Annotated in this window: 55 protein-coding genes (1 of these 55 running past the window's edge); 39 read left to right on the forward strand and 16 right to left on the reverse strand. The window is 32.3% G+C overall.

Annotation, left to right across the window (positions count from 1 at the left end; genetic code table 11):
- Positions 1-265: 265 nt before the first annotated feature.
- A complete protein-coding gene (locus tag GC105_RS09935; protein ID WP_152804300.1) occupies positions 266-1,294 on the reverse strand; it encodes an LCP family protein in 1,029 nt (342 codons plus the stop codon).
- 214 nt (positions 1,295-1,508) lie between these two features.
- Between GC105_RS09935 and GC105_RS09940 the strand changes: the two genes are divergently transcribed.
- The 4 genes from GC105_RS09940 to GC105_RS09955 all read left to right on the forward strand — a co-directional run bounded on the left by GC105_RS09940 (position 1,509) and on the right by GC105_RS09955 (position 4,411).
- Positions 1,509-2,696, forward strand: a complete 1,188-nt coding sequence (locus GC105_RS09940) for a hypothetical protein (protein WP_152804302.1) — start codon at positions 1,509-1,511, stop codon at positions 2,694-2,696.
- Between the two features lie 299 nt (positions 2,697-2,995).
- Positions 2,996-3,544, forward strand: coding sequence for an Abi family protein (locus GC105_RS17475; RefSeq protein ID WP_152804304.1), 549 nt, complete (start codon positions 2,996-2,998; stop codon positions 3,542-3,544).
- Positions 3,495-3,977, forward strand: coding sequence for an Abi family protein (locus GC105_RS17480; protein ID WP_152804306.1), 483 nt, complete (start codon positions 3,495-3,497; stop codon positions 3,975-3,977). Before GC105_RS17475 ends, GC105_RS17480 begins: the two co-directional genes overlap by 50 nt.
- A gap of 143 nt (positions 3,978-4,120) precedes the next feature.
- Positions 4,121-4,411 (forward strand): hypothetical protein, encoded by a 291-nt coding sequence (locus tag GC105_RS09955; protein ID WP_152804308.1) that lies wholly within the window; start codon positions 4,121-4,123, stop codon positions 4,409-4,411.
- A 1,451-nt stretch (positions 4,412-5,862) separates the two neighbouring features.
- Here the strand turns inward: GC105_RS09955 and GC105_RS17720 are convergent.
- The 6 genes from GC105_RS17720 to GC105_RS17485 all read right to left on the reverse strand — a co-directional run bounded on the left by GC105_RS17720 (position 5,863) and on the right by GC105_RS17485 (position 10,664).
- Positions 5,863-5,970 (reverse strand): four helix bundle protein, encoded by a 108-nt coding sequence (locus tag GC105_RS17720; RefSeq protein WP_152804436.1) that lies wholly within the window; start codon positions 5,968-5,970, stop codon positions 5,863-5,865.
- Positions 5,971-6,428: 458 nt separating this feature from the next.
- The gene (locus GC105_RS09970) at positions 6,429-7,109 is read right to left on the reverse strand and encodes an RraA family protein (RefSeq protein ID WP_152804310.1); all 681 of its coding nucleotides are present in this window, start codon (positions 7,107-7,109) and stop codon (positions 6,429-6,431) included.
- A gap of 52 nt (positions 7,110-7,161) precedes the next feature.
- Complete coding sequence (locus GC105_RS09975; protein ID WP_152804312.1) at positions 7,162-8,085, reverse strand: hydroxyacid dehydrogenase; 924 nt, start codon at positions 8,083-8,085, stop codon at positions 7,162-7,164.
- A gap of 264 nt (positions 8,086-8,349) precedes the next feature.
- Entirely contained in the window at positions 8,350-9,639 is a 1,290-nt protein-coding gene (locus GC105_RS09980; RefSeq protein ID WP_193708364.1) for an SLC13 family permease, read from the reverse strand.
- A 1-nt stretch (position 9,640) separates the two neighbouring features.
- Positions 9,641-10,510, reverse strand: coding sequence for an MBL fold metallo-hydrolase (locus tag GC105_RS09985; protein ID WP_152804316.1), 870 nt, complete (start codon positions 10,508-10,510; stop codon positions 9,641-9,643).
- 28 nt (positions 10,511-10,538) lie between these two features.
- The gene (locus GC105_RS17485) at positions 10,539-10,664 is read right to left on the reverse strand and encodes a hypothetical protein (protein WP_281350108.1); all 126 of its coding nucleotides are present in this window, start codon (positions 10,662-10,664) and stop codon (positions 10,539-10,541) included.
- 194 nt (positions 10,665-10,858) lie between these two features.
- On the opposite strand from GC105_RS17485, the gene GC105_RS09990 reads away from it, so the two are divergent.
- The 13 genes from GC105_RS09990 to GC105_RS10040 all read left to right on the forward strand — a co-directional run bounded on the left by GC105_RS09990 (position 10,859) and on the right by GC105_RS10040 (position 22,785).
- On the forward strand, positions 10,859-11,773 hold the full coding sequence (locus tag GC105_RS09990; RefSeq protein WP_152804318.1) for a LysR family transcriptional regulator: 915 nt from the start codon (positions 10,859-10,861) through the stop codon (positions 11,771-11,773).
- Positions 11,774-12,212: 439 nt separating this feature from the next.
- A complete protein-coding gene (locus GC105_RS09995) occupies positions 12,213-12,518 on the forward strand; it encodes a hypothetical protein (RefSeq protein WP_193708367.1) in 306 nt (101 codons plus the stop codon).
- Between the two features lie 544 nt (positions 12,519-13,062).
- A complete protein-coding gene (locus tag GC105_RS10000) occupies positions 13,063-14,547 on the forward strand; it encodes an ATP-binding protein (protein ID WP_152804322.1) in 1,485 nt (494 codons plus the stop codon).
- A gap of 607 nt (positions 14,548-15,154) precedes the next feature.
- Positions 15,155-15,565 carry a hypothetical protein gene (locus tag GC105_RS10005; RefSeq protein WP_152804324.1) on the forward strand — a complete coding sequence of 137 codons (411 nt, stop codon included), beginning with the start codon at positions 15,155-15,157 and terminating at the stop codon, positions 15,563-15,565.
- Between the two features lie 246 nt (positions 15,566-15,811).
- The gene (locus GC105_RS10010; protein ID WP_152804326.1) at positions 15,812-16,603 is read left to right on the forward strand and encodes a transposase; all 792 of its coding nucleotides are present in this window, start codon (positions 15,812-15,814) and stop codon (positions 16,601-16,603) included.
- The gene (locus GC105_RS10015) at positions 16,600-17,022 is read left to right on the forward strand and encodes a methyltransferase family protein (protein ID WP_246169816.1); all 423 of its coding nucleotides are present in this window, start codon (positions 16,600-16,602) and stop codon (positions 17,020-17,022) included. The genes GC105_RS10010 and GC105_RS10015 overlap by 4 nt, the downstream gene beginning before the upstream one ends.
- Positions 17,023-17,152: 130 nt before the next feature.
- Entirely contained in the window at positions 17,153-17,329 is a 177-nt protein-coding gene (locus GC105_RS17030; RefSeq protein WP_207706970.1) for a hypothetical protein, read from the forward strand.
- The gene (locus GC105_RS17490) at positions 17,310-17,444 is read left to right on the forward strand and encodes a hypothetical protein (RefSeq protein ID WP_281350109.1); all 135 of its coding nucleotides are present in this window, start codon (positions 17,310-17,312) and stop codon (positions 17,442-17,444) included. The genes GC105_RS17030 and GC105_RS17490 overlap by 20 nt, the downstream gene beginning before the upstream one ends.
- 71 nt (positions 17,445-17,515) lie before the next feature.
- Complete coding sequence (locus tag GC105_RS10020; protein WP_246169817.1) at positions 17,516-18,157, forward strand: helix-turn-helix transcriptional regulator; 642 nt, start codon at positions 17,516-17,518, stop codon at positions 18,155-18,157.
- A 308-nt stretch (positions 18,158-18,465) separates the two neighbouring features.
- The gene (locus GC105_RS10025; protein ID WP_152804328.1) at positions 18,466-18,852 is read left to right on the forward strand and encodes a RidA family protein; all 387 of its coding nucleotides are present in this window, start codon (positions 18,466-18,468) and stop codon (positions 18,850-18,852) included.
- A 51-nt stretch (positions 18,853-18,903) separates the two neighbouring features.
- A complete protein-coding gene (locus GC105_RS10030) occupies positions 18,904-20,616 on the forward strand; it encodes a PatB family C-S lyase (RefSeq protein WP_193708368.1) in 1,713 nt (570 codons plus the stop codon).
- Positions 20,606-21,391: a flavodoxin domain-containing protein gene (locus GC105_RS10035; RefSeq protein WP_152804330.1), complete on the forward strand. Its 786-nt coding sequence runs from the start codon at positions 20,606-20,608 to the stop codon at positions 21,389-21,391. Before GC105_RS10030 ends, GC105_RS10035 begins: the two co-directional genes overlap by 11 nt.
- A 56-nt stretch (positions 21,392-21,447) precedes the next feature.
- Entirely contained in the window at positions 21,448-22,785 is a 1,338-nt protein-coding gene (locus tag GC105_RS10040) for an APC family permease (RefSeq protein ID WP_152804332.1), read from the forward strand.
- A 749-nt stretch (positions 22,786-23,534) separates the two neighbouring features.
- Here the strand turns inward: GC105_RS10040 and GC105_RS10045 are convergent.
- On the reverse strand, positions 23,535-23,975 hold the full coding sequence (locus GC105_RS10045) for a hypothetical protein (RefSeq protein ID WP_152804334.1): 441 nt from the start codon (positions 23,973-23,975) through the stop codon (positions 23,535-23,537).
- Positions 23,976-24,332: 357 nt separating this feature from the next.
- On the opposite strand from GC105_RS10045, the gene GC105_RS10050 reads away from it, so the two are divergent.
- Positions 24,333-25,391 (forward strand): radical SAM protein, encoded by a 1,059-nt coding sequence (locus tag GC105_RS10050; protein ID WP_193708369.1) that lies wholly within the window; start codon positions 24,333-24,335, stop codon positions 25,389-25,391.
- 114 nt (positions 25,392-25,505) lie between these two features.
- Here the strand turns inward: GC105_RS10050 and GC105_RS10055 are convergent, their stop codons facing one another.
- The gene (locus GC105_RS10055) at positions 25,506-26,471 is read right to left on the reverse strand and encodes a sugar-binding transcriptional regulator (RefSeq protein ID WP_152804338.1); all 966 of its coding nucleotides are present in this window, start codon (positions 26,469-26,471) and stop codon (positions 25,506-25,508) included.
- A gap of 289 nt (positions 26,472-26,760) precedes the next feature.
- On the opposite strand from GC105_RS10055, the gene GC105_RS10060 reads away from it, so the two are divergent.
- The 11 genes from GC105_RS10060 (at position 26,761) to GC105_RS10110 (ending at position 36,025) form a co-directional block, all read left to right on the forward strand.
- Positions 26,761-27,804, forward strand: coding sequence for a zinc-binding dehydrogenase (locus GC105_RS10060; RefSeq protein WP_152804340.1), 1,044 nt, complete (start codon positions 26,761-26,763; stop codon positions 27,802-27,804).
- Positions 27,805-28,092: 288 nt separating this feature from the next.
- Positions 28,093-28,548: a PTS sugar transporter subunit IIA gene (locus tag GC105_RS10065; RefSeq protein WP_152804342.1), complete on the forward strand. Its 456-nt coding sequence runs from the start codon at positions 28,093-28,095 to the stop codon at positions 28,546-28,548.
- A 55-nt stretch (positions 28,549-28,603) separates the two neighbouring features.
- The gene (locus GC105_RS10070) at positions 28,604-28,900 is read left to right on the forward strand and encodes a PTS sugar transporter subunit IIB (protein WP_207706971.1); all 297 of its coding nucleotides are present in this window, start codon (positions 28,604-28,606) and stop codon (positions 28,898-28,900) included.
- A 28-nt stretch (positions 28,901-28,928) separates the two neighbouring features.
- Positions 28,929-30,344, forward strand: a complete 1,416-nt coding sequence (locus GC105_RS10075; protein ID WP_152804344.1) for a PTS galactitol transporter subunit IIC — start codon at positions 28,929-28,931, stop codon at positions 30,342-30,344.
- Between the two features lie 150 nt (positions 30,345-30,494).
- Positions 30,495-31,583: an NAD(P)-dependent oxidoreductase gene (locus GC105_RS10080; protein WP_152804346.1), complete on the forward strand. Its 1,089-nt coding sequence runs from the start codon at positions 30,495-30,497 to the stop codon at positions 31,581-31,583.
- A 19-nt stretch (positions 31,584-31,602) separates the two neighbouring features.
- Positions 31,603-32,247, forward strand: coding sequence for an L-fuculose-phosphate aldolase (locus tag GC105_RS10085; protein WP_152804347.1), 645 nt, complete (start codon positions 31,603-31,605; stop codon positions 32,245-32,247).
- A 57-nt stretch (positions 32,248-32,304) separates the two neighbouring features.
- Complete coding sequence (locus tag GC105_RS10090) at positions 32,305-32,691, forward strand: hypothetical protein (RefSeq protein ID WP_152804349.1); 387 nt, start codon at positions 32,305-32,307, stop codon at positions 32,689-32,691.
- 33 nt (positions 32,692-32,724) lie between these two features.
- On the forward strand, positions 32,725-33,399 hold the full coding sequence (locus GC105_RS10095) for a class II aldolase/adducin family protein (protein ID WP_152804351.1): 675 nt from the start codon (positions 32,725-32,727) through the stop codon (positions 33,397-33,399).
- Between the two features lie 749 nt (positions 33,400-34,148).
- Positions 34,149-34,577, forward strand: coding sequence for a hypothetical protein (locus tag GC105_RS10100; RefSeq protein ID WP_193708370.1), 429 nt, complete (start codon positions 34,149-34,151; stop codon positions 34,575-34,577).
- A 250-nt stretch (positions 34,578-34,827) separates the two neighbouring features.
- The gene (locus GC105_RS10105; protein ID WP_246169818.1) at positions 34,828-35,379 is read left to right on the forward strand and encodes a YcxB family protein; all 552 of its coding nucleotides are present in this window, start codon (positions 34,828-34,830) and stop codon (positions 35,377-35,379) included.
- Between the two features lie 16 nt (positions 35,380-35,395).
- Complete coding sequence (locus tag GC105_RS10110) at positions 35,396-36,025, forward strand: hypothetical protein (protein ID WP_152804353.1); 630 nt, start codon at positions 35,396-35,398, stop codon at positions 36,023-36,025.
- Positions 36,026-36,307: 282 nt separating this feature from the next.
- On the opposite strand, the gene GC105_RS10115 is transcribed toward GC105_RS10110, so the two are convergent.
- On the reverse strand, positions 36,308-37,228 hold the full coding sequence (locus tag GC105_RS10115) for a transposase (protein ID WP_152804355.1): 921 nt from the start codon (positions 37,226-37,228) through the stop codon (positions 36,308-36,310).
- 273 nt (positions 37,229-37,501) lie between these two features.
- Here GC105_RS10115 and GC105_RS10120 point away from each other — a divergent pair, with 273 nt between their 5' ends.
- The 3 genes from GC105_RS10120 to GC105_RS10130 all read left to right on the forward strand — a co-directional run bounded on the left by GC105_RS10120 (position 37,502) and on the right by GC105_RS10130 (position 42,051).
- The gene (locus tag GC105_RS10120; protein WP_152804357.1) at positions 37,502-37,846 is read left to right on the forward strand and encodes a hypothetical protein; all 345 of its coding nucleotides are present in this window, start codon (positions 37,502-37,504) and stop codon (positions 37,844-37,846) included.
- A gap of 753 nt (positions 37,847-38,599) precedes the next feature.
- Complete coding sequence (locus tag GC105_RS10125; RefSeq protein WP_152804359.1) at positions 38,600-39,841, forward strand: hypothetical protein; 1,242 nt, start codon at positions 38,600-38,602, stop codon at positions 39,839-39,841.
- A 1,379-nt stretch (positions 39,842-41,220) separates the two neighbouring features.
- The gene (locus tag GC105_RS10130; RefSeq protein WP_152804361.1) at positions 41,221-42,051 is read left to right on the forward strand and encodes a class I SAM-dependent methyltransferase; all 831 of its coding nucleotides are present in this window, start codon (positions 41,221-41,223) and stop codon (positions 42,049-42,051) included.
- A gap of 397 nt (positions 42,052-42,448) precedes the next feature.
- On the opposite strand, the gene GC105_RS10135 is transcribed toward GC105_RS10130, so the two are convergent.
- Positions 42,449-42,787 (reverse strand): helix-turn-helix domain-containing protein, encoded by a 339-nt coding sequence (locus GC105_RS10135; RefSeq protein ID WP_152804363.1) that lies wholly within the window; start codon positions 42,785-42,787, stop codon positions 42,449-42,451.
- 75 nt (positions 42,788-42,862) lie between these two features.
- On the reverse strand, positions 42,863-43,264 hold the full coding sequence (locus GC105_RS10140; protein ID WP_152804365.1) for a helix-turn-helix domain-containing protein: 402 nt from the start codon (positions 43,262-43,264) through the stop codon (positions 42,863-42,865).
- 409 nt (positions 43,265-43,673) lie between these two features.
- On the opposite strand from GC105_RS10140, the gene GC105_RS10145 reads away from it, so the two are divergent.
- The 6 genes from GC105_RS10145 (at position 43,674) to GC105_RS10170 (ending at position 51,026) form a co-directional block, all read left to right on the forward strand.
- A complete protein-coding gene (locus GC105_RS10145; protein ID WP_152804367.1) occupies positions 43,674-44,309 on the forward strand; it encodes a cobalamin B12-binding domain-containing protein in 636 nt (211 codons plus the stop codon).
- A 43-nt stretch (positions 44,310-44,352) separates the two neighbouring features.
- Positions 44,353-45,735, forward strand: coding sequence for a uroporphyrinogen decarboxylase/cobalamine-independent methonine synthase family protein (locus tag GC105_RS10150; RefSeq protein WP_152804369.1), 1,383 nt, complete (start codon positions 44,353-44,355; stop codon positions 45,733-45,735).
- A 41-nt stretch (positions 45,736-45,776) separates the two neighbouring features.
- Positions 45,777-47,243, forward strand: coding sequence for an MFS transporter (locus GC105_RS10155; RefSeq protein ID WP_152804371.1), 1,467 nt, complete (start codon positions 45,777-45,779; stop codon positions 47,241-47,243).
- 149 nt (positions 47,244-47,392) lie between these two features.
- Positions 47,393-49,303, forward strand: a complete 1,911-nt coding sequence (locus tag GC105_RS10160) for a TRAP transporter permease (protein ID WP_193708371.1) — start codon at positions 47,393-47,395, stop codon at positions 49,301-49,303.
- Positions 49,304-49,380: 77 nt separating this feature from the next.
- Entirely contained in the window at positions 49,381-50,361 is a 981-nt protein-coding gene (locus tag GC105_RS10165) for a TAXI family TRAP transporter solute-binding subunit (protein ID WP_152804375.1), read from the forward strand.
- A 377-nt stretch (positions 50,362-50,738) separates the two neighbouring features.
- Complete coding sequence (locus GC105_RS10170) at positions 50,739-51,026, forward strand: nucleotidyltransferase family protein (RefSeq protein WP_152804377.1); 288 nt, start codon at positions 50,739-50,741, stop codon at positions 51,024-51,026.
- A gap of 95 nt (positions 51,027-51,121) precedes the next feature.
- Here the strand turns inward: GC105_RS10170 and GC105_RS10175 are convergent, their stop codons facing one another.
- The gene (locus GC105_RS10175; RefSeq protein ID WP_246169819.1) at positions 51,122-51,478 is read right to left on the reverse strand and encodes an AbrB/MazE/SpoVT family DNA-binding domain-containing protein; all 357 of its coding nucleotides are present in this window, start codon (positions 51,476-51,478) and stop codon (positions 51,122-51,124) included.
- A gap of 496 nt (positions 51,479-51,974) precedes the next feature.
- On the opposite strand from GC105_RS10175, the gene GC105_RS10180 reads away from it, so the two are divergent.
- Positions 51,975-53,369 (forward strand): SLC13 family permease, encoded by a 1,395-nt coding sequence (locus GC105_RS10180; RefSeq protein ID WP_152804381.1) that lies wholly within the window; start codon positions 51,975-51,977, stop codon positions 53,367-53,369.
- A 392-nt stretch (positions 53,370-53,761) separates the two neighbouring features.
- Here GC105_RS10180 and GC105_RS10185 read toward each other — a convergent pair whose 3' ends face one another.
- From GC105_RS10185 to GC105_RS10195, 3 genes are all read right to left on the reverse strand, one after another.
- Complete coding sequence (locus GC105_RS10185) at positions 53,762-56,080, reverse strand: putative bifunctional diguanylate cyclase/phosphodiesterase (RefSeq protein ID WP_152804383.1); 2,319 nt, start codon at positions 56,078-56,080, stop codon at positions 53,762-53,764.
- Between the two features lie 327 nt (positions 56,081-56,407).
- On the reverse strand, positions 56,408-57,172 hold the full coding sequence (locus GC105_RS10190; protein WP_152804385.1) for a hypothetical protein: 765 nt from the start codon (positions 57,170-57,172) through the stop codon (positions 56,408-56,410).
- Positions 57,150-57,671, reverse strand: the 3' portion of a protein-coding gene (locus tag GC105_RS10195) for an ATP-binding cassette domain-containing protein (protein WP_152804387.1). 366 nt of this gene lie beyond the right edge of the window; only the last 522 of its 888 coding nucleotides appear in the window; the start codon falls outside the window, past its right edge — the gene reads right to left on this strand; its stop codon occupies positions 57,150-57,152. Before GC105_RS10195 ends, GC105_RS10190 begins: the two co-directional genes overlap by 23 nt.

Genomic DNA, 57,671 nt, shown 5'->3' on the forward strand with positions numbered 1-57,671 from the left:
CCCATATTAAAAAACTCCTTACTGGTTTGAATTCATATCTAAATTCTTGCCATTAAAGAGTTATTTTTTACCATAGACACAAAATTTATTACACTACCTTTTATAAACTTCCACAGCTCACCTCTTAAATGTTATTAACAACAAAAAATTGTATTTTCAAAAGACACAAGATTAATTACATTACCTTGAAGCATAAAAAAGATTAGAATTAAACCTAATCTTTTTTATATACTAGTATTCAAATTTTTGAAAACATTACAAAATGCTAATTCATCTCATTACTTATCCCAGAAACTACTGATGTAGGAACATAATCTTCTTCTTCAAATATAAACTCATGTAGATAAGCAACGTTATCTACCAAGGTATTCGGCTTTAGATAATATACTCCACCCCAAGTACCACCTTTTGAATAATCGTCTAGAGGCAGTCTAGTATCTTCCATTTCGCTAATGCCTAATGTAAATACTGTTGTAGCTAGGCCAATCATTTCACCACTACTTAAGCTTGTCTCAATATAGGGGGAAAGGGTTTCAATAAGAGACAGGACTTGAGTTAAAGATCTACCCTTGAGTACGCCAGTAACTAAATTTTGAAGTACAGTTCTTTGTCTTTCAGTTCGTGCATAATCGTTATTACCTACATTACGTATTCTACTGTATGCTACAGCTTGTCTTCCAGTAAGTGTTTGTAAGCCAGCAGATGTAACTTGTTTTGAAGATTTACCTTCAATTATATCTAGTTCACTTAGATTGTGATTTAAACTATTTATTTCCGCACTTTTCACATCAATCTGTACTCCTCCTACTGAGTCAACAATTTTCTCAAGGGCTGTAAAATTTACGGTCACATATTCCATAATATTCATGTCAAAGTTTTGATTAATGGTTTTGATAGTCAGTTCTGGACCTCCAAAGGCGTAGGCGTGATTGATTTTATCAAATTTCTTTCCTGGAATACTTACATATGTATCACGCATAATAGATGTTAGTTTTAGTTTTTTGTGTTGTTTATCAACAGTAGCAATCATAATAGTATCAGCACGTGAACCATCATAATCGTCTCCTCTTGTGTCTATACCAAATAGTGCGATATTGGTAATATTCTTATTTTTATTTAACTCTGAGGAAATACTTAAATCGTCGCCAAGTTCAACGGTATTAATACCACCTAAAAATTTATTATACACTAGAAAAAATCCTGAAGTTAACAAGATTATTATTATTACTAATGTAATTGCAACTTTTTTAGTACGATTTCCCTTTTTCTTTTGTTTCTTTTTATTTTTAGCCAATAAAAGCCACCTACCTTTTGATTTTGTAAAAAAATAATCACTTCATATTATAACACGAATATAGTCGAAAAAGTAATTTAATAGTGACTAGTTGTTTCTCGACAACTGTTTTAACCTAATATTTGATATGTGTGTAGTATTAGTTTATGGTGACATGAACATATGAGTATGCTACTATAGAAAATATCAGTTAATAAAGATTATGGAGGAGAATATGAAGATCAAATTACTTATTATTGTGACAGTACTTATAATCTTAATTTTATCAATTACAAACAATCGTAGTATTGTTGATGATGATTATAAAATTTTATTAAGCATGTTCCCTGTTGATGAACAAGGAAATGGACTCGAATTAAAAGCTTCAATACCGTCACAACAGCCAATGACGTATGGCTTAGTGTTAGCATCAGAATCACTACATTATAAATATGATAAAAATAAAGAAAGTGAACATAGAATCAAAAATGCTGTAAATTGGATAACTGAAAATTCAGATGCCAACCAAGATGGCAATCTAGGTTGGGGCTTACCACAATCCTTTGATGCATTTGCTGATGGTACAATTAACCCAGAAAACCACTCATATACAATCACAACGGCTATAGTGCTTGATGGTTTAATGGATTCATTATCTATTGATAATTTTTGGACAGAAGCTGAAGAAAAAGAAATAAAAAAGATTGTTTCAGAAGTTATATTATACTGGCTTAAAGAGGTATATATCGGAGATGATGACATAGGATATTTAGGGTATAGTCCAGAACCGACAGATATGATTTATACTCCAAACGTTTCAAGTATGTTTTTAAGTAGTTTAGTTAGAATTATAACAGAACATGATGGGATTTTTAATGAAAGTGATAAACAATTTGTTTTAAAAAGAACACATGCTATTGCAAATAAATTAGTTAATACTGTTCACTTTAAAGAAGGTATACCATATTGGGATTATGCAGAATATTTAGATGATAGGGAGATAAAAACAAATGATTTAGTCCATCACATTTATATTCTCTGGGGAATAGAAGAGTACCGAAATAAATTTGATGAAGTTAAAATTCCATTTTCTAAAGAAGATTCTATTGCTTCAGTTGATAGCTTTTGGAAAGAAAATCGGATTTTCTTTTATCCTCAAAATCAGGTGTACATAGGTGATTTAGAACTTTTTAATGAGAGACCTTCAAACTTATGGGGAACAGGTATGATGTTGGCATTTTATGCAAAATATGATTATAAGGATAAAGCTGATAAGACATTTGAAGTTATTAATAATACTTACGGTAAAATCCCTAGATTAACTGTATGGCCTGTAGATTATTCAAATAATAAAGCGTTTTATGCTAGATATGCAGCACATGTGCTATTCGGATTAAGTTATAGAGATTTTTATAATGAGTAGTTTTTGCGCTCATGCAAATACTAGCTAAATTCAAAGAAAAGATGCTTTTAGTTTCTTTATGTATAATAGATAATTGATGGCTGAGTGACGTAGATAATCAATATAAGACTCCCAATGAAGTAGTAGCTTAAATACAATATTTAAACTTGAAATTTTTACTTTAGAAAATACAGCAAAAATATGGACAAATATTATTTTATATGTTAAAATAAATGCATAAAAAATATTAATGAGCATAATAATAAAGTGATCACACTCCGGTAGCCCAAGGGCCCGGAGTTTTTTTGAAAGGAGTGACGATGGATAAAATTTTTTGTACTACAAACAGTCAAATGAGAAAACTTCGATCTAGAGGGATGAAGATCTATGGAAGTAGACCGAAACAGATTATTGAGATGGAAAACTACTATAATCTAATCAACGGATACAAGGATTTATTTATCGATCAAAATTATTCAGGTCCGGATGAAAAATATAAAAGTAATACAAATTTTTATGAAATCTATGCTTTGTATTTATTTGATAGGGAACTTAGAAATATATTTATTAGATATATACTTGAGATTGAAAACAATATTAAAAGCGTTCTCTCTCATATTTTTTCAGATAAATATGGACATGATAATTATTTAAAAATATCCAATTTCGAAACGTCTTTAAAACCATATGAAAAAAATAAAACACAAGCACAAAAGGTTGGAGAAGTATCCTCTCTAATAGCTAATTTACAGAATGAAATATCAAGGCAATTATCAAAAAATAATTCTATGATATCTCATCATATGCTTATACGGATATGTGCCTTTTTGGGTACTGGTCAACACACTTACTTTAGGAACAATAAGTAAATTTTATAGCTATATGGTTGTAAAAGATCAGAATGATGTAGGTAGAAAGTTTAAGCTTAAACCTAACGAACTTTCATCTATTCTATTTGTTTTATCTATTTATAGGAATGCTTGTGCTCATGACGAACGCTTATATAATCTAAAAGCAATTAATAAAAATGGACGTCCAAATATGATTAAGTCTACACCTTTACATACTTCTCTTGTTATTCCACAAGATTCTAGTGGGAACCATAAACATGGTAAAAATGATTTATTTTCAATAGTAATAATATTTAAGCTAGTATTATCCAAAACTTCATTTAATAGATCATTTTATGCAATTAAAACTGAAATAGAAAAATTAGAAAAACAACTGAATACAATAGAGATCGGTGATGTTTTATTAGAAATGGGGTTTCCTAAAAATTGGTATGCTATTAAAAATATTTAGTGGAAGATGATAAAAAGTTTAAGAATTTCTTTTAGTGTAACTGGGGTAGAGGAGAGTCAAATGCATGTGTATGGTTTGCTTCTGAGGCTCTAAGAAGAGGCAAAGTCAGTCTTCCCATAAACACCTACAATATAGACCAACTAATGCCACTACTGCAAGAAAGAGGTTGGAAGAAAGAAAGGGATTATACTAAACTAAAGCGTGGCGATGTATGCTTTACTACAGATTCAAAGGGCAATAAGAATGGAGGACCTACTCATACCTTTATTTTCATGGGCTGGGTAAAGGAAGGAAATTACGATTACGCATATATTTGCGATAACCAAACTAAAGATTTTGATGGGAAGATTCTTCATATTAGAAATATAAAAAACAAAGGTTATTTTAATGGCAATGGAAAAGATGCTTTTAGTTTCTTTATGTATAATAGATAAGTAAAATAGGTAATGAATATTAAAATCCGAGTAAGTAAGTTGCTTGGATTTTTACGTTGATGCTCTGGACTGATGGCTGGAGTAGTAAGATCCCACGTCGCAAATCTCCTCTGGATGACATATAAGGAGGATGCGTTTTGGGGTGGAAGATTCTTCGTCGCTTTGCTCCTCTGAATGACAATAGAAAATGCCCAAGCAACTACCCAGTCATCCAGAGCGAAGCGCGGTGCCCCGTTTATCGGGGTGGGATCTAAGACCCTAGGGGTATTCTCTTACAGGTATTAATTATTAGTGTGTAATAAAGTATTCACTGAGAGTAAGACAAAGGTATAAGATTCTTCGTCACGTTGCTCCTCTGAATGATTGAGAAGAGAAAGATTCTCATCCGGTCTATCCGGTACAATTGTGTTGAGCATAAAAAAACTTATTACAATAAATAATAAAAATCTGGACACCTTTTTCATTTACATTTTCCTCCTTTCATTGTATTATTTAAACAATAACATAATTAGTAAATTTTTGAAATTTTAAAAGAAAGGAGAAGGCATATTATTTGAAATAAGTAAATTATGCCAAGATAGCTCATTATGAAAACTTTTGTTAAATTAAATTTTTTTGCTTTTTTATATGGATTTTTTCTATTTATTGAAGATTTTATTATGACAAATGCGTATCGACTTGAGAGAATAGCTCCTTGATTAAACGATACCGTAAATTCGATATTGATTTTTATTTTATTTATAATTTCAACCATTCTTTTTTGTCTCATTACAACTAAGTATTTTAATACAGGAGGATTAAGATATTTTTTAATAATTCTCTGGATACCCTATTATGTAATTTTAGTATTATTGTCCAATTTATTAATACCTATAACATATCAAGGAGATAAACCGGCTCCAGTAACAGGTCTCATTTTAATTGGGATTTATTTAATTTATCCTTTATACATAGGCTTTATTAATCTTTTTTGTACTCAAGATTTGTTTCCCAAAGATGATAATAATAAATAAAGATATCGATTAATCACATCTTAATATTTCAATACGTACTGATCCATAATTTATAACTGTTTTTTACGTTCTTCTTGGTATTATAAATTCCAACATTAATATCAGAGTATACTTTGAACCTTATTGATAAGAAGTTTTTAAGACAAAAACTACATGAGTTAAGTGAAATAGCTGATTTCAAGCAGATAGAGGAATAAAATTAATCGCATCTATAAACGACATTTTGCATTTATTTGTGTAGTGATATCTAGGGGACGCTTTTGTTAAGTTGTACTCGTCCACATCTATTACTTTACTAATGAAGCGATTTTTGAACACGTGACCATGTCGCCTATACTTTCTGTTATAATACTGTGCACTTCATTAATGTAAAATGAATAATGAAAAATGAATAATTTGAAAGATGCCTCAGAAAATAGAATATGACCACTGTAGCTGCTATAAGTAAATAATCCAGTACTTTGTTTCATTAGATTCTTTTAGAGCTATGTGCATTTTAAATATAAAATCTTTTTTAGACTGCGCTAGAATGAACCTAGGGGACAGATTTCAACCTTTTGTATTTAATCATATATATTTCTTTAATTTCTATACTCAGCACGCCCTAGTAAATTAAAAATGGTAACGGCCCCCATTTAATGACAGGGTGCTGTTACCATTTGTTAGTTTATTGTGGATTGTTTTTGACCAGTATAATCGACTAATTATTAATTAACTTAAATCTCTGTGAATTGCTATATAGAATGTCATTACTAAAAGAAAGCAAATCCATTATAATTTTATAAAAGTCCTCCAGCATAAGAGTAAACACATCCAGCAGAACACACTTTTATTGTTTTATTGATTTCCAAACTACAAAAGCGGTGCTTGGTAGGATTCTATTTTCAATTTACAACCGGGTTTCTTAGCCACAAAGAATTCCTGCCATAAATTCAAATTTCCATAAAGTGAGAATGAAAATTTGTAAACAACACAATAAATTATTTATATAAAATCAACTCATGTTATATATAATCACAAGCAATCTCTTCCAATTTTTTATCCATCCATGGACGTATATACGTTTTATCATTCTTTATTTTATCCATAATTTCAGCTTCAATTTGTTGTACTTTTTGCACCCGTTCTAAAATTTCTTCCGCTTCATAAGGCTTAATAAACAACACTCCATCGCCATCTCCTATAACAATGTCCCCAGGGGATACTACTTGTCCACCTACAACCACATCTGTATTTATTTCCCCAGGTCCATTTTTATACGGACCGTTTGGAGTAATCCCTTTTGCATATACTGGGAAGTCAACCAACTTTGAAATAAAATCTACATCTCTTAAACTACCGTCAACTATAATCCCACCGATTCCTCTTATCATACAGTAGTTAACCATTAATTCTCCAAAAATAGCTCTTTTTGTAGTTCCACCGGCATCAATTACAATTATGTCACCTGGTTTCGCAATATCCATAGCTTTGTGGAACATAAGATTATCGCCTTCCGGAACCTTAATTGTAAATGCCGGTCCTAAAATCTTAGAGTTATTGATTGGTCTTATATTTTCATCAATTGCTGATATCCTGTTCATGCAATCATCTAAATTGGCGACAGGAATATCTTTAAATTTCTCAATCAACTCACGACTCGGTCTCTCAAAATCTGTTCTTATTCTACATCCTACTTTACTCATTACTTTACCTCCGATTTAATGATTATAGGCATTAACTTATTATGACATTTGTTTAACATATCTCATTAATTGCCTTATTACCATGTAGTACAAGCTTAACATCTTCAACAACATCCATTCCCATTCTTAATAAAGCCTCAATAGTGTTAGCTCCAATATGGGGCGTTGCTACAAAATTATCTAATGACAGCAATTTGTTTTCATTTGTAGGTGGTTCGACAACAAAAGCATCACAAGCCGCAGCTCTCAAAGTTTTATTTCTGAGTGCATTGTATAAATCATCTTCATTAACTACACCACCACGGGCCGCATTAACAAGAATTGCATCTTTCTTGAACATATTAAACAACTCACCTGACACCAAATTTTCTGTTGATTTATTGAGCGGTACGCTTATATTTACAATATCTGCTTCTTTGATAATTTCTCCCACTGTTTCTTTCTTGGATATACTTAGCTGTTTGGCTTTTTCGTGATTTACATATGGATCATAGCCAATCACTTTAACACCGAATCCGCTTTTCATGATGATGCTTAATCGCTGTGCGATATTACCCATACCTATTAGTCCCAGAGTCTTACCTGTAATCTCAGTACCAGAGAGCTCAGGGGGTGCTATTTTATCAAATTGATTATCTCTGGATTTTCTATCTGCCATTGTAATATTTCTAGCAATATCCATTATTAACGCCAATGTCAATTCTGCAACAGAATTTGTATTTGCAGTTGGTGTATACACCACTTTGATTCCTAATTCTTTTGCAGCTTCAACATCAATCGTATTAACGCCAACGCCATGTTTACCGATGACCTTGAGATTAACGGCCGTCTCCATCAACTTCCTGTCAACTTTTAAAGTTCTTAAAATAATCGCATCAACACTTTTAATATCTGTAAGATCCTCTGTAATGGTTGCAAACTCACTAAGTCTTTTAACTGCAGCCGGATGGATAAATTCGTTCAAAAAAACTTTCATACTTATATCTCCTCGTATTTAGCTATAGACACTCGTTAAATGCCTAGTACCCTTAATTATATTGGAGTTCTCACTCACTCTTACAAAAAATCCCTCACCAATTATGGTAAAATATGGGACGACCAACATCCTAAACATAAAGGGGAGGGAAATTTTTAACTATCAAACATCAATGATTTGTTCTAGACCAGCTTCTTTGTATTCTGCTTTTTACAATTCTCTTTGTTGTACATTCTTCTTTATGTCAGATGTTCTATTAGCTCCTTAAAATAGAGGAAATGCTATCGAACTCCAGCCAATTGTCACTACTATACAAATTATTGTTGGTATAATCGCCTGCTTAATAATACTCTTTTGATTATATCCACCAACACCCATAAGATAAGGTACTGTTCCAGTGGCCATAGGTGTCATGAATGCAGATAATGTAGCTGCCTGAACACAGATAATAGGACCAATTGGGTTAATGCCTAAACTCAAGCAAGTCTGTATGACAATCGGAATAAAAATCATCATTGCAGAACGATTAAGTATAAATTGCGTAAGGATAAATGGACCCATGAAAAAAATGGTATAGAGCAAGATTGTACTACGAGATTGAAGAGCTATACTTGCAATGAAGTCACCAACAAGTTTCCCTGCCCCTGATGTAGATAATGCTCCAGCCATAATCAACCCACCTACAAATACAAAGTAAACCCATATCGGCATAGATTTGATTGCTTCCTTCTCATCCAAAACACCAGTAACAACCATTAATATTGCACCAATCAGAACAATCAGCCAAGCTTGCATACCTATTTGCGTTGAAAACAGCAGCGCTACTGAGACAAAGATAAAAATCAGATATCCTGCTTTTTCTTGAAATGGTTTCAACGGTTTTGCGGCTACACACGCGTTTTGCAATTCAAATTCTTCGATATCAGTTAGAGGCTTATCTGGAGATACCTTAATTGCAAAGAAAATACAGTATAACGCTATAATAATTAATAGAGGTAGTCTGAGCTTCATAGGGTCAGTAATTAACATCTGATAGCTAGAACCACTTGCTACAAGGTATCCGTTAAGCTCCGCAAATATTGTAGCCCCTCCACCGATTGGAAGCGTACCTACCGCTATAATATCAATTAGACCCAACCCAAACATGCCTTTGCTTCGGCTGATTTTCATTTCATCCAATGTTGCACCTAAAAGTGGATATAAAATACAAAATGGAACAAGATTGGAAGGAATCAGTTGTGTTAACAAGACTGCAAGAAATACATAGCCTGCCATAACTTTTGTAATACTTCCTTTTGCAATTCTTGATACATTGGCAGCCATTTTTTTGACTAACTGAGTTTTATTAAACCCTGCTGCAATAACAAACATGGCAACCATCAATATGCCTGTTGTATTCCCGAAACTGCTGACTACTGCCTGGTTGTCTATCGCTTTAAATCCCACAAGAAGAATAACTGAAATTAATGCAGTTGTAGCTAAAGTTATCTTTTGAAGCAAATAGCTGATTATTGTAAAAGCAAAGATCAATAATACAATCGTTAAATTATCCATATTAAGCCCCCCCATTCTTTTCTTTGGCATCTAATTCTTCTACAATTTTTACACGATCATCCAAAAATTCACCCCAAGAATCTCTATCTATAAAAACTGTATAATCCATACGGTCCGCCGTAATACACTCAAATAGCTTGCCATGCGACGGATGACTTGGCAATGTAATGTCCACTGTGATTTTTTTCATTTCCCTGCAATCATGTATAAATGTCTCTCTTGTATCCATTGGAAGGTCATACGTCTTTAAGAACTTGTCGGTCATAGTTAATGGTCCAACACCTCCATGAATTGCCGCTACGATTACTTTACCTGATTCATCTGCGGACTTTATAAAAAAGGATGTAGTTCCAGGCGTATGGCCAGGTGATAATTTAGATGTTATCTCCACAGAGCCAAAAACCATCGGTTCATTATCATTATAAAGTTCGTCAACTTCGTAATAATGATTCTGAAATTCCGGCATTTCTATCTTTATATCCATACTTTTGATTCCCTCAAGATTTGCTTTCGTTGTTCGAAAATCCGCATCAATTTTAGATAACCAAATTTTTGCTCCTGTTAATTCTCTAAGTGCCTTCGCCCCCCCTGAATGATCTACATGGCAATGTGTCAGTAAGATGTGTTTCAATTCTTTTGGATCAAAGCCAAGACTTCTAATTCCTTCAAGTGTTAAATAAACGTTTTCATAAACTCCTGTGTCGATTAAAATCAATCCCGCCTCAGAATCAATCAGATAAATCCCGACCCACTCATTTCCAACATAATACGTTCTGGGAGCAACTTTAAACGGTTTCACATATAGCTTCCATGGTGCTGTTGCTGTGTATAAGGCAAATTCTTTAAGCCTCGTTGATACTGCCTGACTCATATTCTTCCTCCTTTAATAATAAATTATTTTATGTAAAAACAACATTACTCTGCAATGTTGTTTTTTTTATAACTACTCCCTTTACCTTTGTTGTTGCCTTTGGATTTGTAGAGGACTCATCTGTCTTTGATCCTGTTGAACATCCTGCTAACAACAATACCACCATAATAGATAATAAGACTTTTGAATATTTTTCCTCTAAAATTCAATGTTTTTGTTTCAAACAAATAATAACACACAAAACAAATTAATAAAAACGAATATTATTGATGATATTTATCGATATTTTCGATATAATGAAAATGTCATGTAGAATTTTATAGTGAATATACTAAAATAGGAGGTCATATGAATCCCGAATTAATTGAAACCTTTTTAATTTTAGCTAAAACCCAAAGTATTACAAAAACAGCAAACATTCTCTTCATGTCGCAATCTACTATAAGTTATAGACTAAAGACCTTGGAAAAAGAATTAGATGTAGTTCTTTTTGAACGAGATAAAGGCTATAAGAACATCACGTTAACAAAACACGGCACCCAAATGATGAATCTCGCAAAAGAATACAAAAGAATTTCGGAAGATATTCATAATTTTTCTACTTCTACGATTTTTAAATCCCTAATTATCGGCGCTGTTGACAGCGTTCACAACTTTATACTTAAAGATCTTTACAAACAACTACTTAATAGCCGCGAAGAAGATTGGAGAGTAACTGTTCGTACACAGCATACAAAAGAGATTTATGAGAACGTTAGTTTTCGCTCTTTGGACATTGGATTCGCACTAAGCTATTATAACTACCCCAATACAGAAGCCGTTAAAATATTCGAAGACCCACTGTATATTGTCAGCAAGCATAACCCTATTTTTGCTTCACAGAAAATAATTCTAGCAAATTCAGATCTTGGCAATCAGTTGTATATTAACTGGGGTGAAGATTATATCAAATGGCATAATTCACATTTTTCCTTCGAATGCTTTCCAAAATTTAAACTCGATTCTGCTCAGCTTGCTTTTGAATTGCTTGAAGTTGGATATTGGTTTTTTGCCCCTGCTAGTGTGTGCTATAATATGAAAAACTTATACGAATTTAAACTTTATGAACTATCTATCGATCCTCCGGTAAGAAATGTCTATATGATTTCCAACATCATGAATATCGCAACGAGCAACGCAGATCTGGCAGAGTTTACAAAGAAACTTAATGATTATATCGATATGCTAAGAGTACAAAATGAAAGCTTAAAAATTTTATTGTGAACTAATTAAACCCTCAGACAATAATACTATGAACTTAAGGGACAGATTTCAATCTTTTGTATTTAATCATATATATTTTTTTAATTCTTGAGAAATGGGACAAAAAAAAGACTAACATAATTGTTAGCTTGTGTAAAATAAAAGATATTGACATGATAATAAAACCATTTATTAATGGGTCTTGGATAGTAATGGAAAGTTATTATAAAGGGTTGCTTAGGCAGCTCTTATTCGTTCTAGCAATTGAGGTAATAAGTTCTGATAATTAGGTTCAGTATGAATAAGAGTAAACCCTTTACCAGAGAGCGTAGCAATTTCAGAGAGAGTCAGGTTCCCAATTTCTTTATAGATGTCTTTATAGGAGTAATCACACAAACAATTCATTAGGAAAATTGAAATAGCCTTAAAATTTGATATACTATGACTGTATTTTATTTTTATGAAATCAGGAGTACCAATATCAAGTTACTGTGATCCCTACAGTTCCAGGCAAAAAGGAATGCTTGAGAAGAATCATGAATACATCCGTTATGTCCTGCCAAAAGGAAGATCTTTTAATGAACTGAAACAAAAGGATGCAACTTTGTTAATGAATTATATCAACAGCGAAGCAAGAGACAGTCTGAATGGGCATACCCCATTTGAACTGTCCCAACTTCTACTGGACAAGGAATTACATAAACAACTCCATCTTAAGGCAATCAAACCAGATGATGTAACCCTTATGCCAGCATTATTAAGATAAAATAGTCGTAGCACAGGCAGAGATTTTACTGTATAGAACTTAGTCTTACACTAAGGCATGTGGAATTTAGTCTCGCACACTATTTTCAGATGCCTGTTTGCTATGCAGAAAAACCATGTTTTTTGTGCTAATACAGACATTATAATATAAAAAAAGAGTTTTGTTAAGCTCAAAAGTGGACGTTAGTTCCACAGAAAATAAGGGGTTATGAAAAACTGGAAGTTAGTTTTTCATTCAACCCAAATTATGCAATTGGTTTTGGATAAAAGTTGTAATTTAATCTTGCCTGTACGATAATAGAATAAAGGTGGTAAAAGTTGAGAAATTGAAAATTTCATATCATTCGATTTCAGATGAAGAATGCAATTAAAGCAGTAAATGCAAATTAGATATATTTGTAGATTTTTGAATCGAGATATCTAATTCCCATTTGGATGAAGAGCATGGATATCCAGTAGAATTTTTAGAAGCTGATATGAAGCGATTATAAAAGACAATGAAACTGACAAGAATAGGAATATAATTGATTTTAAGAGGTGAAATCTTGAGAATATTAGATTTGATTGGTGAAGCTACAGAATATGATAAAAAGGAAACACTGGAAGAGAGAAGACCAAAGAGCTGGTTAAAAAGTGTAAGTGCTTTTGCAAATGGTATTGGTGGTGCATTAATATTTGGAGTTACTGATAATGAAGAACTTGTTGGTCTTTCGGATTCAAAAGATGTATCTGAAAAAATAAGTGAGATTATCAAAACGAAGATGGATCCAATACCACGAGTAATTATGGAAATTTGTGAAGAAGCAGGAAAGAAATTTGTGGTTTTAAAAGTTCCAACAGGCGTGGAAACACCATATTACTATATTGGAGAAGGAAATAGAACTGCATTTATTAGGGTTGGTAATCAGAGTATTCCAGCTGGAACCATGGACTTAAAGCGCTTGGTGCTACAGGGAAGCAATAAAACTTATGATAGTCTTACTACACAGTATAAATACGAAAATTTTGCTTTTACAAAATTACGTTCTGTATATAAAAAAAGAGCTGGACAAGAATTGGAGGAATCGGACTTCACATCTTTTGGTTTGACTGATGTGAATGGAATGTTAACTAATGCAGGTGCTTTACTAGCGGACGATTCACCGATAAGACAGTCCAGATTATTTTGCACAAGATGGTATGGGCTTGATAAAGCCTCAGGTGTTATGGAAGCTATTGATGATAAAGAATTTAGTGGAAGCCTTGTAACATTACTTCAAAGCGGAGAAGAATTTGTAAAAAACAACTCTAAGAAAAGATGGAAGAAAACGGCCAATGGCAGATTGGAAATGCCCGATTATCCAGAGCGAGCAACACTTGAATGTATTGTGAATGCATTAATTCATCGTGACTATTTAGAATTAGGAAGTGAAGTTCATATTGATATGTATGATGATCGCCTTGAAATATATTCTCCTGGTGGAATGTATGATGGTTCAATTGTTCAAAATCTTGATACCGATAGGATTCCATCGCGAAGAAGAAATCCAATTATAGCAGATATATTCAATCGAATGAATTATATGGAACGTAGAGGCAGTGGTTTTAAGAAAATCAAAGGTGATTATCATAAAGAATTTAATTACAAAAATAATCTTGAACCAAAATTTTATTCAGATAAGAATTCGTTTTGGGTAACACTCTTCAATCTTAATTATGATGTTCCAATAGAAAAAGATGAAAAAGTAGCGATAGAAAGTGAAAAAGTAACTATTGAGAATGAAAAAGTAACTATTGATAATGAAAAAGTAGCTATTGAAAAAATTTATACGAAATGTGTAAATGCTGGATTAAGTAATATCATGATAGATAGAATTACTGCATTTTATGGATTTTCTGGAGATGATCTAATATTTGGAAGAAAGGATATTGCAGAATACTTAAAATTTTCTTATTCAAATGCTGGAAAAGTAATTGTTTCTATGAAAAGGGCAAATATAATTATTGAAGTAGTCGGGAAAGGTAAAGGAAAGTATCGATTTAAAGTGTAACATTTACTTTAGATAAATTCCAGGAATATCTAGGGAATATCTATCTATCTCTAGGGGACGCTTATCATCTTTTTATAAAATTACTGACTTGGCTAAAATATGGGATAAGAAATACTGAGATGAGCTCTATATGTTTGTTAAAGTTAGACTAAGGCACCAAAAAAGAACACGTTAATAATGAATAATTTAAAAGATAAAAGAATTAACAAAAGAAGACTATGATTTTGTAAAAAAAGCAATTGACTATTTTTACGAATCAAGAGTATTATATTTATAAGGAACAAAAACTTATATTGAGTTTTTAGCGAGAAGGTGCCTGCACCATCTCGTATTTTTGTTTTTAAACATATTGAACTCGAGGTAGCACGGGACTTTTTTATTTAAGTCTCGTTTTTTTGGTTCTAAATATTATTGTCTAGGGGACGCTTTGAAGTGACCCCTTATTAGTATACAGTTTGGGTACGGAAAATTATAGGGATTAGGCTAAAGATGGGGAAAGATACAGTGTGTTTATGGTAATTTAAAAGTGGTCCAGTAATTCGATTAATATTAATGGGTTGTATTTAATTATTAATACAAATAAGCAAAGATAGGTGGTTTGTTAGAAGTGATTAATTATTTTGATAAAGAAAATGTTGAAAAAATCAACTTTTTAAATCAGGCATTAGGAATGAGTCATAGAACAAAACCTATTGATTTGAATAATGTAGACGATCTAAAGGAAGCTTTTATGCTTTCAGTAGGTGAGTATTTTGATTATAGTGAATATTGGGGTACCATTGTTGAGATAGATGAGCAGTTTGATGAAAGTATAGAATACTATGATCCTGCAACGTGGATGAATTTAACTACTGATATTGAAAAAGCGGATGATCTAATAGTTGAAGCTATTTCAAGTCTAGCAGATACAAGTAACGTTCTTAAAGAATTAGTGAATAGAGCGGAAACTAAATTGAAAAAAATACTTGAAATTATTTTGAATTCTGATGACTGTTTTCAGGATGTGATATTGGGTTAAAGTTATGATTTTAATGAAGAGACTATTGGAAAATTATTTGATGGAGATATATATGAGATACAATATGATTATAATATTGATAAAGTATATAGATGATTTATTACATATATTAACTCAAAATTAAAAGTAGGATAATGATTAATTATTGATCTGTTATTGACTACTTAAAACAGGATAGTTATAATCACGGATCTATAAAAATAAGCAAAGTAGTAATGTAGTAATAAGAATCCGAGGTGAGTTAGAATGCCTAGAAGCAGCAGAAAATATAGTGCTACGGGTATATATCATGTAATGATGCGAGGAAATAATCGGAAATATATATTTATGGAAAAAATAGATAAAGATAAATTTCTTGAGATCATAAACACCCGTGAAGTAGGGACATATAAATTATATGCATATGTGATTATGGACAATCATATTCACTTACTCATAAAAGAGGATCGAGAGAATATAAGTGAGATAATAAAAAAGATGAATATAAAGTATGCCAGTTACTATAATAAAAAAAATAGAACAGTTGGTCATGTTTTTCAAGATAGATTTAAAAGTGAAGTCGTTGAAACTGATAAATATCTATTTTCACTATTGCGTTATATACATAATAATCCTGTAAAAGCGGGCATAGCAACAAATCTGGAAGATTACCAATATAGTAGTTATATCGAATACATAAATAAAGAAAAAGTATTAAACAAGGAAGAAAAAAAAGAATTGCTTACTCTGATGTTTGGTGAGGTGTTAAATTTAGAACAATTTAAGTCTTATCATAAGGAAATAGATGATAATGTATATATGGATACACCAGAAGATATGGAAAAGTTAAGACGAACCAAAGCTCAAAACATAATTGAAAAATTTTGTACTGAGCATCATTACACTGAGAGAAAGCAAGTAATGAAGGATGGAAAAATAAATGAGTTAATTGAACAGATATATATAAAGAAACAGACCTTTCTAATAGAAAGATTGCAGATCGTATTAGAGATAGGGGCTAGTACAGTCCAAAGGGTCAAAACTAACCGTCCCGTATGAGTCCTTCTGAAATGTTTGGATTTCCACTAACGATATATTTTTTAACATTAATATTAGGTAAAAATTATCCTATTCTAGATCCATTTACGCATCTAAATGGTCACTTGTGGATGGCTTTAGCAGGTGGTTCGACAGTAGTATATTCTATAATGCACCCATTAAGTAATATCTTTATTTTTAGTGGACTCGTAGTAATTGCTATAGGATGGAAACAAATCCATTATGCGAGTGGGGAATTAGTAACTCATGGCATCTATAAATATGTTCGGCATCCACAATACACTGGATTTACATTAATAATTGTTGGATTTCTAATACAGTGGCCTACGATTATTACTCTTATAATGGCTCCAGTTCTTTTGATTATGTATAAAAAATCTAAAAAAAGAAGAAGCTGTGATGATAGAGAATTTTGGTGACGATTATAAAATTTATTCAACAAAAGTGACAGTTTTTTTCATTATTAAAGAATAGTAGGTATAATTGACTTTAATGCTTATGCCATTATAATGGATCCAAAAGTATAAATGATTAACGATGTGCTGTAATATGAAAAAAGTAGATAAAGTAATTATTGCGCTTGTATTACTATTTAGTTTATCAGCAATGATTATTTTAACACTTTCAAGATCTTTTGTTTCTCATAATAAGATTATCATACAGGTAGGTAATGAAATAGTAAAAAAAATTTCTCTTAATAATACCAATGAAAGTAAAAATCTATGAATTTAACTTTTTAGACTCGACAGGTTATGTAGAAATTAAAAATGGTAAAGTTAGAATAAAAGAAATGAGTAGAGAAATCTGTCCAGAAGCTACTTCATTTTTATTGATCTGGTGATTATTTGACAATAAACAGTATATATATTATAATAAATAATTATTGTAATAATAATAATTGAGAGGTGGATATTGAATAAAATACTTAAACATTATATGGGCATGGTAGATTTTTTGGCAGATTTCTTAGGTGAAGATGCCGAGGTAGTTTTACATGACGTAGCTGATTTGGAGAATTCGGTAATTGCTATTAGAAATAATCATATTAGTGGTAGAGAAATTGGTGCGCCAGCTACTGATTTAGTATTAAAAATATTAAAAAATCCAAAATATGAAGAGTATAGCTATTTATCAAATTATAAAGGGGTTTCACGATCTGGCAATACTTTAAAGTCTGCAACTTATCTAATTAAAGATGAAAATAAAGTTGTTGGAGCCCTTTGTATAAATATGGATATTCAGGGAATCTATCAAATAAAAACATTTTTTGATAGATTATTTAATTTCCATGGGGAAGAAGAAAAAAATGAACAAATTTCTGAAACTTTTAGTCAAACAGCTAATGAGTTAACATTTGATAGTATATATAAAGTTGTGCAAGGGTATGGAATACCACCTGAAAGAATGGATCAAGATGAGAAGATAAAAATTGTATATGAATTAAATGAAAAAGGCATCTTTTTAATAAAGGGTGCGGTAAGCGAAGCTGCATTAGCATTAAAGGTATCCGAGGCAACAATATATAGATACTTGGGTAAATTAAAGAAACGATAATGGGTTTTAAATTGTATGGATTTCTTATTGAAATCCATTTTTGCTGTTTTATTGACATCCGCCGAAAAAAGGTGTATAAATAATAAAAAATTAATACAATAAAAAAATTATATTGATGAAAAATAATAAATAATAGTTAATACTAATGACAGAACTATCAATGATGATAAATAATTTAAATGTTCTGTCATTTTATATTTTTTGAGTTGACAAGAAGTAATGCCCTCTTATATAATAATAAATAATTACAATGATAAATATTTATTATTATAATTATAAAAATCAAATAATAAAGGAGAGTTATAATTATGAAACAAGAAATTGTAACAAAAGAAGCTCCAGCGGCAATTGGACCATATTCTCAGGGAATAAGAATTGGTGATTTAGTCTTTGTCTCAGGGCAATTACCTATTGATTCTCAGAATGGTGAATTTGCTGGAGATGATATTTTACTGCAAACCAAAAAATCGTTAGAAAATATAAAGGCAATTTTAAATAAAGTTGGATTGGATATGAAACATATCATAAAAACAACGGTTTATTTAAATGATATGAATGATTTTAAATCTATGAATGAAATATATGCACAATTTTTTAATCATCCATTTCCAGCTAGAGTAGCATTTGAAGTAGCAAAATTGCCTAAAAATGCATTAGTAGAAATTGAAGCAATAGCTTATTATCAAAATAAATGAAAACATATTAAATAATTTATATGTAAGAAAAAATGAAAGGAGATTCGCCATATGAAATATGAATTAGACAGGGTGGTTGATCGTATGGGTACAAATAGTGCCAAATATGAATTTGGTACTATGCTTAATCCAAAAGTTGATATGGATACATTACCTCTTTGGGTAGCTGATATGGATTTTGCAGTTGCTAAGCCTATACAGGATGCTATGAAAGCAAGGATTGATAGGGAAATATATGGATATAGCATGCATTTTACTGGGGAGTATTTTAGAGCGGTAGGATCATGGATGCAAAGAAGATTTGGATGGTATGTAAATTCTAATGATATTTTCATATCTTCAGGAGTAGTACCAGCGTTAAGTGCTTTAGTCAGGTGTTTTTCTAATGAGGGAGATGGAGTGATTATTCAGAGACCCGTCTATTATCCTTTTGCATCCAGTATAAAAGACAACCGTCGAGTTGTGGTAAACAACGCACTAATAAACAATAATAGTTACTACACAATGGATTTTGACGACTTAGAAGAGAAGGCAAGAAATCCCAACAATAAGATGATGATTCTTTGTTCTCCCCATAATCCTGTTGGCCGAGTATGGAGCGTAGAGGAATTAAAAAAAGTTGGAAAGATATGTCTTGACAATGATGTAGTATTAGTAAGTGATGAGATTCATTACGATATTATAAGAAAAGATTATTCCCATACAGTCCTTGATATGTTATTTCCTGATGATGATAGAATCATAACTTGTACTGCTCCAAGTAAATCTTTTAATTTAGCAGGTCTACAAACATCCCACATTGTTATAAAAAATAAGGCGTATCAAAAAAAATGGCAGGAAATTGTGGGGATGCAAATGCTGAACCCGATTTCCATATGGGCCGTACAGGCAGCTTATGATGAATGTGAAGATTGGATGGATCAAGTAAATGAATATATTGATGGCAATATGGCATATTTAAAGGAATACTTAGACAAGAACTTACCTAAAACAAAATTTGTACCATCGGAAGGAACATATCTTGCATGGATTGATTTTAAAGACTATGGATTAAAAGGGGAAGAACTAAACCAGTTGATAGTGGAAGATGCAAAGGTATTGTTAGATGGTGGGAACATGTTTGGTTCTGAAGGTGAGACTTTTCAAAGGATCAATGTAGCATGTCCAAGAAGTATTCTTCAAGAATGTTTGGAGCGTATTGCCAACACCATAAATAAAGTAAATGTCAATGACAAACTACGTAATTTTACTTATGATTCACCTTGGGAACAGGGGATTGACTTTCAAAATAAAGTTAATAAGAAAACTTATCTATTATTCTTAAGATATCATGGATGTCCAATTTGCCAATTAGATATGCGCTATATCAAGGAAAGGTATCAGGAATTTATTGATAAAAATGCACAAGTGTTTGTTGTATTACAAAGCCATCCAGAAACCTTGAAAAAACAAGTGGTAAAGGAAGATATACCTTTTGAAATCATTTGTGATCCGGAACAAGAGATCTACAAACTTTACAATTTAAATAGCGCTTTCAGTATGGGTGGAATGCTTTCAGAAGCACTACTAGAAAAAGGAACGAAGGCAATAGAACTTGGAATAGAGCATGGAGATTACGAGGGAAATGAGATGCAATTTCCTGCAATTTTTCTTTATGACGTAAATAAAGAAGCAAAGTATGTAAAATATGGATTGGATCCGGCAGATATTCCAAATGTTGATGAAATGCTAGAAAAACTACGGGAGGATCAAAATGAAATTTAATAAAGTTACACTAATGTATTTTTCTCCTAACGGTACCACCAAAAGGACATTAGAAAACATTGCAAATGGTTTAGACGTTGATCAAGTTGTACATATGGATTTAACAGACTTTGATATGCGTTGGGAAAGAAGGGACTTTGCTTCAGATGAATTGGTACTGATAGGAATGCCAGTATATGGGGGGAGAATACCACCTACAGCAAAAGAAATTTTTAATCGAACAATTGCTAATAAAACTCCTTGTGTACCAGTCGTTGTATACGGAAATAGAGCCTATGAGGATGCGCTACTAGAATTAAAAAATAAATGTGAAAAATCTGGATTTATAATAATCTCTGCGGCAATATTCATAGGAGAACACGCTATTAATAATGGAGTAGGGAAGGGAAGACCTGATGAAAAAGATGAGGATATTCAAATCGGATTTGGTGAAAAAATTGCTCAAAAAATAAGTGAAATACCTAGTATTAATGGAGTAATGATTGAAGTACCTGGTAATGATCCGTATAAATATCCTATGGATATTCCAATTTCACCAGATACAGATGAACAAAGATGTATTCGTTGCGGGAAATGTCAGATTGATTGTCCAATGAAAGCAATTGACCCTAGCGATTACACTCGAACTGATAATTTTAGATGTATTATATGCTTTAAGTGCATTAGAGAATGCCAGCAGAATGCTCGAAGCATAACAACGCCTAAATTTGTAACACAAAGTAAACTGTTAGATGTAATGAACAAAGAAAGAAAAGAACCAGAAATCTTTATTTAACTTAATTATGAATGTGACAAACAGTTAAATAAAGAATAAATAAAAGGAGGAAAGACATGTCTACAACAAGTGTTTCAACAAAAGATTTACATAAGTCCCTAGGTCGTAAAGAATTATTTTCTGTAGCTGCAGGGCAAATTATAGGAGCAGGAATCATGGCGTTAACAGGAGTGGCAATCGCACTGACTGGACGATCAGCTAATTTGGCATTTATGCTCGCTGCACTGGCAGTTGTTGCTATCTCAATTCCCACCATTTTCTTAGCCAGTTCAGTTAGGTTAAGGGGAGGGCAATACACACAGGCTGCAGTATTTGTTGGGAAAAAATTTGCAGGAATGTTTATTATTATTTTTATCGTTTCCAATATATCATTAGCAATGTATGCAGTTTCCTTTGCAGATTATTTCTTAGCTCTTGTCCCAGGTATTCCAACAAAGTTAATCGCAGTAATTGTGTTAACAATTATCTTCATTGTAAACTATTTCGGTGTAGGGAAAGCTGCTTTTTTACAAACTATTATGGTGATTGTGTTGGCAATTGCACTGGCATGTTTTACAGCATTTGGCTTATTTAAAGTTGAGCCAGGATATTTTCAAAATCCAGGGTTTATCACAAATGGTCTTACAGGTTTATTGACAGCTATGGCGTTTTTAACCTTTGCAACGGGTGGCGCTGCTGTTATATTGAATTTAAGTGCTGAAGCAAAAAATGCTAAGAAGGATATCCCTTTCGTGATTATCGTCTCGACTATTGCTATCGCTCTCCTTTATGCTTTGATGAGTACAGTGGCAGCCGGGGTATTACCTATTGAGCAGGTTGCAGGGCAGCCCTTGACTGTGGTCGCAAAAGAAATCATGCCAACTTGGATATATGTATTCTTTGTTGTTGGAGGAGCAATGTTTGCATTAATTTCAACCTTAAACGCTCAAGTTAGCTGGATTACAAAGCCAATTATGCAGGCGTGTGTTGATAATTGGTTCCCAAAATCATTTGCCAAACTCCACCCCAAATATAATACACCTTACAGGCTGTTGATCGTGTACTACATTATTGGTATGATACCCATATTAACGGAATGGGATATTGAATTCATTGCAAATTCAGCATTAATCTTACTTTATGTATCTTTATTTGTAGTTGGTGCTGGTGTATTAAGGTTACCAAAATTGTTTCCAGAACAATGGAATAATTCTCCATTCCATGTCAATACATTTTGGTTTTATACCTTTAATATTATCGGATTGATAGTATTAGTAATTCAAACCCTATTACTTGCACAGAACCTGAGTAAGTGGGGGTTAATCGGAAATGTAGTAGTATTAATACTTGCTGTTATATTTGGAATTGTTAGAAATAATAAGGTGGATATGGAAATAAGTGTAGAGAATGAGTAAGAGTAATTAAGTTATTTGAAATGTAATGTTAAAAATGGTATTGACTGGGTTATGTATGGCAGGACCCAGTCTTCTTTTTTTGAATAGGATAATCCAACTTTAATAGATGATCAATCCCGTTAATCGATATTATGTTAAATTCAAGTAACAAATAATACTGGAATTCCAGTAAATAAAAACTAAACACAGGGATTGAAAAAACAGGGTCGGGACTTTTTATATCGATTAACTATAAAGTAATAGAATAGTATAGGATACACTTTTATTTATTAAGCGTATGGTATAAAATGGAATTGAGGATTATTTTAAAATACATAATTAGAGAGAGGAGAATAAAATGAATATTTGGATAAAGGAATGCTTAAGAACTTAGATAACTATATTGTGTGACTTTTGAATTGAATATTACTAATCGGAACTGTTTAAAGTTGTTAATGTAGAGTTAAAAGATTAATTTGAAGAATATGCTACATTAGCTATAGAAACAGCGAAAAACCAAAAAGAATATTTTACAGGTCCATTAGACGATAATGTATTTCAATTTTCATCCATTCTGTGGGTGTCATATACACATATTTCTCATACGAATTTTGGAAAAAAAATGCAACGTCTTTGTTTGACTGGAGTATACATGCTTAATAGAGGGGGAGTATAATCAATGAATATATTAAAAATAAAATAGGCATTTGCTGAATAAACCCAAAAAGTGATGTAAAAAATTTGAAGTTAATTTAATAGTTGTTTTTACTTCATACTATTTTAGGATGGATAGTAGGGTGTGCATTTAGAAAGTTAGAAATTACAGGTTTTATGCGATCAAAGCAAGTAATATCTCTAACGATACCAAGTCCATTCGTAAGGATTCCAAACTTATAAGCGTAACAAAACTTTCCATTGATATACATTTTTCTTATTTCATCATTAGCTGATGAAACTTTAGGCATTTTGGAATAGGCAATATTATTGATGTGATCTGATGATTTTCCTTTGTTCATAGATTTAACACGCCTAATGATACTATTAAGAAACTTATCATTATTCTCTGTAACAAAGGCTTCAATACCAGTAGTATCATAAATCAACATAGAAGCCAGATGACTATCGATATTGTGACAAATAGGCTCAGTGACATCAACAAGATGATGAAATAATTTTTCAAGATGAGGAACAAAATCTTGTTTATGACTCATCGGGGACTTTCTGTATCGATTACTCATTTGTTGTAAGAGTAAAGAGTCTCTGATGTACATTTAATGGATAAAAAAACGAGTTGCTAAATTTACTTGACAATCAATATTTACAATGTTAAGTTTATATAAAATGGTTACATGTAGTAACCGCTACAGTTAAAATATATAATAATTATATTAATAAATGAAGCCATGAAGGTACTGTCAGTTATACTGATAATATTTTTATGGTTTTTTATATGTGTTGATAATGTAGTAAAAGCTACCCTCAAAAAATATAAACGAGTGTTGTAAATCGCACACCACTTTTTCATAACTATGTGCGCCGCAGGCGATAGCGGTGGAATGGAGATTTTTATGAAATATACTGACTATTTCAATAGTGACAAACAAATGACCTCAGCGAAATGTAAAAATATTGCTAAGAACTATATTTCAGGGAGATTAAGATTTGCTCAATTTGCAATAACGAATGCCTGTATGGCAAGGTGTTCTTTCTGTGATATATGGAGGCAGCAACCGAAAGTGTTTGTGGACAAAGAAAAAACTCTTATTGCAATTGACAAGCTTGCAGATTTGGGTGTAAGTCATTTAATTTTCACAGGGGGTGATCCACTAAACCACAAAGATACAGTAGCCTTTGTGGAAAGGGCAGCCCAACATAATATACACACTATGGTATTAAATGCAGCTCCAAGGCTTTTGCTCCGCAGACTGGTGAAAAACTATAGGCCTGATGAATATATAGTAAAACAACTTGATAATGCAGGATGTGATATTATTGCTATTTCTTTTGACTCTGGTGATCCTGAAACAATGGAAGAACAACGCCAACTGCCAAATCTTATGGCTGAAATGACACAAGCAATGAAAATATTGAAAACTACAAATATTAAAACGGCTGCATGTGTGCTTATTTGGGATGATAATTACGATAAAATTGAAGATGTGTGTGAACGGGCAACTAATATGGGATTTGATTTAATCTGTTTTAATTATCCGACATTTTCTAATTCGGAGGTCTATCCCCTCGGAGGGAAATGGGTGAGTTTATCAAATGAAAATGTGATTACCGGACTTAAGAAAGTTATTCAACTTAAGAAAGAGAAAAAATATAATATTGTCAATGAAATTTCTTCCATGGAGAATATTATTAATTATCTGCAAGATCCTGCCTCAGCTAAATTTTCTTGTTATGGTGGACAACGAACACTTTTTGTTGATTGGTTTTTTGATGTGCACCCTTGTATGCAGGTTCCAGATACAATTGGTAACATTTTTACACTTGAAGAAAAGGATTTAGTAAGACCTCATTGTAATGAATGCAATATGAGTTGGTTTAGAGATCTAAGTATGTATTTTAATGACGGACATTCCATTTCGGATGTAGCTTCATCTGTATTAAAGTTGATTTAACTTAAGAAAACCAAAACCACAAGAAACACGCTTTGAGTGAAACACTTGGAACGCTTGGGACTGGACTTATTGTTTTAAATTCGATACAAAAAGTTCTGTCCCATCCGTTTTACCCTATGATTCTAAAGAAGTGTCAAATTCTTCTCTATAATTTATTAATGCGTGTGCAAGGCTCTCATCAACGATTATTGTATTAATATATCCACCTTTTATAGCAGCAATAATAGGTTTAGTTTTTTTTGGATGAGCACTAATGCAAATAGACCACCGTGGATATCTTAAGCTTTCAAGAGATGAGGAGATGACGTATTTATTATCTACTGCTACTTCATTGCCATCGATATCAATCATCCTAGCGAGTATATGTCCAACTGCACCTTTTTTAAGTAATTTAATACGCTCATCTTCTGTGATATACCCAGTTGTCTGGAGAGTTGAACTTTCATCATATATAGAGCCAATGCCTGTCACTACAATATCTGTTGTTAATGCTTTTTTAATTGTAGTTTCAATGTGATGTTCAGCTAAAAAATAATTCTGAACTATTAAACTATCTACAAAAACAGGAGCATAGATATTAGAATATGACCCTTTTAGTTTTTGAGAAATTTTAATTGCAAGTTCCAGTCCGTCAATATTAGGGTTTCCAGTTCCTAAGCATCCAACCATTTGAACGACATTGACATTATAATATTCTTTTTCTGCTAATGAGTTAGCAAAATAATTCATTGGAGCACCCCATGAAATACCAATTGACATATTATTTTCTAATATACTGTGAACTAGCTGTGATGCTGCAATGCTACATTTTTGTAAAGCTTCATTATACAGGTAGCTACCTGATATTACGATGGCGTCTTTTAAATTAAATCTTATTCTTAACTCCTTTGATAATTCTATATTTTTTTTAATTGGGTTATGTATAATAATCTCTATTATACCCAATTCTTTTGCTTCATCAATAAGCCTAGATACAGTAGGTCTGGAGACTCCAAAATATTCTGAAATTGCACTTTGACTTAAATTTTGTTGGTAATAGAGTTCAGCGGCTCGTATTAGCAACTCTTCTTTTGTTCTCATTATTTTCAATCCTTTCGATATACTTTTGAGTAGATACACTATTAAGTAAAAATATAATCATAAATAAATAGTATCATTTTAATTAGGTAAATATATTTTTATTCCAAATAATTTTATACTTAAACTAAACAAAAAGTAAAGACTATGTGCAATATTAAAAAAATACTATTAAAATACTATTTTTTAACAAACCGTTGTTGACAAATATAAATGCATTCAGTATAATTATTTTGTAGTCGTGAAATAAAGTAAAAACTCATGAACGGATGTTCAACAAAGGAGAGGTTATATGAAAGCGGTCGTAAAAACTGCTAGTGGATACGATAATATGGAATTAATGGAAGTAGTAGAGCCAGTAGCAATAGGAAATTTAGTTAAAATTAAGATTGCATACTCAGGTGTATGTGGAACAGATTTACATGCATTTAGTGGAGTGTACTCTAGTACTAAGGCTCCTGTTATATTAGGGCATGAATTCTCTGGAGTCGTCACAGAAATAGGACCTCAAGTCAAGACTGTAAAGGTCGGAGATAGAGTCACTAGTGAAACTACTTATACTACTTGTGGTAAGTGTGAACATTGTATATCAAAAGATTATAATCTTTGTTCAAATAGAGAAGGATTAGGTACTCAGGTAAATGGGAGTATGGCTCAGTATACATTGTCAAGAGAGGAGAGCATACACGTTTTACCTGAAAATGTAAGTCTGCTGTCTGCCGCGTTAACTGAACCTCTTGCTTGCAGTGTGCATGCTAGTATTGAAAAAGCTAATATTCAAAGAGGAGACTTGATATGTATATTTGGTGTGGGTGCTATCGGATTATTGTTAGCACAAGTTGCAAAATCTAAAGGAGCGTATGTAATTTTAGCTGGATTAACATCTGATGTGGATCGTTTAGAAATTGGGAAAAAAATCGGAGTAGATAGAACAGTAGACCAAATGAAGGAGAATATTAATGATATTGTTCAAAAAATTACAAAAGGTGTGGGGTTAGATGTTGTTTTTGAATGTTCAGGTGCTGTTGCAGCTCTAAATAAAGGGATTGAAATCGTCAAAAAGAAGGGAAAAATAATCCAGATGGGAGTTTTTCCAGAATCAAAGATGAATATTGCTACAGATCTGATTTTGAATAAAGAAATTACATATATAGGTTCTAGGAGTCAGAAACCATCTTCCTGGGTAAAGTCAATTAAACTATTGAAAGATGGTGTAGTCGATCCAGAAATAATTGTAACTAAGATTGTATCGATTGAGCAATGGCGAGAAGCTTTCCAGATATCAATAAAAGGAGAGGGAGTTAAATCCGTTATTAAATGTAATGATGAATTTTAATTTATATCAAAAGTGCATCAAAAAAATGTGTGTATCTGATTAGAATTATAAGCCTCTATGTTTAACGATATTTTATAGAAACATGATACTTTAACAATTTACGTTTGCTAGTGCATATTGTATAGTTATGTTAAATCATGAACAATTGATAAATTAGTAATCACATTTGTTCAGAAGTGATTTTATGCTCTATTAATTGATAATAGTATTGAAGATAGAATGGTGAGATAAATGAATAAAGCTTAAGGGGAGATTAATAACCCTCAAAAAATTAAGGGAGAGTTTAAGATGGGAATGATAGTAAAAGAATTAATTGATGTATCATTAGATGCAAACGATTCAGAAGATGCAATTAAAAAAGTTGGAAAGATATTATTTGATCAAGGTTATGTTAAAAATACATATATTAATGCAGTTGTAGATAGGGAAAAAGTATTCCCAACAGGTCTCAAGCTAAAAAGCACTTCTGTTGCAATGCCCCATACAGATAGTGTACATGTAAATGAGCCTGCTATCTGTGTAGCTAGATTAAACAAACCTGTTACATTTTGTCACATGGGTAGTGCTGATAACTATATACAAGTGGAATTGATTTTTATGATGGCAATTACAGATCCTAACAAACAATTGGATACACTAAAAAGAATGATGAGTGTATTCCAAGATGATGAGGCAGCGCTAGAGTTCACTAACGCAAGGGATAATGATGAACTCTATAGAATAGCTAAGAAGTATTTAAACTAAAATATACTTCTTAATTAAAAGAGTACTTATTTTAAATTAGAAAGGGGTGAATTACGTGAAAAAAGTAAAAATTTTATGTGTTTGTGGTTCAGGTGTAGTTAGTTCGTCAATGGTAGCAAGTAAATTAAAAGATATGCTTGCTGAACATGGATATCTTACTGAAACCGTAGAATCTAGTCCTAATAGTATTGAATCTGATTTAGGAGGGAATCACTTTGACTTAATGGTTTGTGTTAGTCCTGTATATCAAGAATATAACATTCCTAAAGTAAGTGGTGTGGGATTACTAACAGGTCTTGGAGAAGAGGAAGTAATTGAAGAATGTCTGGAAATCTTAAGTAAACTGGATTAGTAAATATAAAATAAAGGGGAAATTTTAAATGGTTGATATTTTTAATACACTAAGTGAAATTTTATCGACATTTGGTGCTTCTGTACTAGTACCAGTTATGCTTTTTATTATAGCAAAACTTATGGGTGTTAATAATAAAAAAGCTTTTACTTCAGGGTTACTATGTGCAGTTGGGTTAACGGGTTTTAATTTAGTAATCAACAGCTATGGTGCGATTATTTCACCTGTAGTAACTTCAATGAGTGAAAATGCAGGAGTTAATTTACCTATACTTGATACTGGATGGCAGTCCACATCAGTTATAGCTTATTCAACAAATATTGGTCTAATTTTCTTTGGTCTAGCTATTTTCATTCAAGTAGGTTTATTCTTCTTAAAATGGACTAATGTGTTTATGCCTAGTGATCTATGGAATAATTATTCTTTTATGGTCTGGGGATCTATGTTGTACTTACTTACAAATAATATTTGGTTAGCATTACTTCTTATGATAGTACAAAACTTGTATATCCTTTTGTTTAGTGAGGTTGCGGCAAAAAGATGGTCAACTTATTATCAATATCCAAAGTGTTGTATGACTGCACCACATCATTTAGAAACTCTTCCTTTTGCAGTTTTAATGAATATTATTCTTGGTAAGTTGGGATTTAATAAAATAAAACTTAATGCTCAAGAACTGCAGAAAAAATTTGGGATATTTGGTGAGCCAATGTTTATAGGTCTCTTGATTGGTGCACTTATTGCAATTATAGGAGGATATAATAAGCTTGGAGAACTTGCTACTTGGGGAACAATAACAACTTCTGCTATTTCTACAGCTTCTGTAATGGCAGTATTTCCAAAAGTTGCAGGTATATTTGCATCTGCATTTACTACATTGACTGATGCCTATAAATCAAAAGCTAAGCAGAGTGGAAAAGAGAGAGAATGGTACATGTCAGTAAACGATGCAGTAGGTTATGGTGAACCTAATACTCTTGTAACTGGTATAATACTAATTCCTATAATGTTAGGTATAGCGTTTATATTGCCAGGAAATCAAACGTTACCAATGATTGATCTTCTTGCATTACCCTATATGGTTGAAGTTTTTGTAGCTATATCAAATGGGAATATTGCTAAAAGTATTGTGTCAGGTGTAATTTGGTTTTCACTAGGCTTATTGATTTGTTCTGAAGTTGCACCTTATTTTACTCAGGTAGCGACACAAGTTAATCCTGAATTAACAGCAGGAGGCTTAATGATAATAAGTTTTGGTATAATGGCTCACCCATTAATCGCATTATCATTTTTGGCATTCTTAACGCAAAATCCTTTACTGATTATCGGTATTATAGTTCTATACTTTGTATTACACTTTACCTTTAAAAAATACAAAGTCCAAATTGTCGATTTTCTTGAAAGATGTAATGAAGATCCCAATCAGATTAAAAGTATGGTCTAATTTAGTAGTTATCTATACAATTGATCAATTATATTTTTGAGTTTTAATTAGCCGTTTTTATAACGGCTAATTTTACAGAAACATGTAGGGGATGAAGAAAACCTCTACTGAATAAAGTTTCACTTTATTTTCCTTGAAAGGGGATTAGATATGCTTAATTATTTAACACAATCGCATCAAAAAATTGTTGTTATAGGTGATATATTTGTATCAGCTGATGATATGGAAGCTGCAATTAAAAAGTCGTTAATTAAGTGTGGTATTGTGACTAAAGTATTTTGGGGAGCAACAGATAAAGTTGGTTATACATCTATGCAGCTCAATATAGAAAGAAATGGTCCAGACGCAGAAAATTATTCAAAAGTGTTAGATGAAATTATTGAAGATATAGATATAATAATAACTCATTTTTGTCCTATTCCAAAGAGGTTAATCGATAAGGCCAAAAATTTAAAATTGATTCTTACCTGTAGGGGTGGTTTAGAGCACATCAGTGTAGAAGCAGCAAGTATGAGAAATATTCCAGTTGTAAATGTGATTAGAAATGCTAAACCTGTTGCTGAATTTGTACTAGGTCTAATTTTATCTCTTACAAGAAATATTTCAATATCACATCATCAATTGATGAGTAACAATTGGATGAAAGAGTTTAATAATTCAAATTTTACTACTACATTAGATCAGTTAACTATAGGTATTGTTGGGCTCGGAAATATAGGAATAGAAGTAGCATTGAGGTTGAAAAGTTTAAATATAAAAATAATCGCATATGATAAATATATTTCGACTGAACGATTAGAAAACAACGGTTTGATCAATATTACAATGGTGTCATCAATGGAAGAATTATTTTCGACTGCTGATGTAATTACGCTACATCTACGATTGACTGAGGAAACCGAAAAAATCATAGATAGTAAATATTTTTTACTAATGAAGCCGACTTCTTATTTTATTAATACTGCAAGAGGAGGTTTAGTAAATGAAAGTGATTTAATTCATGTATTGGAAAATCATTATATTGCAGGAGCTGCATTAGATGTTTTTGAAAAAGAACCTATTGATGAAAAGTCAAAATTGATGGATTTAGATAATATTGTAATAACGCCTCATATAGCTGGGAGTACAGTTGACGCGATACCTAAAGCACCGTTTATGTTGATGAATAAAGTTGATCAAATAATAACTAAAGATGTAACAGATAGGATAGTTAATTTCAATAGAATAAGCTTTAAATAATATGGAGGCGAAGACTATAATGATAATGAAAGAAGAGAGAGAAAAAGTTGTAGAATATGGAAAAAAATTAATTACTAGTGGATTGGCTAAGGGTACCTTCGGAAACATTAGTATTTACAATCGCGATTTGAATTTAATGGCTATTAGCCCAAGTGGTATGGATTATTTTGATACTACTGTTGAAGATATAGTTGTGTTAACGCCGGAAGGAAAACACGTGGATGGGCAGAGGAAACCATCAAGTGAATATGATATGCATAGGATATTTTACCTAAAAAGACCTGAGATCAATGCTGTTGTACATACACATTCAATATTTGCAACAACTTTATCATGTTTGAATTGGAGTATTGAACCACTACATTATCTTACAGGCTATGCAGGATCAAACGTCCCTTGTTCAAAATATGTGCAATTTGGAACATATGAATTGGCTGAGTCTGCTTTTGATACGATGGAGGAAAGATTTTGTTGTTTATTGGGAAATCATGGATTACTTGCCTGTGGTCCAAATATTGCTTATGCTTTTGATGTAGCAGAACAAATAGAATTTGTTTCTGAGCTATATTATAGATCTAAAGTGGCTGGTAATCCAGTAATTTTATCTCAAAAACATATGTCTAATATTTTAGATGGTTTTAAGTCATATGGTATTAGAACTTAATTTTAGATATCAATTAAAATAGTGCAATATACCATAAAATAAAGTGGAGGTATACACGTGGATACTTGTGTTTATTGTGGAAAGAGTATAAAACAAGTTGATTGTAAAGTAAAGGTTAGTAAGAAAAAATATATAGTATGTAGTGATGTGTGTTGCGAAAATACTTTAAAATATGTGGAAAGAGATAAAAAATATAAAAAAGTAATGTATCTAGGTATCTTTATACCTGCTGTTCTTATTCTATTTAATTTGCTATTAGAGCAAGGAATGAAACTTGTTTATTTGATGCAGGTGGTAGTAGGAATAATATTTATTTTATTTCCATATCCCAACGTGAGTTTCCAAACGTTTAGTAGTGTAAGCGTTAGAGGCGTAATACGAATTTGTAGAATTTTAGGAATTATTTTCACCATATTAGGTTTGTACTTATTTATAACGGTATAAAATACAGCAAATTAAATTTCAGGAGGAATTGAGATGTTTGAAAAAGAAAAATTAGAAATTATTAAAGCAGGTATAAATTTAGACAAGTACGGTTTGATTGCCTTATCAGGAGGAAATTTAAGTTCTAGGATGCCTTCAGGCGAGATTTTAGTAACACCTTCAGGAATGATATATGATGATATGGTGCCAGACGATATTTTAGTTATGGATTTAGAGGGTAATATTATAGAAGGTATTAGAAAACCATCTTCTGATACAGAAGCAATTCTATACGTATTTGAGAAACGAGAAGATTTAAATGCAGTTATACATACGCATCAACCGTATGCAACTGCTATAGGTCTTGTATGCGACGAATTTAAAGTAAATCTCACTACATTAGCTAATTCAGCAGCTGGAAATGTCAAAGTATCTCCATATAGTTCTCCTGGTAGTATTGAAATGGGTATTGATACGGTTAATTATCTAGGAGATAGCTTAGCTGTAATTCTTGCACATCATGGTGTAATGACTGTAGGTACATCAATGAAACAAGCTTTATATGCTGCTATATATATGGAAGAAGCAGCAAAATGTTATATTTCTGCAAGGTCTATTGGTGATATGAAAGAAATGACAGAAGCGCAGGTAGATCAAGCAATAGAAATCTTTAAATACTATGGTCAGGGGAATGGTACTATACCAAAAGAATTGCTTAAAAAGGTATAGTTAATAAAGTATAAAACTTTCAGATACATACTACACCCCAATAGGGCGCCTTTTTACATAAGGCGCTATTATCAATTATTAATAGAGTTATAAGGGACATGTCTCTACTTTTAGTAGGTTTAGATACATAATTTCATAGATTTAGATAGAAATTGCGAGTTGCTCGGATTTTTACATGCAGAAAAATTTTGATGCTCGCTGGACTCATGGCTGGGGTAGTAAAATTCCACGTCGCAAGCTCCTCTGGATGACAGAGAGGATTGCTCGTTGGAGTTGGGGATTCCTTTTGGGGTTTAAGATTCTTCGTCGCTTTGCTCCTCTGAATGACAATAGAAAATGCCCAAGCAACTGCCTAGTCATCCAGAGCGAAGCGCGGTGCCCCGTTTATCGGGGTGGGATCTAAGACCCTAGGGGTATTCTCTAACAGGTATTAATTATTAGTGTGTAGTAAAGTATTCGCTGAGAGTAAGACAAAGGCATAAGATTCTTCGTTACGTTGTTCCTCTGAATGACAGGGAAGAGTAAGATTCTCATCCGGTCTATCCGGTACAATTGTGTTAGTTAGTACAATTGCGTTGAGCATAAAAAAAACTTATTACAATAAATAATAAAAATCTGGACACCTTTTTCATTTACATTTTCCTCCTTTTATTGTATTATTTAAACAATAACATAATTAGTGAATTTTGCAATTTTTAAAAAAGGAGAAGGCATATTATTTGAAATAAATTATGCCAAGATAACTCATTATGAAAACTTTTGTTAAATTAAATTTTTTTGCTTTTTTATATGGATTTTTTCTATTTATTGTAGCTTTTATTATGATAAATGCGTATCGACTAGAGAGAATAGCTCCTTGGTTAAACGATACCGTAAATTCGATATTGATTTTTATTATATTTATAGTTTCAACCATTCTTTTTTGTTTCATTACAACTAAGTATTTTAATACAGGAGGATTAAGATATTTTTTAACAATTCTCTGGATACCCTATTATTTAATTTTAAGATTATTGTCCAATTTATTAATACCTATAACCTATCCAGGAGATAAACCGGTTCCAGTAACAGGTCTCTTTTTACTTGTAATTTATTTAATTTATCCTTTATACATAGGCTTTATTAATCTTTCTTGTACTCAAGATTTGTATCCAAAAGATGATGATAATAATAAATAAAGATATCGATTAATCACATCTTAATATTTCAATACATACTGATCCAGAAGTTATAACTGTTTTTTACGTTCTTCTTGGTATTATAAATTCCAACATTAATATCAGAGTATACTTTGAACCTCATTGATAAGAAGCTTTTAAGACAAAAACTACATGAGTTAAGTGAAAATAGCTGGTTTTAAGCAGATAGAGGAATACGACGGGACTTTCTGTTTTGATTCGAGAAATTTGTTCACAGTAAGAATCTGAATTGTCATATCGAGAATTATTGGAGGGAATTGAAATAGAAATTGAGTTTGAAATAACAGAGGATGATTATATTAAGTTTAATTTATATCATATTGAAAATTCACCATCACAGAAAAAAACGTACAATTTCTTAAGGTATGCAATACCTTTATTATTTTCAATACCTATATATGCTATAGGTACAAGTTTGTTTAAACAGCCAAGTAGTTATTGGATTATCATCTCCATATTATTTGCATTAATATGGGTTATCACCTACCCAAATCAATATAAAAAATTAGTAAGAAAACAAACTAAAAAGATATTGCAGGAGGGCGACACATCTATATTTGGTAAAAAGACTATGTTAATCGATGATAATAATATAAAAGTCTTTAGTGAATTTACATCTAAAACAATATCAAAGAAAAGTATAAAAACTATAAAAGTTTATGACGATATGATACTTATTTACCTAAGTGGCTTTACCGCTCAAATAATACCAACAAGATATTTAAATGATGAATCTAATAAATACCTTATGAAGGAATTAATTATTATAAATATAATATAAAGTGGGGATTGAACATATGACTAAATATGTTGACATTGATAAGGGTTTAGCATTCTTAAATTTTATGAAATTACGCAAATTTACACAAAATGGTATTGTAAATGATTATAAAAATTTCGATATAGATATAGAAAGATATAAAAACATATTGATTGCATTCCACACTGCTAATGGATATGTTGATATCTACGGAAAATTTAAAAATTATAACCAAAACATAAAAGTGCCGGACTTCTATGAATACGATCTATGTTGGAACATAGATGGATTATATCAGGCTCTAAAAAGTCAACAGGTAAGTCCTTCTAATATTTCTTTGAGGAATATGCACTTGGGAGACAGGGATGTTGACAAGCAATATTCTATGAATGTAGCATTAAACAATACTGAACCAATAATTGCTGCGTTCATACCAATTCTTAGTGGTGTATATATAATAGATGGCAATCATCGTGCGTATGCGAACCAACAAAAAAATATAGACCAGATTAGTGGGTATCCACTTCACTATCGGTTTCATGCAGAGTTTTTAACTTCGGAGTATACTAAATTGTGGTTTAAAATTGAGAGTAATGTTGTACATATTACTAAATATATGGCTGGAGATATTAAGAGTTTTCCTATTGAGGATTTGTTTGTTTTATAGATGCACTATGGAATGAAATCTAGGGGATTATTCTTAAACTGCAACTGGGGACAAACTGCAACTGGGGACATATTTCAAACATTAGCAATTTAGATACAGAATATTACAAATATATCTATTAATAATCGGGTAACGGACAAAAAAATAAAGCCAAATGTGAATCAAATAGCTTTAATGGAAAAGGGTACTTAAATACAAACATGGTAAGAAAACCATATAATAAATGGTTTCAGAACGTTGATAAACTTCAGATAGGAATGGAGTTAAGCTACCCTTATCTTTTCAAGTGGTTGTGGCTAGTAAGTTTTTGAATTTCGGCTCACTTTGGATGAGTACAAACCCTCTACTAGTTAGATTAGAAACCTCTGAAAGGGTAAGGTTTCCAAGCTCTTTACAGATGTCTGTGTAAGTATAATCACATAAGCATCTCATTAGAAAGACGCAGATTGCTTTGAATTCTGAAATACTGTGACTATATTTGTTCTTAATAAAGTTTGGAGTCTGAATATCAAAAGCTTCTGCAACAATTTCGATTACTTTACCCGGAGTCAAGTCTCTATAATAAATGAATCGTTCGCTACGGTACTCATAAGGTTCATTGTAAATATAAGAATCTATTATTTCGAATTGTTTGTCTTTTTGAGTGACATTATTACAGCTAGTAACGAACTGTGCATACTGAACTTGGGCTGTTTCAGGGCTATTACCAAATTGAGATAGAATAAAATCTGTATTAAGTATCCCATAGTTATCGCTATAATTTCCAAGATAGATGCCATAAGAAGAAAAGTAATAAGTATGAACGCAGTCTCTAAAGTCAGGAAGATCATTTGCGTTATTATGAATATAAGCAGAAACAATAAGGTTGTAGTCATCTACGTCAATCACTTTATTTATGAATCTACCTTGAAATACGTGACCATGACGCTTATATTTTCTATTATAATACTGAGCGTAGCAAAGATTTAAACCATGCATGAATTTAGAAATGTCACATCCCTGGGGATCAAGTTGGATATGGACATGAGTATCCATTAAGCAGTAGGAGAGGATGCTACATTCAAATTTTTTGCAGTATAAAGCCATGAGTTGAAGATATTTCACTTTATCGTCATCAAATCTAAAAAGTTGTACTTCACTAATACTTCTGCACATAATATGATGGGTCGTTTCTGGATCTCTTCTTCTTGCCACTCTTGACATAGCAATCACCACCGAACTCGTGTTTGGTTATATTATTGCATAATTTTAAGTAAGAATCAATAAATTATTGTAATTTGTCAGAATATATATAATAATGAGTTAAAGATGTTAAAAATTGAGAACTGTCCCGATAGTTTTCCCGATAGTTTTCGATAGTTTTTTGGAAAATTCTTCTACAAAGCTGTTTCAGAGTATTTTAGAAATGAAGGTTTTAAAGCTGTGAAACTATTCTGTGAGCCTCAATCATCTGAACGATTTTGGAGTAAAATGGGATTGCATAAATTTCGTGATTGTGGCCAGACAGAACATGAATTAACATACTATGGAATTTTAGTAGATACTGCATCAATTACATATATAAGGAATGCTGATGTAATAGAATTATGGGATGCTGAGCCTTATGAAGCAGAGGAAAAAGAACCTAAATGGATATGGTATATAGAAACAAAAAATGAAGAGTTGATGTATCCAATTATCCAACCATGTAATTGTAATTGGAATCTACGTTGGAGCAGAAACGGTCAGGTGATTACAGAAGAGAAAGTTAAGTATTTTACGGATGAAGATTATAAACTATACCACTCCCAATTTTTGTGTATTGATAAATTGGAAGAATAGTATAACAAGTTTCTCGTAATAAAGAAAAAGAATGTTTCTTTTTAGGGTTCAGATTACTTTTCATTTTTTAGGAGTTTAGAGACAGAAAACTACAGAATTAGGATGAATGTGGGGTAAAAGAAACGATTAGGGACATATTTCAACCTTTGGCAATACAAACAAACTGGAGACATATCTCGTGCGCCACAAAGGCGAATACCAAGTAATAAATATTTCTTGAAGATAGCTATGCTATACAAATGATGGTGGAGTGCCCACTGAATTCGCCATACAGGAGGTGAATTCAAACTACCCTAAGTTGCTGTAGCCAAAAGCTATGGTACTAGCGTTAGGGAAAAGTTAGTATAAAAACTGGCAAGTGAATGCTATGATACGTCCCATAGGGGGTTCAGGAATATGTAAAGTCAGAGAGCCGTTATTTAGAAAATAGGACAAGAGGTGTTGTTGAAAAGTCTTTAAAATAAATAGTAATACTTTATGAATTATGTAAAGTAGGAAACGTACGAAAGAGAAGAGGAGATTGTTATCTTAGATATTTTTAACATTTTACCAGATATTCCATATGATAAGCTACATGATAAATTTAAGCTACTATTAACACCCCAATTTCATGAGCATAGAATTATTATTCAAAAATGGGTCGATGGTCTTATTGATAGAGATAATAAGATAGTCAAAGAATTTCAGACCACATTTCACTCAAGTTTTTGGGAATTCTTTTTATTTGCTCTATTTAAGGAACTTGACTTTGAATTGGACCAGACACATGATAGACCTGATTTTATTATTAAAAAGACGGAAGAAATTTACATTGAAGCTGTTGTATCAAATATAAAGGCAAAAGGAGTTCCAGAAAAAGAGAGAGGTATGGAAGATATAATGTCCATGTTTATGCCACCGTATGAACAAACCGATTATTATAGTATTTTGGATGAAGCTATAATTCGTCAAGCAAATGCCATTTTATCAAAGAGAAATAAATTTATTGAAAATTATGTTAACTGTGATTGGATTAATAATGAAAAGCCTTATGTGGTGGCACTAAGTTCATACGACCAAATAAACTATGGTAGAGAATATATCTATCCTATGATGGCTTTATTATATGGAATGTACTATTGCCCAGAAAAAGAAGAATATGAAATAAGAGATTCAATTAAAAAGGTTGAGACAGGTGTAGATATCCCTATAGGAATTTTTAATAATCCTGATTATGCAGATATTTCGGCTATTTTATATACAAGCACAGTTACAATTGGAAAAATATCATCCTTAAATATATCAAACGGTAGATACTCAATAAATAATGTATATAGCTTATACAGAGATTATAACGATATAAAGGTGCCATATAAATTAAATATTGTTAGCCCCCAATCACCTGAATATCTATCTGATGGCATTTTCATCTTTCATAATCCAAACGCAAAGAATAGGCTTTCATTGGACTATTTTGCTGATTTAAATATTACACAATACTATAGCGTTGAAGATGGAATAGAATATTTGACAAACTCACCCACATTGGTTGTTAGGACGGATTTTCCAAGGTTTTTATCCGATGGGTTTGATTTACTAATAAGTGAATATACAAGACACTATAATAAACTAGGCATGAAAGAATTTTATGGTTACCAGCCGTTAGATGGTTCACCTAAAGAAGTTAAAGATATTGATTTTATGAATGATTGTTGTGTATTTATCATAAGTCAGGATAACGGTATAGATAGGGATGAAAATAATGTCTTAGTATGTAATTACGAAAGACCTACTGTAATGCCAGATGAGATGATACATAATGAGGCAATAAGAATTACAGATGAATTGCAAAAAGAAGCTAAGATCGGAGAACTTATCGGTATATATGTTGCACGTAATCATTCTCAATATGCATACATAAATAATTTTATTGATGAAAAAAATCCTAGGGGACAGATTTCAACCTTTTGCATTTATTCAAAAAACCTAGTGGATTATTCAATATATATTTCTTAAAATTATGAGAAATGGGACAAAAAAATAAGACTAACTTAATTGTTATCTTGTGTAAAAGAAAGATATTGACATGATATAACAATACCATTTATTAATGGTATTGTTAATAGGGGAAGTTATTAAAAAGGGTTGCTTAGGCAGCTCTTATCCGTTCTAGCAATTGTGGTAACAAGTTCTGATATTTAGGTTCAGTATAAATAAGAGTAAAACCTTTACCAGAGTGCCTAGCAACTTCTGAGAGAGCCAGATTCCCAATTTCTTTACAGATGTCTTTATAAGAGTAATCACAGAGGCACAGAGGCATCTCATTAGGAAAATTGAAATAGCCTTAAAATTTGATACCCTATGACAGTATTTTATTTTTATGAAATCAGGACTACTAATATCAAATATTTCTGAAACCTTTTCAATGACTACCTTTAGAGTTAGATCTCTATAATAAATATATCGTTCACTTCGATATTCATAAGGTTCTTTTGAGACGTATGCATCAATGATTTCAAACTGTTTCTGCTTTTGAGTAACATTGTTTCAGCTAGTTACAAACTCGGCATAAACTTTTTTAGCAGTATTAGGATTCTTGCTAAACTGATAAAGAATGAAATTAGTATTTAGCATACGATAATCATCATGATCATGACCTAAGTATACCTATAAGAGGAAAAAGCATAAGTATGAACACAGTCACTATAATTAGGCAGGTTCTTTGGGTTGTTGTGTATGTAAGCAGATACGATTAGGTTGTACAAATCTACATCAATTACTTTACTGATAAATCGACCTTGAAAGACTGGTCCATGTCTCTTAAATTTACGATTGTAATACTGAGCACTTAATTAATGAACAATTAATAATGAAAAATGTGTAATTATTTCTAGGGATCTGTTTTGGTGATATTATAGTATAGGTTTTCCTTTAAAACGTCTGTCAATAATCTTCAATTATTTATTAATTATTAACTTTCAATTATTAATTAACAAAGTGGTGGGGGGGTCCTACTACATTCTAATGTTCATCTTTATTTTTAGATATGATTACACATATCATATCATTAATGAAAATAGAGCATATTTTGTATTACTATTGACAGAACTCACCATTTGCTGTAATATAAAATTGTAAAATTCAACAGAAAAGGTGATGAAAGTCCGGCGTACCAGATGACATAAAATCAGTGGCATGGGTATGACTGGAAAAGAGTAGATAAAATCAATTCAATAGGATAAAAACGAGCTGTTTTAACAGTTTAGTTTTTGTGCCTAATGTTTGATTTTATTTTACTCTTAAACTTTTCTTCATCTTAGGAAGATTAGCCGTAGAGTAAAATCTACGGCTTTTTATTTGCCCAATTATTAAAGGAGAAAAAGGAGAAAACAATTATGTTCAACAGTATCAGTAAAATTTTAGGAAGACCACCTCTTTACACAAAAACAGAAGTTGCATTTTGGAATGATGAGCACATTTCTAAACAAATGTTAAAAGCTCACCTTGACCCCGAATTTGAAGGGGCAAGCAGAAAGTTGAAGTTCATAGAGAAGTCAATTGCACGGATAAAAGAAATCGTTCCCCCTTTGGATTATCCGCTGATTTTTGATATTGGGTGCGGTCCGGGGATATATGCCGAAAAATTCTCACAAGAAGGTTATCAAGTGACAGGGATTGATTTTTCAAAGCGTTCAATAGACTATGCAAAAAAATCGGCAATACAGCAGGGCTTAAATATTACTTATCTATATCAAAATTATTTGGATATGGATTTGAATACGGCTTTTGATTTTTCAACAATGATATATTGCGATTATGGAGCATTATCAACGTCTGACAGACAAACCATTATGAGCAAGGTATATCACCACTTAAAACCCGGTGGTAAATTCTTGTTTGATGTATTTTCAATGGCTAAATACAATGCTTTTCAAGAAAAGCAAATATGGGAAATCTGTCACAATGGCGGTTTTTGGCGGGAAGATAAATATCTTGAACTAAAAGGATGTTATAAATATTCAGACAATGTGACTTTAGAGCAAACCTCTATTATTTCAAATGGTGAAATGCTTTCTTACTATATATGGGATACCTGCTTTACACAAGAAACACTGGTGAAAGAAGCAAAAGAATCAGGATTTAAGGTATGCGAGGTATTTGGTGATGTTGCAGGAAGTTCTTATCAAAAGGACAGTTTCACTATTGCGATACTTTTAGAAAAGTAATCTTAGAAAACCTAGGGGTCACTTCATCCCGTCCCGTCTCTGGCCTTTCACCCTATGTGTATTGAAAATCAAAATCATTGTATTTACATCGCGTAAACACCTCGTAAATTCACCTGTTTGGCGCATAAGTGTTTCATTACCACAATGAAGCACTTGACTATTTCGTCTCAAATCAAAACTTCTCACATAAACCCCTCCAGTCAAACAATTATTTTGCTTAAGGGTTTTCTTTATATACCAAAATTTGAAATCAAAATCGGTTACCACCAAGTACTTTAATAGTTTGTTATGTATTTACTATTTGAAACTACAAAATAAACTAGTAATTTAGTATGCAGAGTTTACAACCCGTATTTGCGGTCTTTATTTTAAATTAATCTTTAGTGATGATATGATTTTAAAGATTATTCATTGCACGCTTATATTTTATTTCTATTAAAGCTCGTACTTCTTCATGATCTCTAGGGTCTAAATTACGGAATTTCATAATTAAATCAATTTCTTCTGGAGAGAATTCGTGAGAATCTTCGCCTGTAAGTAACCATTCCACAGAAATACCTAATGCTTTAGATATTTTATAACACGCGGTAGTATCAGGTGTTCGGATATCATTTACATAGTTACTAATTGCGTTTTTAGAAAGGTTTGTAATTCTGCACAAGTCAGTCTGTTTTAAATTAAGTGTATTCATTCTTTTAGATATTCTTTTTCCAATTCCTTCGAAATTTTCTTTCATAATATGTACCTTCTTAATGTTATAGCAAATAACAGCTCAAAATATATATAATCTTCTTTAATAATATATAGGCTATTACAAATTTTTCGTTATATCAGATAAATTTTGCTTTTCTTTTAATAATTTTTGTCCTTCAATAATAGTAATTAAGAGATTTTTTTCATCAATTGTCCAATTTTTAAGACTCTGTAAGGCATGGCACATTTCAGCATCTGAAAGTAATTCGCGTACTATAATTTCTATATCAACTTGTTCATTCAAGTCGTGGTAAGGGTGAGGATTATTTGTGCGACCCAAGAGGTAATCAATGGATACATTAAAAATATCTGCAAGTTTCTCTAGGTTATCGGGAGTTGGCATATTTTCTCCACTTTCATATTTGGTGTATGCTACTCTCGATATTTTGAGTATTTCCGCAATTTTTTCTTGTGTATATTTACTTTGTGATCTTAGTTCCTTTAATCTGGAGCTAAACATAAGGAAGACCCCCTCATATATTTTTTAAATAAAAATCTAAAATCTGTTGACAATGTAACTGTAGATTTATATAATGTAATCAATAGTTACAAGATGCAAGTTGCAGTATGCTTGCTCATTGAAACTTTTTAAGACACTAAAATAATCGTCACTCATTATAATTAACAAATACAACCATTATAAAAACCTGCCAGGAAAGCCTTATTTTTATAACGGAGTATCTTGTTTATTAAGTGAACAAAAATTGCAGATAAAATCAATAGGTATTACCAGTACCTGTACTTTTGGTGCCTTAAAATTAGTATACATTTATTTTTTAAATGTGTCTATATCTTCCAAACGAAAGGGGGTGTGAGTAGTATATTTTTTTACATGTGTTGTAAACGATTAACTAAAAGGAGGTTTTTAAATGGATTTACAGTTTTTGACCAAATGGGTAGGGGAGTTAGATGAGGAAAATGTCATTTGCTTTTTAAATGAGTTTATTGACGATACACCATCTGAGAGTGATGCCCAGGAAGTTGTAGCAGCTTGTCAGGAAGGAATGGCTGAAGTTGGAGAACTATTTGAAAAAGGTGAGTATTTCGTAGGAGATTTGATTTTTGCAGGGGAATTGTTGACGGAGGCTATTGAACTACTAAAACCTGTTTTGGGAAGTGATGATTCTACAAAAGTAGGGAGTATCGTATTAGGTACAGTTCATGGTGATCTACACGATATTGGTAAAAACATATTTAGAAGTATGGTTGAAGCAGCTGGCTTTGAAGTAATAGATATTGGGATTGATCAGCCAGTTAGCGCTTTTGTGAGCAAAGTCAAAGAGATCAAGCCTGATATTGTGGGGATGAGTGGTGTACTCACATTAGCACTGGAGGCAATGAAAGATACGGTAGAAGGATTACAGGAAGCGGGATTAAGAGATAGTGTGAAGATCATCATTGGAGGAAATCCTGTAACTAAAGAATCTTGTGCTCATATTGGGGCAGATGACTTTACAAATAATGCGGCAGAAGGTGTGAAAATATGCAAGGAATGGATTAAGTAAATCTAATATCACTCATAAAATAAATGTAGAGAGGATTGATATCTTGGAAAATATAGAAAATACAAGAGGAATTAAAGAACTACAAGTTGAGAGAAAAGAAAACATTCAAGCAGTGTATGACAACTTGGTACCTAGACGAGTGCCTATAAATGTAAGTTTAGGGTTGGATATAGTGGCTGAATATGCTGGTATAGATAGGAGGGAATCACTATGGGATCCTTTGCTTGTAGAATCTGCTGCCGATGAACTCTGTGACAGGATATTTTCTGATGTATGTGTGTATGGGGGCAAGATACATATGCCTTCCTATTACCAGGCAATGGGTTCAAAGAATTGTGTTATGAGCTCAACAGGTTTTATGCAACACCCAAATACTGTTGGTTTATTGGCTGAAGAATATGATGATTTTATCAATAATCCATTTGATTGTATCATTGAGAAAGTGTTGCCAAGAAATTATAAAGATCTTAATTTCTTGGAAGACCCTGCTAGATCAATGTTTACAATTGCCCAAGCTATGATGGCAAAGAATAAAAATATGGCTAAAACTGTGGGAATGATCAGACGTTTGACAGAAAAATATGGATACCCAGTGAATGAACCTGGAACTGGTGGTGGAGTATATGCGCCAATGGATATACTAACTGACAATTTGAGAAGTTTCAGTGGTATGAGTTCTGATATAAGAAGAGTGCCTAGTAAAGTCAAAGAAGCAGTGGAAGCACTATATCCATTGAACTATAAAGTTGGAATTCCACCTAAGATAACAAACTACGGAAATGTATTTTTCCCATTACATATGCCCACATTTATGAGGGAAAAAGATTTCAGTACATTATGGTGGCCTACGTGGTTCCGTCAAGTGAATGATTATGCGTCTATGGGATTACATTCAAGAGTTTTTTGTGAGCACGATTGGATGCGTTACTTGGATTATATCCAAGATCTACCTACTGATACTAGAATACAGTTTGAGTATGGAGATGCAAAGAAAATCAAAGAAAAGTTAGGAAATAAGTTTATATTAACATGTTTATTCCCACTCTCGGTGCTCACTACTTGTACAAAACAAGAGTGTATTGATAAAACTAAAGAATTTATTGACATAATGGCACCTGGGGGCAAATTCATTTTTGGATTTGACAAGAGTTCACTGGTGCTTTCGGATATCAACATTGAAAATCTTGTAGCTGTATGTGAGACTGTACGGGATTATGGAGTCTATTCTAATCCTGGAGATAAAGCTGGGCTATCATTTCATAAAGAAGATTATAAACACTCTGAAGTTAAGCCCTTTGAAAGCAAATATTATAGAACGTTTGAAGAGTACAAACGACAAAACCCTGAGACCCCTGAAATGGCAAAGAATACCGTCATGGAATTAGAAGATGCCATTGTAAGTTTTATATATTCACTTTGTCAATAGTAAACTATTTACACAAAAATATATATAAAGAGGTGTTGATAATGTCAGACCAAGTCGTAAATGAATCTTCTAAATTGACCCAACAAGAAGTTGAAGATAAGAAAAAACTTAAGTTATTAAAAATCCTATGGCCTGGCTCAGAGCTGGGTGGAGGATTCCAAAAAGCGTTTTTCGGTACTTATGTTACGTACTTACTTACGGATGTCTATGTATTATCGGTGGTACTTGCTGGAATGTTACAGTCAATACAAACGATAGTAAGTTGGGTATTTGGCCCTATGTTTGGTACATTTCTAGATCGATTTTCATTTAAGAAATCAAAATTTTGGCCTTGGATCTTAATAGGTTCCACTGTTTGCTACGGTGCCTATATTATTCTTTTTTCAATACCGGCACTTGGTGTAGATCCAAAGAACCTTGCCTATTTAGCTTTCTTCATGATGGTGGTCATTGCAATCAGTCAACCGATTCAAACGGTATCAAAATCAGCCATCTATCCTAAAATATCATCTGACCCCAAGGATCGTACTTTTCTTGCCACTACACAGAAAATCGGGAGAGATGGTGGCAAAGTAATCTTCGGTTATATGGTACCAGTCATGCTAATCTATTTCACTGCAACGTTCAAAGGAGTTGAAACATCAGCATATGCCATTACAGGATTGATCATTGGAGTCATAAGCTTGGCATTCTTTTTTGCACTGGCTTATGGGTTGAGAGGATCCTATGTTGAAAGAGAAGCAATGGAAGAAGAAATCACACAGGAAGGTAAAAAGAAAAAAATACCTATGACTGTAGTGTTAAAAACGGTATTTACGAATAAAGCCTTGCTTACGATGTTTTCATTTATGGCGATACATAAGACCTACTATTTCTTTCATTTAAATACGGCTGCCTACTTTTTTCAGTATTATTTTAAAGACTTTGGTAAGTTGGCGTTATTCATGGCAGCATTTAATCTTTCTGCTGTGGTTGGCGTCATGTTTGGTGGTTTATGGATTAAAGCATTTAAAGATTCTAAAAGAGGATTTGTGGCTTCGGGAATCTGCCATATCATTTTTTTAGGGATTATTACTTTCACAATGAAAAGTTTGTCAGCAAATGCTTTTATTATCTTAATATGTGGTTCAAGCTTTTTTGCTGGACTTTTAGAAGCGTTTATTATGCCACTTTTTGCAGGTGCTGCTGATTGGGGCGCTTGGAAATATGGGAAGAGACAAGACGGAATTACTATGTCAATATATTCAATCACAATTACAACAGGGGTACTTGTTTCAACTGTGATTAGAACATTTCTTATGGATAGGGCAGGATACGATGCAGCAGCCTATGCTGCAGGTGAAGCACCTTCAGCAGTGGTGCTTAATACATTAGCTTCAATGCAGTCGACGTTACCATTTATATTATCAATTATATGCATTGCAATTGTAGCATTTTTCTATCCGCTAAATGATAGTAAACTTGCCGAAATAAGAGATGAAATGAAGTTAAGAAAAGGACAAGTATAATAAAAGATTAAATAAATTAAACAAATTAAGAGAGTAGGTATAACAATTTAACTAAGTAGGTGATAAGTGAGAATAAGGTGACCTGCTCTCTGATTTAGATTTATACAGCTTGGTAATTGCTTAGATTAATAGTACTGGAGGTAAAAGCTTTGCATATTAAGGAAAAAAAGCATAAGATCAAAGATTTGATTACTATCATTGCTACTGCACTAGCTGTAATATTGGCAACATTTCATATCTATACTGGGGTAGCAGGTCTAATGTATACATATATACAAAGGGGTATTCATTTAGGACTTATTTTGATTATCACAATCCTTGGCTATTTAAATAAAGAAGAAAAAAGTCAGTTGTTTAATGTATGTATGTTACTAGCGACAATTATTTCATTCGCTTATTTATTTCTTAATATGGACTATATTTTAACTCGTTTGTGGGGGGCTCCATTAACCTATTTAGATGTTGTTACTGGCGTATTACTTTTTGCCGTTGTTTTAATTATGGGCATAAGAATTATTGGTTGGGCTTTACCCATTGTTATGCTTTTGTCTGTAGGGTATGGCTTTTTTGGTCAATACCTTAGTGGTATATTTCAACATGGTGGGTATTCTTGGAGATTTATGCTTGAACTAACTACCTGGAGCGAGATGGGTATTTTTTCACAGCCATTAGGTGTTTCGGCAACTTATTTATATATGTTTGTTCTGTTTGGTGCGTTGATTGATAAGATGGGTACAGGCTCTACATTGATGGATTTAGCTAAGATTTTAGCAGGTAGGCAAAAAGGGGGACCAGCAAAAGTCGCTATTTTTTCAAGTGCTATGATGGGAACTATTTCGGGTAGTCCAACGGCTAACGTTCTTACAACGGGTACTTTCACTATACCACTAATGGTAAAGCTTGGATTTGAAAAGGCATATGCGGGAGCTGTAGAAGCAGTTGCATCAACAGGCGGTATGATTCTTCCTCCTGTAATGGGTGTACTAGCCTTTGCAATGGTGGACTACTCTGGTATTCCATATTTTAATATTGTTAAAAGTGCTGCAATTCCTGCGATTTTATACTTTCTTGCTGTCTTTACTACTATCCATCTTCATGCACATAAACTAGATATGAAAATATTAGACATATCTAATATGAGCTCAGCAACTACACTCTTAAAAGATCAGTGGTGTACGCTAATTCCAATATTAATTTTAACAGTACCACTTATAATGGGATATACCCCTTTGTTGACCGTGAGTTGGGCAATATTATTATTAGTACCTATTAGTTTTTTGAATCGAGATAGTTCTAGATGGTTAACCCCTAAGAGATTAGTAACTGCTTTTACTGATGCTGCACGTAACATTGCAATGGTAGCGATTCCTTGTACATTAGCAGGAATTGTTGCAGGAGTGTTAGGGGTAACTGGTGTAGGTGTCCGTTTATCAAGCGTTCTTTTGGAAATTGCCAATGGTAATTTGCTTATTTTACTTATTCTTGTAGCTTTCATTACCCTGATAATGGGTACGGGATTACCATCCTTGTTAGCGTATTTAATTCAGATTCCAGTCACCATTCCAGCACTTGTGCAAATGGGGATTCCAACAATAGGAGCACATTTATTTGTAGTTTATTATTCTACACTATCTTTTATCACTCCACCAATAGGAGCATCACTCTATGCAGCTATGGCTATCTCTAAAGCTTCCCTGAGTAAGATCGGAAAAGAAGCAGTACTCGTCGGCATGGCAGCTTTTTTAATTCCCTTCATGTTCGTCTATAATCCTGCACTCTTGCTTTTAGAAAGCTTTAGTCTTAAAACGATACACATAATTTTGACATCAGTTTTAGGTGTTGTATTATTATCAATCTGTAATGAAGGGTTTTTATTTCAAAGATTATCTTGGTTTGTAAGACTTATTTTTGGAGCAGCAGCTTTAGCTTTAATTAGTCCCAATAGTATAGTAGGCATGATTACTATTCCAATAATTATTATCATGACTTTAAATTTAAAAAGGTTAGCTATCATCTCCGTAACAAAAGTAGAATTTAAAAAAAGTAATAGTTTTGAGTAAAGATAGTTGGATGAAGGGAGGAGGTGCGAATATATTAAGAAAGTATAATTAGATAAAACAAAAGGGGGAAAACAATTTTGAAAAAGTATAATATATTTTTGGTTATATTATTATTAAGCCTTTTTGTGTTTACAAGTTGTTCAAATGATGGAAAGGCTAATGAAGTAAATAGCAATGAAGTTCCTAGAGTTAGAATATTGACCGGACCTTCTGGATTGACTGTACATACTTTGGGAAGTACATTATCAGAATTCGTTAAAGATTCATTGCTTATTACAGTTGAACCAGGATCTACAAATGGTAATGTAATGACCGTAAATAGCAAAGAAGCGGAATTTGGTATTTCTATGACAACTTCGGTGGTTAATGGTTTTCATGGCACACACTTTTATGAAGATAAAGAAAAGTTAGAAAATATTCGGGTGATAGCCACTTTATGGCACCATTATATTTTACCAATTACAAATGATGAAGAATTAAAACATATTAATCAACTCAATGGTACAGAATTTACAGCTGGACCTCCAGGAGGGGATGCAGAACCTTTAGCAAAATTATTACTAAGTTATGTTGATTTAACAGAAGAAGATTATACAATTACACCATATAATTTTTCTGAGGCTGCTGAAGCATTAAAAAATCGCCAAATTGATTTGATGTTTGCTGGATCGCCTATGCCTAATAGTATTCATGAAGATTTGGGAAAGAGCATTGGTGGTCGTTATATAAATATTGGCAAGGAAAATGCAGAAAAGTTAGTTGAGGATTATGATGGATTATATCTTGTTGAATTAGAAGAAGGCGCATCAGGAGTGACTTTAGATAAACCATATTATACTGCTAGCTACCGAGCTGTTTTAATTACCCATAAAGATGTATCAGATGAAGATGTCTATGTAATGACAAAGGGGATATATGATAACTTTGAAAGATTGGGCAATGCCCTTGGTAATATGAGAACATTCCCAATCGAGGATCTAATGAGTGAAGTAGGGGACGTTCCCTATCATAATGGAGCATTACAATACTATCAAGAGGTAGGACTTGTTAAATATTAATTATTATTGTAGTGGTCGCTGCCCACAGCAACCCAAGACCCAATAGAATAGAACCGAGAGTTTTTTTGAAAGGAGTGACGATGGATAAAATCTTTTGTACTACAAACAGTCAAATGAGAAAAGATTCTTCGTCGCTTTGCTCCTCTGAATGACAATAGAAAATGCCCAAGCAACTACCCAGTCATCCAGCGAAGCGCGGTGCCCCGTTTATCGGGGTGGGATCTAAGACCCAAAAGTTATTCCCAAAAGTACTTGTTAGCAAAGTATTCATCGAGAATGGACACTAAGATTTCAGATCTTACATTGTTTATAAATACAATTTTTATGGTATAATTTAATTAGTAAGTTTTAATTAATTTCGGAGAAGGTGGTTTCAGATGTTTACTGTAAAGGATATTAGAGAATCAATAAATGATATTGTAGTTAATTATCCAATAAAGAAAATATCATTGTTTGGATCATATGCTGATGGCAGTGCAAATGAAGACAGTGACATTGATTTGCTTGTGGAATTTCTATCTTCCAATGTATCATTATTCATGTTATTTGATATAAAAGATGAAATTGAAAACAAATTGCAAAAACAAGTAGATTTAATTCATGCACCTATTGATGAAAATACATTAATCAAGATAAATAAGGTAATTAATATTTATGAACAATAGAGAATTTCAAATAATAAAAAAGATACTTTCTGAGATAGTTGTGATAGAGGAAATTGTTGAAGGATTTGCTTTAGAAGGATTTTCAACTGGTAGCATTATAAAGAATCCGTTTCATCGACATCAAAAATATCATCGGTTGAATCCACATAATTAGTCGATGCAATTTTTGCAATTGAGTCGGCTTCTTCAATTAGTTTTTCAACGGCAGGTCTAACCTTGCAATTGATATTCTTAAATTCATCTAATAACTTTTTGCCTGAATAACCTTGCTGTATCAAATCGGCTAATATTTCTTCAGCAAAAGCAGGGTCTTCTTTTTTTACTGGTGTAAGAATCAACATATTATTCGAGTATATACAGTCAAGTTCTTTATCTAAACCTAAAGCTTCAAAATATTTGGCTGGGATTGTAATCTGCCGTTTGCTTGAGATATTAATTCGGCGTTTCTCCATATGCGTAACCTCCGCATTTATTTTAGATACTAACATAAGTATATGCTCCTTTCATAAAAATATTCAAGTAAGGAAACCAAGATTCCTTACTTATATTATATGATTCAAAACAAATAATGTCAAATATATTAAAACGCCATCATTTTATCTCCAAGTATGCTTTTCTATATCGTAGTGGGGGAGAACTATTATCGTCTATGGGAAATAATACATGATAATATATCATTCAAATGGAATTTTTTACAATGATGATCGCTGGTAAATAGTTATTGTAGGGGGTAGCTGCCCACAGCGACCCGAGACCCAATAGAATCGACCCAGTACTGTATTTCGTAATTCTCGTCTGTTATAAATTGACAGATAAAAAACTAGATTTGTATCAAAAGGAAATAGATGAAAGAAAAGTAGAAAGTTCACTACAGTGTGTGAATATTATATTATGAGGCGCTTAACAGAATAGTGTTAGCGCCTTAAATAATAATAGAGGTGAGAATACATGAAAAGATCTCAGTTAATAGGATTGTTAATATCTATAGCAATTCTAGTAGGGATGCATTTTGTACCAATAACTCCATTATTAACTTTTGAAGGAAGAAATACACTGGGGATACTAGCAGTTGTACTTGTACTACTTATAACAGAACCATGGCCTATGGGAGTAACATGTATCTTATCTATAGCCTTATTAGTAATTTTTAAAAGTGTCCCTAATATACCTACTGCACTGACAGGTTATACTAATCCTATCGTATTCTTTGTATTAGCGTCCTTTGGGATATCTACTGCCATTACAAAAGTACCATTGTCTAGACGATTACTAAAATTTCTAATGATGAAATACGGAAAAAACATCGAAAAAATGCTGTTTGCTTTTATGCTTTGTAGTGCTGTAATTTCATCGGTAATTTCTAATGTGGCATCTACAGCTGTATTTATACCCATTATTATTAATTTTTTAAAGATTTATGAAGATAAGAAGGATCGATTAAAAACAGGCAAGGCTTTTATGATTGGTTTACCAGTTGCGAGTATGATAGGAGGTATGGCTACGCCGGCAGGTTCATCTCTTAATCTCATGACTATAGGAGTGCTTGAGGAACTTACAAATACTACTATAACCTTTGTTCAATGGATGTTTTGTGGGATACCTATTGTAATTATTATACTGCCTCTAGCTTGGCAAATCATTGTTAGAGTATATAGACCAGTAGAAATAAACAGTCGACAGATACATAATTATGTAAATCAGATTATAGTACCATCTAAAATGGACGGAAAAGAAAAGTATGTATTGACTCTTTTTATATCAATGTTTATTTTATGGATACTAGGTTCTTGGTTTCCTGCATTAAATATTACATTAGTAACTATTGTTGCATTTACACTACTGTTTATTCCTAATTATTCTATACTATCGTGGGAAGAATATTTAAATTCAGTAAGTTGGCCCGCTTTTTTTCTTGTAGCTAGTGTCATTTCTATTGGAAGTGCTCTAGTAACAAATGGCGTCAGTGATTGGTTAGTAGCAGTAGCATTTCCAAGCACACTGAATTTACCGGTATTTGGGATAACTTTTATAGTGGGAATAATGGTATTTTTAATGCTGATTCCTGTCCCAGTAGCTCCAGCCTTGATTCCCATATTAGGAGCACCTTTAGTAGGTTTAGCAACTAATACAGGAGTAAGTCCAGTGCTTACAGTAATGACTTTAGGTCTTTGTGTTGCAAATTGTTTTTTATTCCCAATAGATACAGTGCCTGTTCTGACTTATATGACTGGGTATTATAAAATTAACGAAATGCCTAAATCCACAGCTATTATTCAAGTGTTAATTGCTATAGTAGTTGCATTTTGGTTGCCTATAGCTTTGAGAATTTTAGGTTTTCTGTGATAACATATTATTCTTGTAGCATGTTGAAGTGACTGAGAGGAGAAAGATTCCACGTCGCATCGCTCCTCTGAATGACGATTAAAGGAATACGGACAATGGAAAGAACACTGACACAAAAAAAAGACCTGAGTCATCCAGAGCGGAGCGCGGTGCCCCGTTTATCTGGGTGGGATCTAAGACCCTAGGGGTATTCTCTCATAGGTATTAATTATTAGTGTGTAATAAAGTATTCGCTGAGAGTAAGACAGAGGCATAAGATCCCACGTCGCTGAAGCTCCTCTGGATGACTGAGAGGAGTCAGATTCTTCGTCACGTTGTTCCTCTGAATGACAGGGAGGGGTGTGTGGTAAGATCCCACGTCGCAAGGCTCCTCTGGATGACGGGAGCGTGGGTTATTTTTTCTTCAAAAATTGATCTTCAAATTCATTAGAGGGTAAGGGTTTACTAATATAATAGCCCTGAATTTCTTCACAGCCTAGTTCCACTAAAACATCGTATTGTTCTTTGGACTCTACACCTTCTACGATTAAACGATTGTCTAGACTTTCTGATAGTAATAAAAAAAACTTTGTGATATTATATGCGTTTTCGTCTTGATGGATATTGTCAATAAATTGTTTTGCTATTTTTATACGGTCAAAAGGAAAATATTTATAGGTACTAAAAGATGAAAATCCTGTCCCAAAATCGTCAAATGAAATTGAAACACCCATATTTTTTAATTCTTGAAGTGCAGCATATGTATCCTCATTATGGACCATGGCTATGCCTTCTGTTATCTCAAGATCTATCCACTTAGGGTTAATATCATATTCATGAAAAAGTTGTTCAATCATGGGCACGAAGTTATCATCCATAAGTTGTTTTGGAGAAATATTAATCCCCATAACAAGTTGTAATTGGTACTTATTATTCCAAAGGGAAATTTGTTTTAATGCGTTAATTAACACAAATTTGCCGATTGAAATTATTTGATTTATCTCTTCAGCAATTGGGATAAACTCTACTGGAGAAATAGATCCTCTTAAGGGATTATTCCACCTGATTAATGCCTCCATACCAATAAGCTTATTCTCAACAATATTTAATTGTGGCTGAAAAACTAACTGAAATTCATTTTCATAATCCATATTAGATAACAAATACATAATGTCATTTTTTCTTCTGATTTTTTTGGACATATCATTATCATAAATAACAAACTTATTTTGTCCTTGTTCTTTAGCCTCGTACATGGCGAAATCTGCATTATTAATTAAGTCATCGATATTAGTATTACAATGACCAAAGGAAATCCCTATGCTCATAGAAATGTTAAATGAAAAGTTATCTATTTGAATAGGCTCAGCTATACTTGCTATGATTTGTTCTGCAAAGGTATGTATATCATTCATATTTAAAATACCAACTTCACAAACAATCACAAACTCATCGCCACCAAAATGACATAGGGTAGAGTCATTATATCGCACTTGGGATAATCTTTTAGAAACCTCAACGAGTACTTGATCTCCTGTTTTATGACCATGCTGATCGTTTATTGATTTGAATTTATTTAAATCAATAAATAGAGCTACGATATTAGAAAAACTAGGAAGATTTGAAATGATTTCTTCAGCCTTATTTTTGAAATATCTTCTATTATATAAGTCTGTTAACATATTCTTATTTGACATATTATGAAGCAACAGATTTTTGTCTGTTAACTCTTTAGTTCGTTCTTTAATTCTCAGCTCTAGTTCCGCATTTAAATTTGTTTCTTTTTCCAATAAAAATTCATTTTGTATTGCGAGCTGTATATAATTGCTTGTACTTTTATAAACAAAAATGGACACAGAAAAAAACAAAACATCTGACGTAATAAAGCCATCTTCGTGAATCAATAAAATTAATATTGGAAGAAAAAGAAATACTTTATTATTCATACCTACATTAGAGTAGTCATAGCGATAAAACTCATTTTGTAATTGTTTGTCACTATTTATTACAAAAGCTCCTGCAATTAGTACCATTGAAAGTATATAGAAGGAATCGATTAATGTATTAGGTATATATCGAGAATGAAATTCCAGATAGTACCATACTATATCTGTGATTGAATAGAGAACCGTACCTGTTGTCATTAAACGAATAGATAAGGGTATTTTTCCTCCACGTATAGATAGATACCAAATAGTGATAATTGTAAATATTAAAATATCTAAGATAATATTAATTAATGATATTAATCCAAAATCCAATACTAACTGAATTGTTTGTATATCTCTATTTAGAAATAATGCCCAGAGCAAATACAATACTGAAATACAAGAAATAAGAAAATCAATAGTTAATTGAAATTTATTCCATTTTTTAAATTTTTCTACAATATAAAGCATTACTGCAATAAAGAATAGTAGATTAGTTACCGTATATATAAGAGTGATAGTAAGACTACTTCCAGGATCAACAAGATTTGCATAATCAAATATTCCCCATAAAACTTCAGCAAGAGCATAAAAAAGACAACCAATACTTAAGGATAATCCAAATATTTTGATTATGGACCACGGAATGCCATTAATATATTTGAATATAAAGATGAATGCAAAAAAAGGTCCAATAGGCGACAAAATATTCCCCAACAAATTTAAGTTAAGAATTGTACAATATAGATATATAAAATAATAAAGAGCCAGTAGTAATAGAATTGCATTCGATTTTTTGATCATGTTCACCCCATATATTTATATATATATTAATCGGACATTTTCTGATAAAATTAATGAATTAAAGAAATATATGAGTTATTCTATTAGTGTAGGATCTTAATATTAATTTAATCTTAAATATTCACACAAAAGTTATTTAAATCGGCAATAGTCACAATATTTATTGCTTTTCTTTCATTCCGAACACTTTAGGACTCTTAAAATGAACCCATAGGTTCAATTGTCAAGCAAATAATATATTATAAACCAATCTAATGAGGCTGTAGTACTAGATAATTAGTACACAGCCCCTTTTAAGTGGTAAAAATAAATCCTAACGTTGACCTCTTATTCCTTCACTTCTATTCTCTTTATTAGCAACCAACTAAGTCCCATAAATACTATAAACATTGAAAAGAAAGTAATTATGGCGTGAGATGGCGTTTGATTTGAGAAACCAAAGGCAAAATCTAAAGTATTAACAATCATATGAATGATTTCACCATTTGTTACTATTGAATCTATAACAGGTAAAATAATGAACAACCCAGCCGGCACACCTATTGAGATTGCAATTTTCCCATATTTGGGCAATCGGTAGTATAAGATTGTGATAAAGTAACCCATTGCAATAAAGCTCATAAAAAGACAGATGTTAAATATCAAGCTTTCAATATGCATTTGAAAAGTAGTGATATACTCAACACGGGTTTGATAAATTTGTTCAAACAGGCTTTGGAGAATCAACATCTCACTTGAAACACCTGACGCGAGCTTGTCTAGCAAGACAATCGCCTTATCAATAAGTGCCATTACTATACCTACAGAAATCATAGTTAATACTTTTCCAATAAACATTGTTTTTCTTGAAATACCATTTTGTATCATCATATGAAAGCTTTCTTTAAATGTACATAATCCCAACACAAATAGAAATATGGCAGAAGAACTATCGAACCCATTGAATTGACCTGGTACATTGTTGTCGTTCGTAACACTAATTCCTACAAAAATGTGTAATGCAAGAAAGATACATACTATGATTAAGTAAAACTGTATGATTGCTTTTTTATGTTCAGCAAATTGAAATTTATAGGCTACTTTCAAATTCATTTCTATCATCTCCTAACTCATTTGTTAACTGAATAAATAACCTTTGCAAATCTAGCTTTGTTGTCTCAACACCATCTGGTAAGGTTGACTTATTGATTTCTCCCAATATATACGCAGTTTTTAGCCCACCGAGAGAATCATACCCTATTACATTTTTATATTGTATATAAGTATCTACAATTGTCTTACTACCAGAAACCGTATATCCTTTAGAAAGCAATGCCTCACAAGATTCATTTCTTATAATCTTACCATCTTGGATAATTACGATATCTTCAATTACTTGGGATACCTCTTCTATAAGATGGGTGGAAATAACAATAGTACATGGATGATCGCTAAATTTTTCTATCAACAACTTGTAGAATAAATCTCTGTGATTCGCATCTAATCCTAGGACTGGTTCATCAAGAAGAATAAATGGAGTATTAACTGACAATGCAATTGTTATCTTAAATATAGATGTATACCCAGTGGATAGAGATGTTATAGGCTTTTT

The sequence above is a fragment of the Alkalibaculum sporogenes genome (genome assembly GCF_009362815.1).
GTDB lineage: Bacteria > Bacillota > Clostridia > Eubacteriales > Alkalibacteraceae > Alkalibaculum_A > Alkalibaculum_A sporogenes.

What these genes read in the sequence shown, in the direction of transcription:
- GC105_RS09940 (WP_152804302.1), top strand. Translation starts at nt 1,509, where the DNA reads ATGAAGATCAAATTACTTATTATTGTGACAGTACTTATAATCTTAATT.
- GC105_RS17475 (WP_152804304.1), top strand. Translation starts at nt 2,996, where the DNA reads ATGGATAAAATTTTTTGTACTACAAACAGTCAAATGAGAAAACTTCGA.
- GC105_RS09955 (WP_152804308.1), top strand. Translation starts at nt 4,121, where the DNA reads ATGCCACTACTGCAAGAAAGAGGTTGGAAGAAAGAAAGGGATTATACT.
- GC105_RS09970 (WP_152804310.1), bottom strand. Translation starts at nt 7,109, where the DNA reads ATGAGTAAAGTAGGATGTAGAATAAGAACAGATTTTGAGAGACCGAGT.
- GC105_RS09975 (WP_152804312.1), bottom strand. Translation starts at nt 8,085, where the DNA reads ATGAAAGTTTTTTTGAACGAATTTATCCATCCGGCTGCAGTTAAAAGA.
- GC105_RS09980 (WP_193708364.1), bottom strand. Translation starts at nt 9,639, where the DNA reads ATGGATAATTTAACGATTGTATTATTGATCTTTGCTTTTACAATAATC.
- GC105_RS09985 (WP_152804316.1), bottom strand. Translation starts at nt 10,510, where the DNA reads ATGAGTCAGGCAGTATCAACGAGGCTTAAAGAATTTGCCTTATACACA.
- GC105_RS09990 (WP_152804318.1), top strand. Translation starts at nt 10,859, where the DNA reads ATGAATCCCGAATTAATTGAAACCTTTTTAATTTTAGCTAAAACCCAA.
- GC105_RS09995 (WP_193708367.1), top strand. Translation starts at nt 12,213, where the DNA reads ATGAAATCAGGAGTACCAATATCAAGTTACTGTGATCCCTACAGTTCC.
- GC105_RS10010 (WP_152804326.1), top strand. Translation starts at nt 15,812, where the DNA reads ATGCCTAGAAGCAGCAGAAAATATAGTGCTACGGGTATATATCATGTA.
- GC105_RS10015 (WP_246169816.1), top strand. Translation starts at nt 16,600, where the DNA reads ATGAGTCCTTCTGAAATGTTTGGATTTCCACTAACGATATATTTTTTA.
- GC105_RS17030 (WP_207706970.1), top strand. Translation starts at nt 17,153, where the DNA reads ATGAAAAAAGTAGATAAAGTAATTATTGCGCTTGTATTACTATTTAGT.
- GC105_RS17490 (WP_281350109.1), top strand. Translation starts at nt 17,310, where the DNA reads ATGAAAGTAAAAATCTATGAATTTAACTTTTTAGACTCGACAGGTTAT.
- GC105_RS10025 (WP_152804328.1), top strand. Translation starts at nt 18,466, where the DNA reads ATGAAACAAGAAATTGTAACAAAAGAAGCTCCAGCGGCAATTGGACCA.
- GC105_RS10030 (WP_193708368.1), top strand. Translation starts at nt 18,904, where the DNA reads ATGAAATATGAATTAGACAGGGTGGTTGATCGTATGGGTACAAATAGT.
- GC105_RS10035 (WP_152804330.1), top strand. Translation starts at nt 20,606, where the DNA reads ATGAAATTTAATAAAGTTACACTAATGTATTTTTCTCCTAACGGTACC.
- GC105_RS10040 (WP_152804332.1), top strand. Translation starts at nt 21,448, where the DNA reads ATGTCTACAACAAGTGTTTCAACAAAAGATTTACATAAGTCCCTAGGT.
- GC105_RS10045 (WP_152804334.1), bottom strand. Translation starts at nt 23,975, where the DNA reads ATGAGTCATAAACAAGATTTTGTTCCTCATCTTGAAAAATTATTTCAT.
- GC105_RS10050 (WP_193708369.1), top strand. Translation starts at nt 24,333, where the DNA reads ATGAAATATACTGACTATTTCAATAGTGACAAACAAATGACCTCAGCG.
- GC105_RS10055 (WP_152804338.1), bottom strand. Translation starts at nt 26,471, where the DNA reads ATGAGAACAAAAGAAGAGTTGCTAATACGAGCCGCTGAACTCTATTAC.
- GC105_RS10060 (WP_152804340.1), top strand. Translation starts at nt 26,761, where the DNA reads ATGAAAGCGGTCGTAAAAACTGCTAGTGGATACGATAATATGGAATTA.
- GC105_RS10065 (WP_152804342.1), top strand. Translation starts at nt 28,093, where the DNA reads ATGGGAATGATAGTAAAAGAATTAATTGATGTATCATTAGATGCAAAC.
- GC105_RS10075 (WP_152804344.1), top strand. Translation starts at nt 28,929, where the DNA reads ATGGTTGATATTTTTAATACACTAAGTGAAATTTTATCGACATTTGGT.
- GC105_RS10080 (WP_152804346.1), top strand. Translation starts at nt 30,495, where the DNA reads ATGCTTAATTATTTAACACAATCGCATCAAAAAATTGTTGTTATAGGT.
- GC105_RS10085 (WP_152804347.1), top strand. Translation starts at nt 31,603, where the DNA reads ATGATAATGAAAGAAGAGAGAGAAAAAGTTGTAGAATATGGAAAAAAA.
- GC105_RS10095 (WP_152804351.1), top strand. Translation starts at nt 32,725, where the DNA reads ATGTTTGAAAAAGAAAAATTAGAAATTATTAAAGCAGGTATAAATTTA.
- GC105_RS10100 (WP_193708370.1), top strand. Translation starts at nt 34,149, where the DNA reads ATGAAAACTTTTGTTAAATTAAATTTTTTTGCTTTTTTATATGGATTT.
- GC105_RS10110 (WP_152804353.1), top strand. Translation starts at nt 35,396, where the DNA reads ATGACTAAATATGTTGACATTGATAAGGGTTTAGCATTCTTAAATTTT.
- GC105_RS10115 (WP_152804355.1), bottom strand. Translation starts at nt 37,228, where the DNA reads ATGTCAAGAGTGGCAAGAAGAAGAGATCCAGAAACGACCCATCATATT.
- GC105_RS10130 (WP_152804361.1), top strand. Translation starts at nt 41,221, where the DNA reads ATGTTCAACAGTATCAGTAAAATTTTAGGAAGACCACCTCTTTACACA.
- GC105_RS10135 (WP_152804363.1), bottom strand. Translation starts at nt 42,787, where the DNA reads ATGAAAGAAAATTTCGAAGGAATTGGAAAAAGAATATCTAAAAGAATG.
- GC105_RS10140 (WP_152804365.1), bottom strand. Translation starts at nt 43,264, where the DNA reads ATGTTTAGCTCCAGATTAAAGGAACTAAGATCACAAAGTAAATATACA.
- GC105_RS10145 (WP_152804367.1), top strand. Translation starts at nt 43,674, where the DNA reads ATGGATTTACAGTTTTTGACCAAATGGGTAGGGGAGTTAGATGAGGAA.
- GC105_RS10155 (WP_152804371.1), top strand. Translation starts at nt 45,777, where the DNA reads ATGTCAGACCAAGTCGTAAATGAATCTTCTAAATTGACCCAACAAGAA.
- GC105_RS10170 (WP_152804377.1), top strand. Translation starts at nt 50,739, where the DNA reads ATGTTTACTGTAAAGGATATTAGAGAATCAATAAATGATATTGTAGTT.
- GC105_RS10175 (WP_246169819.1), bottom strand. Translation starts at nt 51,478, where the DNA reads ATGGAGAAACGCCGAATTAATATCTCAAGCAAACGGCAGATTACAATC.
- GC105_RS10180 (WP_152804381.1), top strand. Translation starts at nt 51,975, where the DNA reads ATGAAAAGATCTCAGTTAATAGGATTGTTAATATCTATAGCAATTCTA.
- GC105_RS10185 (WP_152804383.1), bottom strand. Translation starts at nt 56,080, where the DNA reads ATGATCAAAAAATCGAATGCAATTCTATTACTACTGGCTCTTTATTAT.
- GC105_RS10190 (WP_152804385.1), bottom strand. Translation starts at nt 57,172, where the DNA reads ATGAATTTGAAAGTAGCCTATAAATTTCAATTTGCTGAACATAAAAAA.